Genomic DNA, 57,671 nt, shown 5'->3' with positions numbered 1-57,671 from the left:
TACATCATAAACAAGAAACTCATCCAAAGGTGCTCTGAAGCCCTGAGGGTTATTGCTATTAACGTCATCAAAAGAAGTTCCTATATACTTTAGCGTGCCCGCGGGAGCTCTATTCACTGAATCTGTAAACACACCATCAATATAAAGCTGAGTTCCGCCACCACTATATACCAAGGTCATGTGATGCCAATTATTGTCCAAAGTCGCAAATGAAAAAGAACCATTACTAGTCCCTGTATTCGGGTTATATATTCCCCAACGCCAATTATTAGTCCGATCAACATATAATAAATCACCGCCATTTTGCATTGCACCTAAAGCAAAGTAGGGACTATCGGAATTTGAGTTCGGCTTTTTGAACCAAGTGGAAACAGAGTAGCTTGCAGGTAGAGGGACTGAAGTCTCAATATGATGGTCTTCAAGGTATATATCAGAAAAACGTGCAATTTGTCCCCCTGTATTAGTATCCATACTCCCAAAAGATTGACCTGAGTAATTCCCTATTTGGTCTATAACTTCACCTGCAACACCCGAATAACTACATTCGTCAAAGCGGAAATTCAGAATAGGTTGTACTTGAGGAATTGCAGCACAGGTATAATATATCTGGCTGGTATTTTTTAATTTTACAGTGTTAGCTGAAATGGCACCGGTTAACTTAACGCTATTTTTTAGTTCCGCTTTAGTTTTAGAATAGATTAAGCCATAAAATTCACTGGTATTTTTAATATTGATATTTTTAAAGCCATAGACGAGAAAATTTTCTGGTGCACCACTAATATTAACGCGAGTATTACCTTCAAAATTACTATTATCACGAATAAAAATCCTTACTGCACCATCGCCGATAATATTAAAAGTGGTATTGAGCTTAGTTTTTATTTTTTTTATATAATAATCACCAGGCGATAAATTTATAGTCGCCGAACTATTATTTGGCTCGCCATCAAGTACCGTGAGATTTTTAATATAGTAAGTACCATAGTTCGCAGAAAAGTTTAGGTTGCCACCATTTTCTATGGTGATATTACCAAAGCTATCCGTGTTGTAATTGCCAATCCCAAGTGTCACTGCCGATGAAATAGTTAATGCCGTGTTATCGTTGCTATTAACAAAACTACCTAAGTCTAATGATTGGGTTGGTGTTCCTGAAGATGTACAGCTACCAAAACCGTCACAGATTAAACTTGGGTTACCTCCAAGTGGGTCCAATTCTTTGGCTGCTAACACACCATTTCGATCATTATAAATGATGGGGTTATTTTGGTATTCAATTTTGCCATTACTAGTGAATGATGTTGCGCCATTAATAAAGGTAGTTTCACAATAGTCTATTGGTGTGGTTGATGGCACGTCACACATGCCATTAAAATCGGCCCCCGTAATACTTGATTCTTGATATGAAGAAGACGTTGGGCTATCTATATCTACCTCATCAGCAGTAATTGAACCAACAATGACAGATTCTTCACCAAAGTCGAGCTCTTCCTGAGCATACATAACCCCAGTAAAGTGCAATTTTTCACCTGCACTTATATCACCATAACTAACCATTATTAATGAACCATTTGCATCATTAATATGCACTTCTTCATCAATGCTAATACTGTTTGCATAAATTCTTACCGTATCACTACCTGTAACTGCAAGAGTAGTTTCTTTGCCTAGAATTAAAGTATCAATAAAATAATCACCGCCAACAAAAATTACCGTTGATTTTTCACCGACATCAAGTTTAGTTATACTGTAGGCTCCCCCAAGGGTGGCAAAGAAAGCTAATCCCTCTCCTGTTACAACGATATCTTTATATTGACCTTCAACTAAAGACAAATTTGAACCACTCAAATCGCTAATATCTTCATCACTAGATTCAAAATTAGGTAATGTTAATTGCGGCCCAAACTCTTGCTCTACATCAGGAAAAATGGCTAAACATTGCTCTAAAGCATTAGCGGGTGAAACTAACCCTAGAGTAAACATTAAAATCAGTAATAAATATAAACGAGACAACATTTATAAACTCCTCGCTTCAACTTGAATTGTACGACTACTTTTTACTATAACCTTGCTATCAGCTTCCATAGCACCACTGCCACATTCACCAGTACTGGTTAAACGGTAGTATTTAGTACCATCCAATCCTGTGTGGTAATTGTCGCAACTTGTAGCAGCTGTACAATCATATAATCCAGGGATATCTTCATTCAAAATCGTTTGTAACTCATAAGGTTTATCTGTAAATGCTGTATCACAAGTATTTGATGAAGTGACATTTAGCGGAAATAATAACTGTAACTCCGCCTGCATAGCAGAGTTTGCCGCCATATAAGCGCGAGCACCGAGTACCTCTTGCGATACTGTTTCATTACTAGTAGAAATCATACGCATCAAAACACTGCCTAATAAGGTCAATATAATTATAACAAATAGGGCTAAGACTAGAGAGCTACCTTGCTGTTTAGAGCTTTGGAGTAAGGAGAATGATTTTTTTATTTCAGGCAAATGCTGATAACGAATAGACATCTGGGCGTTACGGCTACAATTCATATGGCAAAGGTACTACAAAGGTAACGCTAAGCACTTATTTTTGCAATATAAAGCATAAAAAAGCCCCGTAAAACGGGGCTTTAATAAAATGTGCTATCGAATTTAACCGATTATATAAAACATATTAAACTGATTTTTTTCTCAGTTTGATTTGCAAAGCAATTAACGCAGTTGCAAAAATGATAATAGTTAACGGCTCAGGGATTGGTTTTGGGCCTTGAGGCAGAGCGTTACGAACGTAGAAGGTATCAAACCAAGAATTAGGTGCTCTTTTCAAGAAGTTTGCCGTATCATAGATTGCGTCTTCGCGAAACTCACCACTAATATCACCATCATTAAAGTCCATAGCACTAATAGCTAAGGTATCATTAGAGTTAAAAAATTTGACTGCATTTTTATAGCCTCCAGTGTCCCGTCTAAAGTTTAGTGCGGTGACATTATTTGAAAAAAAGCTAAACTCTTCAGTTGTTGCTACACGCCAGCCATCAATTATCGTTGGCGCAAATAATTCATTGAAAAGTTCAGCATCACTATAATAATACTGTACGTTATAATTCGAAGCCCAAGCCCAGTCTAAATCAATACCATTGTGATCAACGGTAATAAAATCATCATCTGTCAACATTAATGAGGCATTGGCCAAAGTGCTAACGGAGAAAAAAGTGGCTAAGGCTAATATTTTTAATAACTTCAAAATTAAATCTCTATAATTAATCTTTAAGGGTGTTTCCATATAGAGATAGTGCTGCAAGAAGCGAACCACTACAACACTTGATTGATATTGTTAGTGTTTTTTAAATTCACTGTTTTACTTACATTTCAAATGTAAAAAAAACAGACACAAAAATACGCTAAAACAGTGATAAGTCGATAGATTTATTAAGGTACATTGTTAATATGCACTTCGTGGTCAAATACATAGTGCTCATCTTCTTTTGTAAAATGCAGATGAATTTGCACTACTGCATTACGCTGTAATGTCGCTTGTTGGTAATTAAAAGGGAACTGGCCTCTAATATCATTAATTAAATAACCTGCCATTAGAAAAGGTTTAGAGCCTGGTGATGTTTGGTCTCCCTCGGTAATTTTATCGCGATAGCGAATCATTATACCGCCAATCCCCCCTGAGCCTGTTGAAATAACACAATAACTAACCTGCTCCTCTGTGATATATAGCCGCTGGGTGGGTGAGTCTTCATCAAAATGAATTGCCCCATTCAGTATGTTAATCTTCCAAGGAACGACCGTTTTATCAACATTATCAACGAGGAATACTTTACCCGTTGCATCCAAGTGATTTGCATATATATCGCCACTATCTAATGGGTAAACGGTTACCATATCAGTACAATCCGCGTCACACTCATAATGTGCACCACCCTCACCATTAAAAGGAATGACTGATAGAGTTTGACTGGCTACCTCAGGCAACACAGGGATATCGGTATAAATAGTACTAGCTTTAATGGGGGTGAATTGAATACATTGTGTTCTATTACCATCAAATTCCTTTATACGAATACTGCTTGGTACCGCATTGCGCAAATCACGGTTTAGTCTCTCAATGGCAAAGCGAGCATTACCAATTAGCTCATCACGGTTGGTGGCATTTAAATAAGTTTGTGTCGATAAGGTGATAAAGCCACTGATACCCACAGACATAATGCCTAATATAATAATAACTAATATTAGCTCCATTAGCGTGAAGCCTTGAGCTGCCTTTCGCTTAATACAGCTATCTTTCATGCTATGTTTAACTTTGCTACTCGCCATCAGAAATTGGCCTTATGACTAGTAAATTCTATGGCTGTGCCTAATGGCGTCGTTACCGTAACAGTAATGCGTTTTGCTAAATCATTTGCCAAACCTAAATCAGCACCGGCATATATAACACTGACATGAATATTAAATTCACTATAACCACCGTCAAGATCAGCACCTGTGGAGTTCACTAAATCTTCAAACTCATCAAAATCGTCAACATCATTATACTGACTTCTACTTGTTTCTCCTGTCTCAGGCCCAAAATCAGCTTCAGCAGTACAATCATTTGACCCATCAGCTGGTTCACCACACCTAACTAAACCACCAGACATATCTGAATTGTGATCAAAAGCACGGCTAGTTATATCATTCATCATACTTTGGCCAAGTTCAGAGGCTTTAATTTGCAAGACATTATCGGCACTTTTCTCTTCTGCTGGAGCGATTAATGTACTGACAATTGCTAATGAAATACTCAGTACAACTATGCCAACAATTAGCTCTATTAACGTAAAGCCTTGCTGAATTCTATTAGGGGTGGAGCTCGGTGAATACATTAATATAGCCCTCCTCTTCTATATATATTTTAAGTGTCTGCCCTTCTGCTTGGCTAACATTAATTTCACAGCCACCAGAGCAAGATTCGGTAGGACGCCCCATCCAATCAAAGCCAACGGTTTGTGGGTTAGGTAAACCATCAATATTGAAAGTAATTTGGTAACGGCTATCAACTGTATGTCCGGTAGCATCTGCTTGCCAACTTGGTAAAAACACCGGGTTAGTCTCCGTGCAATCAACTCGATTTGGAATACCATAGCGACTTTCAACGTCATCAAATACAATTTCATGGCAATAACCATCGGTAGAATTTGTTTGCTGCATGGCGCGCTGTTGGGTTAAGCGTAGTGCCGAGATAAGCTGCGCTCTATGAGTATGAGCTTCATAGCCTGAAGTACCATCAAATTTTGGTGCCACTGACACCGCTAAAATAGCAATAAGAATGATCACGACAATTAATTCGATTAAAGTAAAGCCTTTACTATTTATCATGTATCTCTATTGCCTCTAGCGCTTTTTCCACAGAAAGTATCAACATAACTAACATCATAAATATCAAAACAAAGAACAATCAAGTTACCAACAAAAATATAGTTATTATCTTACAACACTTTAGCTATAGATTGTATACTCGGCCATTGCATTTTCCACAACGAGCTTATTTTGTCTCTATTACCCTACTATAAATTTTTCCTCATCCTTTATTTCCTTGTCGGCATGCATGTTATTTTAGATACCCCTGGCGGTGTCGGTTTATATTATTCCTATAATGTTATTGCTTGGCTTATTACCACAACTCTTATTTCACTAGGCCTGTGGCAAATCACCCTAAATAAGAAAATTTACTATAGCAAGATGCTGCTTTGGCTAACATTGGGCTGTGTTTGTTTAATAATTCCGGTATTTTATCATTTCGAATTTACTGACCATGCTATTCCACGAATTTTAGCCTTAGTTGGCGGATTACTTTTTCTTTTTTCACTTTATCAATTTAAACTTTCCAAGCTTGATGCGCTGCATTTACTTACACTAATTCTACTGGCGGTAGTTATCGAAGCATGCTTTGGTTTAGTGCAATTCTTTCTCTTTGAAAAAGGGTTTTGGGGCGGTTATATTGTCGGTAGTAGCCGACCACATGGTGTTTTCATTCAACCAAATGTTATGGCCAGCTTTATGGTTACAGGTCTAGCCATTGCTTTATTCCTGTCAGTAAAAAGTAATGTTATTGAGAATAAATTAGCTTTCAATAGCCTAATAGTTTTTAGCCTGTTTGTTAGCAGTTTTCTGCTGATATTACTGCAATCTCGTACCGGTTTTGTCGCCGCCATTGCAGTACTCGCCCTTACTGCGCCGTATTTATATCAAAAAAACAAAAAACAGTTAACCACTAACTTAGCGATTATCGTTATTGCCGCACTGCTCGCCATAACCAGTTTTGAAAACTCCACAACACCGATTAGAGGTGAACAGACTTATGAAAACGTCGGTGCTCGTGATGTCATATTTATAGTTAGTGCCGATATGGTCAAAGAAAAGCCACTGCTTGGTTACGGCTATGGTGGTTTTGAGCGTGGCTTTATTGATCATTTCAATAAGTATGCACTAAAGAACCCTGAGATAGGCAATACCATTACTAACCTATCTCACCCACACAATGAATTGCTTTTTTGGGTGGTTGAGGGCGGCATTATCGCCTTAGTTGCTTTTCTATTTTTTACTCTGGGTTATATTTTTACTTGGCGTAAAATACCGATTTACAAAGGGCTAGTTATATTTTCCCTGCTATTGCCCATGCTATTACATAGCCAGTTAGAATTCCCTTTTTATAGCTCTGTCAGCCACTGGTTAGTCTTTTTAATCATGCTTTGGTTAGTGGATAAATATGCGCTAGTAGAGGGTTTAACGTATCGCTTTATGGCTTGTCCACAAACGTTCTTAATTCGATTTCTTGCCATTTTAATACCCGGTATATTTATTCCCTTTTTATTAACTACCTTGCATACGGCTAACATTCTTGTTGAATATGAGAAAAATACTCGAGACACGAAATCATTAGAGCGATTAAACGACATCATTAACCCTATTGCTTGGCAAAGCCGTTTAGATGCAGCTGTTTATGCAAACATTCTTATTTCAGCTATGCGTGAGCGGGATGTTAATAAACTAGAAAGGTACTTGGCTTGGTCATTAAAACGAATCAAACATAAACCTAGAGAGAGCCTATATGAGAATAGCTTATTGATATTAAAGGTTCTTGGAAAAGATAAGCCATACCAATTACTGCTAAATGAAGCTAAATATACTTACCCACAACATACTAATTGGCAGGATAGCATTTTACAGCCCAAGAAGGCAAAGTAGAGTTAATACAGCTTATTGTAAATAAGCCGATGCCTATAAGGATATTTTCATTGTACATAACAATTAAACTAAATTAGATTTGTGATGCAATGCTCCTTGTTTTATTGGGTTAATTTTGGACATAAAAAAACCGAGCAAAGCTCGGTTTTCATCTTAACTTCTAGCTTAGCTAGTCATTAACATTTATCAGTATCGCTAGCTATTACAGGCTTAACATTTACATCATCTGTTGCAGTATAAGTAGCTAAACATTCAGTTCCATCTACAGCAGTAGGATGAGTATAAGTGGTTACGCCATCATCTGCATCGGCATCAGTTGTAGCAACATAAAAATCACCATTGCCACCACTAGCTGAAGTATTAATATCCATCAGATCGTTAATAGACCCAGCTGTAGGATAAGAATTAATAAACTTAATACTTTTGCCTGCAATACTTAAATCACCGGCTGTAATACCTTCAACTAAAGCTTTAGCATGGGCCATATCGGCAGCTGAGTTAAGTGCGCCTTTTACTGCCTCGACGGTGGAAGCTTTAGCATCGCTGGTTAAATCAATAAATTTAGGTGCCGCTGTTACCGCTAAAATACCTAAAATAACAATAACTACTACCAATTCAATTAAGGTAAAACCCTGTTGATTTACTTTTACATTCATACTACTTTTCATGCTTTTTCCTCAATTTACGAATAAATTTATTTAAGTTAATTTGTGCTTAATGCACGGTCAAAAAATCAATTAATAGTTATCCGTAACTAGTTATCATTGATATAAATAATTACCGAACTATTTGCTGGCTGGTAACTAAAACTATTACCCTCTTGGGTTAAATTTGCTGGAGCAAGGTAAGCGCCATTACTATCGCGCGTTAATGTTTCTTTTAAATGATAGTGACATAATGTGCTTGAGCCACTACCTTCAACATTTGCTAAATACCTAAAGCTTCCATCATCATTAATTTCTGTGACACTACTGGCCAATAAAGGTGGTTGCTGCAATAAACTATTCCATACCGCAATACAGTCAGCTACGGCCATGGTTTTTCCATTTATACCATTACCACTATCAGTACCAACAATATAACCTGGATTAATGGTTGGGGTAGTAGTGCTATCTTCACTGGTTAAATAAATGGTAGTGCCATCATAATTAACCATATTGACACCGTCGGTATCTTTGGGACGAGCCTCAGCTTCCCATTGCGAGCGAGCTAAAGATACGCCCGTGGCAAAGCCACCAGCCATACCTTGAATATTTGCCTGCTTAGCTTGTACGGTTAAATCAATAAACTTAGGAATAGCAGTAGCGGCCAAAAACCCTAAAATAACGACAACAATAACCAATTCAATTAAGGTAAAGCCCGCCTGTTTAGTCGTGCGAACATCTAGCTGTTTATGGCTATGTTGAACAATACCTTGCTTGGAAATGCTTTTTATCATTGAGATAACCTTCTTATATCAGCCAATACTTTGAGTTTATTCTCAATAGCATCAGCTGCAAATTTATATCTTTAGCTGCCAGAAACATAATGTTACCATTTTGGTCAGTAGCACACCACTTTTCAATCTCGAATATAGCTAATCACTTGTACTTATTAAATAAATTAGCCGATGAATAATTTTCTGATGATAATTTATTCAATAGCAGAATTAATTTACCTGCTTCACTTTCCCTGTATCACTACGATAATCAAAAGATTGCCCATTAGCAATACTATATCGGCATAAGCGGCCGTTTTTAATAGCTTTATTTTGAATTTCAATCGCCACTACCGCAGATTTAACGACTTGTAATGGCATTGTTAAGGTTTGCTGCCAAATTTCATGGCAAGCCAAGCTGGTATGGTCGCTATCAATCCAGCCAGATTTGTTCACATTAACATATTGCTTTTCTTTACTATTTAAACGGCTTAATACCACAATATTAGGCTCTTTATCCATTAACCATTGGCCATGAACCACATTGACTTTACTGGTAAAACTTTGTGCTAGGCTAACAAAAGCTGTATTGGTTATTTTTTCTTGCTGAGTAAAAAACATATCCAATAATAACTTCATCAACACTGCAATAATCACCACAACAATAACAAACTCAATAGTAGACTCTTGTTTTTTTTCAATATTTCCCGGTGGATTCGCCATATTATCTGTTATTAACCTTGCATAGCCGAAGCCATATCCCACATAGGCGTAAAAATACCTAGCGCTAAAACTAATACCATTACCGCGACCACCACTAATAATAGCGGTTCAATTCTTGCGGTTAAAGTGGCTAAATCATAATCAACTTCTCGTTCGTAATAATCGCCGACCTCTGCCAATAATTCATCAACTCGACCAGTTTCTTCACCAACCGCAACCATTTGTAATACCAAGGGAGTAAAAAGATTACTGGCAACAGATGAACGTAATAAACTTTCACCACTTTCTATACCTTGTCGCATCGAGGCAATTTTCTCCTGCATATAGGTATTATCTACCGCTTCAGCAACTAAGGTTAACGCTGTAGTCATAGGCACACCCGCCTTTAAGACAATGGCAAAACTATGGGAAAAGCGTGCCAATATCGAACGTTCAATAATGCTGCCAATAATGGGAATTTTAATCTTGCGGCGGTCCCACTGATAACGTCCCTGCTTGGTTTTTAGCGACTTATTGATCATCAAGTAAGTCACCACTATGGCAAGTAACATATAATACCAATAATTGGTAAATAAGTTAGAGCTGGCAATTATAAATTGTGTCATCGGGGGTAAGTCGGCCCCTAGTCGAGAGAACATATCGGCAAACGTTGGGATAACAAAAATGTTTAAAATAACCAAAGCGGCTGATAAGGCAATAAGCACCATACTTGGATAGCGCAATGCCGCTTTAATACGCTTGCGGGTATCTAACTCACGTTCAAGGTAAGTGGTTAACTTAAAAAAAGCTTGATCAAGCTGACCGGTATTCTCACCCACATGGACCAAGGAAACGAAGAGATGGTCAAAGATTTTTGGATGATGATTAAGTGCAGAAGAAAAACTATAACCACCTTCCAGCTGTTTGCCTATATCCGAGAGCGCTTTTTTAAGGGTATTGGAATTGGCCGATTCAACCATGCCATTAATAGCGCGCAATATAGGCACACCAGAGCGCATCAAGGCATACATTTGCCGACAGAAAATAATCAACTCTTCTAAGGAAACCCGACCATTATTGAGTAACTCAAAAATATCAGTACTAGCAATACTACTATTCCCTTGCCCACCGGCAACGATAGAAATAGGTGTAATACCCTTTTTGAATAATTTTTCAGCAGCCGCATCTAAATTGGCCGCATCAATACTGTCTTTTACCTTACTACCATTGGCATTTCGCCCGGTATAATTAAATGACGCCATAAATATCTCTATGCTCTAACATACGTTATTAGTTGATTAATCATTTTATTAATTAACTAAAGTGACTAATTAATATCAATTGTTTCAACCAAACGTAACACTTCTTCTACTGTAGTAATGCCCTTGGCAGCATAATCAAAAGCCGCTTTAGCAAGCGGAGTAAAGCTAGGGTTTGCTTTGGCTAACTGACCAAAGGCTTCACTATCATTACGTTTTAATGCCGCCATCATCTCTTGATTCATTTCAAGTATTTCAAAGACACCTATTCGACCTTTATAACCCGTATATTGACAAGATTGACAACCTTTACCCTGCTTAAACTGGCTAGTTTTTGCCTGCTCGCCCGCTAAGTTCGTTAGCCAAAATATTTCTTGTTCATCCGCTTTGTATTCAGTGGTACAAGAGTCGCAGACTCTACGCACCAAGCGTTGAGCTATGACAGCTCTGAGTGCACTACCCACTAAAAACCCTGCTGCGCCCATATCAATTAAACGCAGCGCACTGGTAATGGCATCATTGGTATGCAGTGTTGATAACACTAAGTGACCGGTTATCGCGCCTCGTAAGCCTATTTCTACTGTTTCTTGGTCGCGCATTTCACCCACCATCATAATATCTGGATCTTGGCGAAGTGCTGTTCTTAATACTCTTGAAAAAGTTAAATCGATTTTAGTATTTACTTGTACTTGGTTTATTCTGGGTAAACGATACTCGACCGGATCTTCAACCGTGATGATTTTTTTACTGGCTTCATTAAGTTCATTTAATGCCGCATAGAGTGTCGTTGTTTTACCACTACCCGTTGGCCCGGTAACTAACACCATGCCATGGGGTCTACGGATTTGTTGGCGGACACGTTTAACAATATCTGCCGGCATACCCGTTTGCTCTAGGGATAACAACCCCGCAGATTGATCTAATAAACGCATTACTACCGACTCACCAAATTGAACCGGCATGGTCGACATACGCACATCAATATTGTGACCACTAATATCTATATTAAAGCGGCCATCTTGCGGGATACGCTTTTCTGAGATATCGAGACCCGCCATCAACTTAAGGCGCAACACCATAGCAGAAGCAATTTTATTTTCTTTCAGAATTTTTTCTTGTAAGACACCATCTATACGCTGACGAATACGTAATTGATGTTCTTCTGGCTCAATATGAATATCGGATGCACGCATTTGTACCGCATCTTCAAATACCGATTGTAGTAATTTCCCTACTGTGGCATCACCACCTTCATCAAGGAAGGTAGTGGCAAGATCAAAACTAGAAGACTCTTCATATTCTTCCTCTAGTTGGCTGGCAAAAGATTCAATTTCAGCGGTACGGCGATATAAGCTGTCGAAGGCATCAAAAATTTGTGACTCCATCACTACCGCAAGTTCAATACGCTTAGGCGATAACATCCGCTCTAATTGATCTAAGCCACTTAAATCGGCAGGGTCGCTCATACCGAGTAATACTGAAGCGCCTCGGTCTTCAATGATCAAGGCTCTTAAACGTCTCGCATGCACTTCCGGCAGTAAACTGGCAACATTCGGCGCTATTTTATGCTGGGAAATATCTAAAAAAGGCACATTGAGTTGCTGCGCTAAAAATTGCAACAATTGTCTTTCAGAGAGATGGCTAAGCTCAATTAAGGTATCACCGAGCTTTCGACCCGTTTGCTTTTGACTCGATAACGCTTGCATTAGCTGCTCATTGGATATGATATTTTCATGAACCAATAAGTCACCTAAGCGCATCTTTAATTTGGGAGCTGCCATAATTTGTCCTACTGTCCTATTGCCTGTATGCGTTGTTTAACAAATTTTTCTGTTGAAATAGATAAATCACTTTTTATTAACGCTTCTTTATCTGTTAGCGTCAATTGGCTATTCTTATCGTACAATACCGGTACAGCAAGTTGCCCGCGGCCCATATAAGATAGGTTCCTACTATCCTATTGCCTGTATGCGTTGTTTAACAAATTTTTCTGTTGAAATAGATAAATCACTTTTTATTAACTCTCTCTATCTGCTAGCGTCAGTTGGCTATTTTGATCGTACAATAGCGGTACAGCACGTTGCCAGTGGCCCATATAAGATTAGTTCCTACTGTCCTATTGCCTGTATACGTTGCTTAACAAAGTTCTCTGATGAAATTGATAAATCATTTTTTGCTAGTGCTGCTGCATAAGCCTTACTTGCTAATTTAAATTGGCTATCTTTATCATACAATACCGCTAAGCCTAACTGCCAACGCCCCATCTCAGGCTGCATGGTTATCAGCACTTTATAAGCAGCAATACCTGCTTCATTTTGCTGTGCTTGCTGCGCAATATTTGCCAGCATAATTTGATACTGCTCATCTTTAAGGCTCGCTAATGGTTTTAAGGTATTTAATGCGGCCCTTGCCTGTCCCTGCTGTAAATAAATACGAGCTTGCATCTCACGTAAGCTGCTGTCTTGACCATTTAAGGCGATACCTTGTGATAACAAATTCACTGCATCTTGATAGGCTTGTCGACCAAACCACAGTGCTGCTAATTTTTTACGGGTTTGACTATCCGTCGGCTTGATAATAAGCACATCTTCGAGCAAGTTCTCTGCTTTGGCAATTTGTTTAGCCCCAAGTGCCTTTTCAGCTTGGACAATTTTTTGTTGTGCTAACTCATCCGCGGACAACTGCCGACGTGATACCGAAATTTTATTTGCCTGTACTTTTGGCTTAGCACTTGAATTAGCTTTGACTACGCTGGCGTGCTTTTGCTCCGGTGGTATATGTGGATGACTATGAGTATTCTCTTTGGTACTATATTTAGTGCTACCTTGGCTATGAGCTGCGGCATGGCTTTTGTTATAACCTGCACGACTATCTTCAACGTTAACTTCAGTATGAGCGATAACGGCAGCTTTCTTTGCCGGGGTAACTCGACTTGAGCCATTATCGACAATAGTCTTAGCCTTAATTTCTTGAGCCTTGCTGGTCGATGCTTTAAAAGTAGCGCTATCATTTACTGACGTTTTGGCTTGCTTGGTAACTTCTTTAGTTGGGATTTTTGTCGAAGCTCCGATACCTCCAAGTACAATGTCTGAAGGAATAATGTCCGAAGCTATATTACCTAAAGGTACAAGTTGAACTGAGCTAGCTTTAGTCGCACTGTACACCGCTTTTAAGGCTTTATTTTCATTCTGCAACGACCACACATAAAAGCTAGTCAAGCAGACAACCAGCACTAAAATAGTGGTTATAGCGACAGTTTTCATTGGTGAATGCACAGGTGCAAGGTAATTTGGCTGTGCAGCAAGCGCATCAGCGTCAGGGGTTCGCTGATCTAAATCCTTTAGCATCTGATTAATAACACTCATGATTTAACCACCAAGGTATAATAAGCCATAAACAGGGCACTTAAGATGCCCAGGCATGAAAAAACTAATAGGCTTTTATTTGAGCCTTGCTCGATACTTTCAGTATCTTTAACTGCGGCTTTAAGTAATTTAACCGTCATTTTGTAGTGTCCTTGACCATAAGCAAGCATTAGCATTTTGTGGCATAACACATTGACCAAGCGCGGTACGCCTTGGCTCACTCGGGCAATCTTTTTGCAAATTGCCACCGGAAAGAGTTCTGCACCTTTATAACCCGCTACTAATAATCTGTGTTGAATATATTGCTGTACTTCATTGGCATTCATCGGCCTTAATTTATAGGCAAAAGTAATGCGTTGCCTTAGTTGGCGAAATTCTGTTTTGGCTAAGCGCTGATCAAGCTCTGGTTGCGCGAATAAAACCACTTGTAGTAATTTACGTGTTTCTGTCTCTAAATTAGTAAATAGTCTTAACGCTTCTAAGCTATCTTCTGGCAGTGCTTGTGCTTCATCAAGTATCAGTACCACTGAATGTCCTTGACCATGTAACTCTAATAAACGCGTTTGAATTCGCTGAGTTAATAACTGCACTGACATACGTTGTGCTTGTTTAACGCCTAGCTCAACGGCAACTGCGCGCCTTAATTCATCAGGATTCAAATAGGGATTAGGGATATACGCAGTGACGAAATGCTCTGGTATTTCATTGAGCAGCTTTCGGCATAACAATGTTTTGCCTGTACCTACTTCACCGACCACCTTAATAAAGCCTTCACCCGTTTGCAGCGCTGTTGACAGCACTGCTAAGGCTTCATTGTGTGGTGCCAATGGCAAATAAAAATTAGTATTAGGCGTTAGCGTAAAAGGTAACTCTCCTAAACCAAAATGATATAAATACATAGCAATTCTACTAGTTGAACTAATTAAGCGAAGTTAAGCAAAATTAAACAATTAAGCACTTACACTTAATTGTTTAACTTAGTTTCATTTTACTGTGCCGCTTGGCAAACATCATGGGCTGCAGCATATTCTGCATCGACACATTGCTCTTGGCATTCTGCTGTTAACTGACCTTCATCAGATAGCTCACACGCTGCTACTTCTTCTGGAAACCATTTTGTCAGTAGGCTGCGCGCATCTTGAAGTTGGTTTTTCCAAGTATCTTGACCAACAACAATTGGCTTAAGCATGATAACTAATTCACGTTTTTGCGTCCGTTGTGATTTACTTTTAAAGAGCTCACCTAAGAAAGGTATATCACCTAAGAAAGGCGTTTTTGACTCAATATCAACTTTATAGGTTTCAATTAAGCCACCAATGATTACTACTTCACCAGATTGAGCACGAATAATAGTATCTGACTCACGAACACTACTTTGCGCTAGTGGTAAAACTAGTACTTCATCACCTATTTGAATGACTTTAGTTTGCTCTTCGGTAATGGTAACCGAAGGGTGAACATGTAATATTACACTACCATCAGCACTAATTTGTGGTGTTACATCGAGGGCAATGCCAGAGAAAAACGGTGTTAACTCAATTTCTGGAGTGGTGGTGGTTGAGGTGCCAGTAGTGGTTGTGCTGGAAACTTCAGTGACGAAATACTCATCCTCACCCACTTTAATAACCGCTTTTTGATTGTTAGTGACTGTAATACGTGGGCTTGAGAGTACTTGTACATTACCTTGTGTTTGTAAAAGCTCAATAACACCGGAAAAGTCACTACCATTAGTTTGTTTACTAAATGCCAAACTACTAACACCGCCAATAGTATTAGAGATGACATTACCAATAACGTTACCCGTGGTGGAATAGATAATTTCAGCACTACCGACTTGATCTAAGACTTTCTCCCATTTGATACCTTGTTGATAATCATCATTAAGGGTAACTTCCATTATTTTCGCTTCAATGATCACTTGGCGATGTAAGTGGGTTTCGGTAGCTTTTATAAACTTCTTAACGGCTATGATTTCTTTTGGTAACGCACGTACTGTCACCAAACCGGCTTGTGGAGAGACTATCACGGCGCGACCATCACCGGTACCAACAAAGGCAGTTAAAGATATTTTCAATTCTTCCCAAAAATTTGATTCATTTTCAGTATATAAATTGATGCCGCTACTTTGATTATTAGAGCCACTATTGCCACTGCGGTTATTGCTGTTACTACTGCTGTTGCTGTTATTGTTGTTATTACTGCTATTTCCGCTGTTAGGATCATTTTCTGAGACACCACCAGAATTAATTGTCGTGCTAGATGAACCAAAACGTTTTAGAAATAAGTAATTTAAGGCAATGGTTTCTGTACGTATCCCTGGAGGGAATACCTTCACTGTGTTACCCGTGCGAGTAATATCATAGCCATAGACATCTTCAACGACGTCTAAGGCCTCTGATAAAGTAACATTATTTAAACTGAGGGAAATTTGGCCAACAACATCAGGGTGAATAACAATGTTATAACGTGAGCCTTGAACAATCGCTTGAAAAAAATCTTTGGCGGCAACTTCAGTGGCTGAAATCTCCAAACGTTTTTCAGCCAACATACCCAGTTTAGCTCGATTCATATCATTAAACATCAGTTCTTGCTGTACTGAACTGGGGACTTGCGTTAATGGCTTAGGACCATTAAATGCTTTAGCTTCTTTAATGGATTTATCGAGGTCTGCTTTTATTTCTACCGGATCATTCGGTACTGTTTGACAGCCAACTAAGGCAAATAATAACGTTGAAAAGGCGATTTTTAATTTTAGTTTGTTCATAGGGGGGCTTGTTTTTATCATTAGTTACCTACAGTACTTGCTACAACGGTACTTTTAAAACCGGTATTTTTAAATATATTTATTTTTAATCGTTTAGTTTTACTGCGTAATATCACACTGTGACTATTAATAGCGGTGATACGATACTCTCCTACATAGTCAAACATTTTATAAATTTTGCCATTGATGACAGCCGTATGAATGCCATCACCATGAATAATGGAGGTTAACAGAAAACCGCCATCACGTTTTAACTTGCTATCACTACCTGAGCCACTTACGCCAAACGGACGAGTGGGGTCAACATCAGCGGCTAGGCTAATCGGCGAAATCAGCGTCGTTGCCACAACAATCAAGCCTGCGGATAAGAATAAATTAAAATGTACTCTAGACACCAATAAACTCCTTATTTAAGCCCAAGCTATAGATGGTTATCTCGACTTCACTGCGTGGGTACTCTTTGACTTCGAAAAGAAAATCTTGCCAAAAAAACTTCCACGATAACTGCTCTAGCTGTTGTAGATAATTACGTAACTGAAAATATTTACCGGATAATTTAATTTTAATGCCGTGTTTATATAAATTTAAACCCAATTGCTCGTCTGTCGGTGCATGTGAGCCCGCAGTTGTATTTTGGGTTTGGGCTGGTAAATCTAATAACGGTTTTGCACCAATTAAATCGAAAGACAGCAATGACACGCCAGGCTCTAATTTAAGCAGTTTGAGCAAGGCTTCTCGCATCTCACTTGGGCTAATTAACTCATTAGTTAAATGTACTAATTGCTGGTCAATTTTAGCTAGCTTGGTCTCAAGCCTTGCTATTTGTTTAACCGTATCTTCATTGGCATCTTTTTCGAGTGCTGTTTGGTATTCTTTGATAGTAAAGTTAAGGGTTTTATTGCCAGAGGTCATTGCTCGACTTTGTTTATCAAAGGTAACTATCTTGGCACTTTTATCATCAATAAATAAATAGGAGATAATAAAAAATATCGCCACTAGACCCGTTAATAGCAGTAAAAACTGCTCTCTGCTGCTGAGTTGCAGAAACTTATCACTGGTATTTTGCCATTGTTGCTTCATTAGCTTTTACCCTTTTTAGCCGTTGAACTGACAGAAAACTCGGTAATATTTTGCTCATTCTGACTAAGTTTAAAATGCACAAAGGCCTTACCGGATAATAAGCGTGATTGTTTAAAGCCTGCTAGCCATGCCGGTACCGCTTGTGGATTTCGGGCTAGGCCGGTAAAACTCATGTCGGTAGCATTGATACTGATGCTTTGTAAGCGAATATCTTTATGATGCATAGCTGACAGATCATTCATTGCCATAACAAAGCCGCCGGCAAAAGTCTCATTTGAGTCGGTGAGTTTAGTTAACAGTGCATCTTTATGCTGCATCACTAATTTTATGGTGTTGAGATTTTGCATTAAAGCCGGTGAAACTTGCCTATTTTTCACTTGCGCTGCTAATTTATTGGCTAATTTTGTTTTTTGTTGTTGCTCTTTTAATAAGCCATCATACCTTGCCGCCGACTGGCTATAATTAACCTCAGTAACAACAGCCCACACGACCACAATAACGAGCAAAGCCAACCAAGCAAGTGCGACTCTGGATAAGGTCAGCAAGGGTTGTTCAGGGAAAAGCTCAGCTTGTAATAAATTAATACTATGTTTAGCTGTCATAACGCGCTCCTGCTAAAACTTCGCCTGCAACTTTGCCGTCAATATTGTCAGAAATACTTTCTAGACTAGCACCTAGTGCTGCGGCAAATTCTCTATGGTGATGATATGGTCGCGGTAATTCAAGTGAAGTCACCGGTACTGCCGAATTTTCAGCTAGCTTTGCAATAAAGACACTCTCCAACTCAATGGGTAAAAGCACTTTAATTTCCTTGATAGGCGCTTGTTTTAGCTGTCGTTCAAAATAATCGGTCGAGCGTTGAATCTCTAAGCTGATGTCATCAATAATACCAAAAGATAATTCATCTGCTGTTTTACTGCCGATTTGGGCGAAGCCTCGTAACCGACGGTGAAAGTATATTTGCTGTTGTTTAACAATAATTAGCACAACTTCTTCATTAGGTTGCTGACACACTAATAAATTTGCTTCATTTTGCGGCGCTAATAAATTGGCAAAAGCAAACTCTTGGGTAGTAATACTAGTAATTTTAACCTTGCCCTGCTCAGTAGCTAGCAGTAATTTTTGCAGCTCATCCAATGGTGCACAAACAACATTGATTTTTTCTTTACCACCCGCAAGGAGCGGGGCATCATAATAATCTAACACCATATTATTTGGTGAAATACTGACTAAATCTTTAATTTGCCACTTCAAGGCACTGTGTATTTCACTTTCAGACAAACTAGGTTTGTCCACTTGCACTATCTGTGATTGTGCTTCGTTCAGCACTAAGTGGGCAGTACCTTCAAGGTCATGGTTTTTATGTAGTGCTTGTATCGCTTGTGAAAAGTTAGCCGAACTTACCTTTTCTTGCTGAAAGAGCACTTTTGCCGTTTTACTCTGCTGGTCAACATTATCTAAATTTTGCTGAGGAATTGAGCACAAGGAGACACCCTGCTGCTGAAAAGCAATACCAAGACGCTGATTGGAAATATTCTTTGAAAAAAGTTGACTAATTTTCGTTAAAATTGACATCTATCGGCAATATCGCATATAGCTAAAATTAATAAGGATATTACCCTTTGTTACACCTTTAGAGCAAGCATTACTAAATATTATTAACTAAGTTTATTAGTGATTTATACTGTGAAGAGTGCCGTAATTTAACGCTATCGTCTGATGAAAACACTTTGTTACTTGCTATAACTCGCCAGAAGAAAAACTTCGAAAAATAGCAATATTGTTTATAATAGTAGATAAACTTGTTGTTAATTAACCTTTAATTAAATAGCCATGCCTAAGCCTCTGTCAATACTACAAAAAATAAATCACCCTCTATTCGATAAATATAAAGTTACCGTGCAAGTTAAACGAGATGATTTATTGCATAACATCATATCTGGTAATAAATGGCGAAAACTTAAATACAATCTAGAAAAATTAAAGCAGGGTAACTACCAAGGTGCGTTAACTTTTGGCGGCAGCTACTCTAACCATATTCATGCTTTTGCCTATGCCTGTAAACAAGCAAACATTCCCTGCATTGGTGTAATACGAGGCGAAGCACATTATGCCAATAACTTTACTTTAGCTTGGGCTAGGCAGTGGGGTATGCAGTGTCATTTTGTTGATAGAAAAACCTACCGTCGCCGTTTTGAGACAAACTTCCTTGCTGAGCTTAGTGAGCTATATGCAAACTACTTTTTTATTCCTGAAGGTGGCAGTAACACCTTAGCTATAGCGGGTGTAGCCGAGATATTAACTGAGCTGGACAGTCAAACTGAATTCGATACCTTACTCACTCCCGTTGGCAGTGGCGGTACCTTGGCAGGTCTTATTTCTGGAGATACTGTCGCCAATAGCAAACAACATAGAATTTTAGGCATTGCCGTATTAAAACAAGCAGAGTATTTAGTTGATGAAATTAAGTGCTTACTTACTCCTGAAGGTAAGCGACATAATAACTGGCAATTATTAACCAGCTTGCACCGCGGCGGTTATGGGAAATTTAGTAGTGATGATGTGCAGCGGATTATCGCCTTCAACCAGCAAACCGGCATTACCTTTGAACCGGTGTATTCAGGCAAGATGATATTGGCCTTGCTTGATTTATTGACGCAAGGCTACTTTAAGGAAAATGAACGCCTTGTATTATTACACACCGGAGGACTTCAAGGTTTGGGTGGCATGATTGAACAAGGTCGACTAAATGCCGAAGATTGGCCAGCCCTTACAAAAGTAAAAGCAAACGCTAAAACTATTGATAATGGACTAGAGTCTTAATTGATGCCGTTCTAATTTGATTCATGCCTGGTTAGCAGTCAAAGTTGACTGCCTCTAACTCTAACCACCAAGCAACAATCTAAAATGCTAAAATGCTAAAAGTTTAGCTGATAACGCCCTTGATTATCAGGTCGACCAAGAAATGATAAAACGGATTTTAACTGCGCAGGAAACTTAGCACCGGGTTTTAAATATCCCTGACCAGAAGCTCTTTGTTGGGCCAGTGACAAACGAGCATTAAAACTCAAACCTAGGTTGTTTGTAGGCAATATAGTGGCCATTAAATCACCTTGTTCACAGTGCATATCAGCAGAAACATTACCTAATTTAATGTTGTTATTCAAAGCGACCACACCTGAACGTAACCAACTAACGTGTCCCTGTGCGCTCTGACACGTTAACTTGTCAGCAATATTAAGGTTTAACTCAGTAAAAAACAATTCGACGCTACCTTGTGCGGTAACAGGAATAGGTAATGGTAGTTGCTTAGCAATATCATTAGCAGCAACAAAAAGTTCTACATCATTGAGTATTAATTCTTTGCTCGAAACGGTTAAGGTGAACTTCCCCTCAGCTCCAGCTAACATAGCATCACCAAAAGTCACCTGTACTTTTGGTGACAAACTTAACAATGACCAAAAGCTAAGTTGGCTTTTAATTTGCTGAATTTGATTGTTATTCACAGTAAGGTGAGTAACTTCTCCTTGCCAAATTGAGCCTGAAACGGTGCCAACTTTTACATATTTGGGTAACTCAACTGTGTTTATCACTAATGCTAGTGGCAAGGTGGCCACTAAAAAGGCTAGATAACTGCTCAAAAAAATTGCCGTAAAAGCAAACCACTTTTTCATCTAATTTCTCTATCTGCTATTGCTCTGCGCTGTTTTGAGCGCCGAACTTGAACTATGGAACATGGGCTATAGTACTTTAGTCATGATTGACTAAAGTACTATTAAAGCCGAGTAAGGTGTAATCGACGCACTTTCACTTCGCCGCTAGTATCACCTTGAGTTAAATCAATGGCTTTAACTTGTAAACCTTCATTGTTGGCTAAATGCTCTAACCAAAACAGTAACTGGGTAAAGGGCGTGCTGTCTATCCATACCTGTAAGTCATCACCTTGGGGTTGCATGCGGGTGATGGTTAATTTATAGGTTTTTGCACTACGGTTGGCAACACTGGAAATGCTACCACTGAGTTTTGCTTTACCACCTGAGCGCTTGGCTTGTTGGTACAAAGCAGTATTTTCTTGCACCCAAGATAACAATTGCTGCTGTCTTACTAACTTACTGCTCGCTTGGCTTAAGCTACTATTTAACGGCTGCCAAATAGCGCTATAAAAAATAAAAACTGCAAAAACAATTGCCATTGCTGCGACAAGACGTTGCTCTCGGCTGTTGAGTTGCTGCCACCATACTTTCATTATGATGTTTCCTTATTGTTTTTATTGCTGCGCTGTTTTGCTGCACCTTTACGTTTACTTGAATTTTTATTACTTACTTTATTAGAAATGCTAAATGAGCCCGTCACCAGATCACCTTGGTTATTTTGTGAGCCTTGCTTAACGTTCAAATTGGCTGCGGCTAAGGCAACACTAAACTGCTCGAAAGCTTGATAATCCTTCGCTGTTGCTTGAATACGTAACTCTTGTCGCTTGCCATCAAACTTTAACGTCTCAGGTCTTAAGGCTGGTACTTTGGCAAAGGCAGGTTGCAATTTAGCCAGCATTGATAAAAACCCTTGTCGGTCACTTACTCCGCCCAATAACGCTAACTCTCTATTTAGTTGCGATTTAATAGTGGAAACACGCACTCTTTTCGTTTTCGGAAAAGCTTTTTTATAATGGCTAATGATACTTTGCTGAACATTATCTTGCTCGGCATTTAACTGCCATAATTGTGCGCCCTTGTATGATAGATTAAGTAACAAGGCAAATAAGGCAACACCGGCAACCCATAACCACTGACGTCCTGCATTACTGCGCGCTTCTTTAACCTTGTATTGTCCTTGCAGTAAATTAAAGCGGCTTAATTTACCGTGGTAATTCTTCGCCATCAACGACAGCGGTAATTCTTCCGGCATAGCGGTTAGTGTCAACTGCTCACTATGAGGCAATGGCGAGAATGCCGCAATGGCGATACTTGCTTGTTTATCTGCTTTATTTTCTTCATCAGCGGCTTGCTCAGTAGCGAAAGCCTGACATTGCAATTGCCAAGCACTGGCATCTAAGACAAACCCCTGCCAAAGACCTTGACGAACAATCACTTGCTGCTGCTCGCTATCACCAAGAGCAACGGCGCTCCAAGCATTGGTCTCTAAAGGCATAGCCAAGACATCAGGCAATATATATCTAGTAGTAATATCGGCATCAGCTAACCATGATAACCACTGCTGCATCTGACTATGAGCAACAATAGCAGCGAAGCAATTATGCTCCTCATCCTTAGCTAAATCGGCATAAGCAAAAAATAACTGTTCAACTTCTTCGGCTAAACCATCTTCTAACATATAAGGCGCGGCTAAGCGCATTGCTCGGGAAGACTTTGCCGGTACCTGTAACGACTTCAGCAGCACATCACAGCCCGGTACTAATATTTTCACCTGTCGCTGCTGGGCTTTACTGGTCAGTTCACCTAACTGCTGAGCATTTTTTAGCTCACCGCTAGCAATAATTTCCTGTTCATCATTGCTAGTTTCAGCAACAACCAACCAATGAATGGTATCGTCTGCTTGACTTCCCAGACGGATAAATAATGTTTCTGTCACTAGTTACGTCCTATAGTACGACTAATTACTTGAATTTCTTTAGACTGATTAACTTTCATTATTGAGCTCATAGCAAAATAGCTATTGTTAAAGCGCGCGCTGGCTTTTAATTTAAAATATTCGCTATCAACGACAAACTGCGCTTGTTGCCACTTTGTTATATTAATTTTACTTACTTCTGGCAGCTTATAAAAATCTTCTAAATTTTCATAGCCAGAGCTGTCCCGTGCGTTAAGTATCTCCTGGGCATCTTCTAAACTCGAATCAAGTAAGGCTTGTAATAACTCAGGCTTTTCTGCATCTAGGGTATTGATATTTATTAGATGTTGACTATTTTGTGGTAGCACACACACATAAGGTTTTAAGGCTAAAATAACCGCGGGGGTAAAGTGCTCAATTAATCTTAATTCGTTAACACTGCCTAAGTAACTATTAGCGGCAAGATACGGGAATTCACGGGAAGCATAATCGTTATCTTCAGCACCGCCAGAGCCAGTTATCATATCATTGTCATCAAGCCAATCTGTTAACGCATTTACCATGGCTTCGGCTTCAAAATTACCGACACCTTCAACATTTAAATTGACGATAAGCCCTTCGAGGACTGTTGCTGCCGGTAACTGTTTGGCACTACCTGATTTACTTGCTGGTTTTGGAGGATCCGCTTTCCCCCCCGTTTTTGATGAAGCCGAAGACTGTCCTGAGCCACTATTAGCAGACTCATCCTTAGTCTTTGCTTTTGGGTGTAAAGCGTTAAGATTTAAACAACTTTGTAAATCGGTTATTTCACCACTTATTTCGCCAAAATCAACTGGGTAAGTAGTTGTCTCTTGCGCCCAAATTTGTTCCAGATGGGTAACTTTGGGTTCATCTTTAAAGGCTTTAATAAGCACTCGTTTGGTAAAAGCCTCAGCGCCTAAAGCATACCAGTAAGCTTGCTGATTATAACTGATATTAGTGCTGCGCTGCATTTGTGTTTGTAGTCGGGTGGTCATTTGTGCGGCAATAATTGAACATAAGGCAACAATAAGCATCACGGTAATTAAGGCGACGCCTCGCTGACGTGTTATTGCTAGGCTGGATAATGACGATTTAATAGTCATAAGCTAGGTTTTACTCTGTTCATCAGCAGCGAGATCACCGGCAACTAAAAACTGGCGACGGATTAAACCATAAACTTCCGTTTCAATTTCAATGGCAATCGCTTGCGGCAAGGTGCTGCCAGACCATTTATCCTGCCATTTACTACCATCATAAAACTCAAAGGTTAAATTAGTCACTTGGCTTATTAGTGGCCTAACCTTTGGCTCTTGGCCAACCACAGCATCAACAAAATTATAATGTAAGCGCTGCAGGGTTTCATCAACGACTCGATAAGCGACTCTTTGCATATCACTGCGCGGTAATAATAAACCAGGATTAGTCCAGCCATTACGGACAAAAGCGATGGCCTGCTCATCGGCTAAAAAGCTATCGTCAGATGTTTGTAAAAAGCTATTGCTTGGTGCTTCACCATTAACTCGCATACTGCGCTTGGCAATTTGAGTAAAGTCTCGCTCCATTAACAAAAAGGCCCGTTGTAATTCATTTTGCCGGTCACTGCGTATTTTTGAATTTTCGTCACCTCGTAAGACGGTATCAAAAATGGTGAAACTAGCTAAACTGACTACGGAAAATATCGCAATGGCGATCAAAACTTCAAGTAAGGTAAACCCTTGCTGTTCAGATCTAGCTATTAGTTGAGCTTTATTAACTATTACTCTCATCAGGGTTTATCCTGAGCTAAGAAAGCCATCAAGCTAGCAGTGACTAGTTCATCATCTTCATTTAAACGCACTTCCATTATGATGGAGCGCAATTCTTTATTATTAGTTTTAATAACTTTTTGTTGCCAATACCAGGTTCTGCCTGCCATTTCGACTTTACCTTTACGGTTATTTTTCGGTGGCCAAGTTTTATCTAAGCTGACTTCGACTAATTGATTGGAAGCAACCCAATTGGCAAACATCTGCTCTTCTAAATGACTAATATGGCGATAGTTATTATCGGCGACACCCAACAAGGCGACACCGGCAATAGCAAAAACGGCCATGGCTAACATCACTTCAAGGAGGGTAAAGCCACTTTGTTTAGCTTTTCTAGCGAGAGTAATTTTATTGATCATCGAGGACTGGCCCCTCAATAGTTAACGGAATGCTGTAAATGCCCGTAACGCGATAAGCTAAATCTTCCGCGCCTTCGATAAAGGCTAAGTCTTCATTTAAGCGAAAAGTGACACTAAATGGCGTTAGATCGCCGCCGGAGAGAATATACACTTGTGGTATTATTTTCTTTTCTCGCTCTTCTTTCGACATTAAGGTGAAGTCGTCTTCATCTTTTTCTTTAAAAGTGTCGGCGTCAAAAAGCAAAGGTTCATCTATGGGCAGATCATCAAGCTCTAAGCTTAATTCTATTTCTTCAGACATGGTGACATGGGCTTGCCAGTCTTGATCAGGGATCTCAGTCCACTGAGTTCCGTCATAACCAACAAATTGATAACTATCTTTTTTAACAATTAAACCCAATTCAACATTATTTAACATGCCGTAATCTGCTGCCACTTCAAAAATAGCGGCAAAGCGGGCACTTTCATGCTTTAACTTATCAGCAGGATTATTACCGGAAATGTTAAATTGCACCAAACTGGCCATAAGACCAATCAGCACAATAACGACCATCACCTCAATTAAGGTAAAGCCATGTTGTTTCTCTGCTGTATTGGTAGGAGTATGTTTCATAGTATCTATTGTGCTGTCTTGAATAAGCGTTACCGAGTGAACAAGCAATACGCGTTAACCCATCCATGGGGCTCTACACAAGCATCCATGCTTGAGAAGATTGCTTTTATCATCTTCGCCAACGCTCATCCAAATCTATTTATTTCTCTGAACGTCCACAACTTTATAAAACATAACCAAAGAGTAAAAGTTTAAAGTGTTTTTATTCATAGTGCCGTCAAACTGAATTTCCGACTAAAATGCGCTTAATCAAGGCGCTAAATATGACGTTTAGTTTACTAAACGAGTATTTTGCAACGATGAGTAAGCGTTTATTAGACGAAATTACTGAAAGTCGCCCAGGTTCCAGTTGCCTATATCATCTTCGGTGCCAGCTTCACCGTCTGGTCCCACTGAAAACACATCCATTTTACCCTGCTCGCCTGGATTCAATAACACATATTCATTGCCCCAAGGATCTTTTGGTAAACGTTTAATATAGCCATCTTCAGGGAAGCGACGTGGCTCTGGCTCAACATCGCTTTGCTCAACAAGTGCTTCTAAACCTTGCTCTGTAGTTGGATAGTCATAGTTATCCATTTTATATAAACTTAATGAAGTTTCTAAAGCGGTAACATCTGATACCGCTTTTTGCATATTGGCGCGCTCTTGGCTGCCCATTAAGTTAGGTACTACCATACTGGCGAGAATACCTAGAATAACGATAACCACCATCACTTCGAGTAAGGTGAAACCTTGTGCTTTTTTCATATTCATATTACTTTCCTAACGTCTGATAAATTGAGATTACTACAACTAAGCTGTCAAATAAATTTTATACCAAGTAAATTGATTAAGGGTACAGAATTCAATCAGAATAAATTTTCAATAACAAGGCGCTTGATTGTGCAATAGCTGGCTATTACGATTGAAAGCAACGAAGTGATTGGATATTTAGGCCATTTGAAAATGGTCACTTAATTAGTGTACTTGGTATTAGCCACCTACTAGGCTATTAAGTTGTAAAATTGGTTCTAATATTGCCATAACAATAAAGAGTACTACTCCGGCCATAGCGACCATAAGTGCCGGTTCAAATGCTTTTAATGAGATACTTACCAAGGCTTCGAACTCTCTATCTTGGTTATCCGCAGCGCGACCTAACATATGTTCCAACTTGCCACTTTTTTCGCCACTGGCAATCATATGTAACATCATAGGTGGGAACAATTTAGTTTGATCCAGTGACACCCGTAAACTAGCACCTTCGCGTACTTTATCGGTAGAGAGTTTCACTTGCTGTTTAATATATAAGTTATCAAGTACTTGCCCTGAAATACGCATACTTTCCAGTAAAGGCACGGCACTGGCAGTTAAAATACTTAAAGTACGGGCAAAACGCGCAGTATTGATGCCGCGAACTACTTTACCAACGCCAGGTATACGCAACAAATACTTATGAAAAGCCATTTCAAAATCTGGTTTTTTCATCAACTGTGAAAAAAGTAACATTAGTGCTGCAACTAGGATGACGACTACGAAACCATAATCACGCAGGAAATCACTACTGGCAATCAAAAACTGCGTAGTACCAGGTAGATTCTCGCCCATATGTTCAAACTGACCGACGATTTTTGGCACTACCGCCGTTAATAAAATGGTAATAACGCCGACAGCAACAACGGTCATAATTATGGGATAAACCAGTGCTTGGATAAGTTGTGAACGCATCTGTTGGCGCTGCTCAGTATAATCCGCTAAGCGATTAAGCACCTTATCAAGATGTCCTGACTTTTCACCGGCGGCAACCATAGCTCGATACAAGCGATTAAATACCTTAGGGTATTCCGCCATACTTTCCGATAAACCGTAGCCTTCGGTAACTTTGGTACGCACACCCATGATCATACTTTTAATGCGGTTTTTTTCACATTGCTCGCCAACCGCCAGCAAAGATTCTTCTAACGGTAAGCCAGATTCTACTAACGTAGCTAGTTGACGAGTGATCAAAGCTAACTCTGCCGCCGAAACCTTAGCACCGGCACTTTGACCGAAGCTTGCGCTGAAGCCAGTTTTCTCATTGGCTGCCTTACGCTTGGCTAAAGTTGCGGTAACAACAGTTGGCATCAAGCCTTGCTCACGTAATAAGCCACGCACTTGTCTTGGTGTATCACCTTCGATAACACCTTTTTTAGTTTTACCGCGACTATCTACCGCTTGGTATTCAAATGCTGCCATTAGTTATAATGTGTACTTATATTTAGTTATTTCAATTATATGGAATATATGTGTCATATAAATTAATCTTCACGCGTAACACGTAAAACTTCTTCTAAGGTGGTTTGCCCTAACATCACTTTATCAAAGCCATCTCGGCGGATACTGGCGTTGGCTTTACGGGCATATTTCTCAATAGCTTGCTCACCATGGCCATTGTGAATAATCTCTCGTATTTGTTCATCAACCGGTAATAATTCATGGATACCCATGCGGCCACGATAACCTTTAAAGCTACATTCCTTACAACCAACCGCTCGATATATCATGGCGCTATTATCATCGGCTAAGGCTAACAAATGTCGCTCTTCTTCATCAGGTAGGTGGCTTTCTTTACAATGTCGGCAAAGTGTTCGTACCAAACGTTGCGCTAACACGCCTAATAAACTTGATGACAGTAAAAATGGCTCTACACCCATATCTTCCATACGAGTTATAGCACCCGCCGCAGTATTGGTATGTAAGGTAGATAATACCAAGTGACCCGTTAAACTGGCTTGTACGGCAATTTGCGCAGTTTCTAAATCGCGAATTTCACCAACCATGACCACATCAGGATCTTGACGTAAAATGGCACGCAAGCCACGAGCAAAAGTCATATCGACTTTAGTATTGACTTGCATTTGCCCTATGCCTTCAATGGAGTATTCAATCGGGTCTTCGCAGGTTAAAATATTACGTTCTTTGGCATCAATTTGCATGAGACCAGCATAGAGGGTGGTACTTTTACCTGAGCCGGTAGGACCGGTAACTAAGATGATGCCATGGGGTTTTTCAATAAGCTTGGAAAAATTAGCTCGATTAGTGTCGGTCATGCCCAAGTCTTTCAAATCTAAGCGAGCAGCATTTTTATCGAGTAATCGTAATACTACCCTTTCACCATGACCTGTAGGCATAGTTGAAACACGCACATCAACCGCGCGACCACCTATGCGTAGGGAGATTCGACCATCTTGTGGAATACGTTTTTCAGCAATATCGAGCTTGGCCATAACCTTAATACGTGAAACCAACAAGGAAGCTAGTTTTCGATTGGGTTTTAATATTTCTCGTAAAATACCATCGACGCGAAAGCGAATTTGTAAGCTATTTTCAAAGGTTTCAATATGGATATCAGAAGCACTTTCTTTGATGGCTTCACTGAGCATGGCATTGATCAGCTTGATAATAGGCGCATCATCTTCATTTTCTAGTAAATCTTCACTTTCAGTAAATTCATCGGCCAATGAATATAAGTCCACTTCATTACCAATATCTTCCATCATTTGCTGCGCTTCGGAGGAGTCTCTTTGGTACGCTTGGGTTAGCAGTAATTCAAACTCTGGCAACTGTAAAAAATCGAAATTAAAGGGTGCTTTCAGAATGCGACGAATCTCTAAAATAATGTCGAAGTTAACCTCTGCCAAGCAATGTAAAATATAGTCGCCACTTTCTTCATCGGTAGAAATAAGCACACTATGGCGTTTAGCAAACGCGAACGGCAACAACCAAGCACTACTGGTTTGTGTCGGCTCAGTCTCATCCATAGCTACTGCAACATCATCAGCCATTAGTGCTTCTCTTCCGTAGCAACACCTTCTGTTGCAGCAGGTGGCTTAGGCAAGTCGATATTGTTATGTTCAAGCTTTTTCTGGTAGTCATCAAATGACGGCGGTAAGGTCAATTTATCTTGCCATTGTGGCAATATTGGCATGTTTTCATTACTCATTAATGACAAGCCTTCTTCATGTTTTCGAATTTGATCGGCGCGAATATAGTTATACTTTGACTCACTAATTTCTTTCATTAATGCAGAGTCACGAACTATAGTAGCGCGTAAAAACACCATTAAATTACGTTTACGGGTAGTGTTAGTGGTCGATTTAAATAAGTGACCAATAAAGGGAATATCACCTAAGATTGGTACCTTTTGCACACTTTCTTGCACATCTTCATCAATTAAGCCACCTAACACTATGGTTTCGCCACTATCGGCCATAACCGTGGTTTTAATTTCTCTTTTGTTAATGGATATATCAACGCCAGTAGTACCACTAACCGAGGAAACTTCTTGTTCAATCACCAGTTGCACCGCATTGCCTTCATTTACTTGCGGAGTAACGCGCAGTTTTATCCCAACTTCTTGACGGTCAACCGTTTGGAATGGGTTGGAGTTATTATCGCCCGTGGCTGAGCCTGTAATAATTGGCACTTCTTGACCAACAATAAAGTAGGCCTCTTCATTATCTAGGGTTAATATACTTGGCGTCGCTAAGATATTTGAGTTGGTGTCACTACTTACCGCTTGCACAATAGCGCCCCAGTCATTTTTAGCAATACCAAACATCATACCACTGACATTACCAAGTACTGACGCAAGTACGCTGTAATCACCATTGGTAGGTGGGTTAATAGTCGTGTCGCCATTGTCCTTGATAACAGTGCTGCCTTTATCACCTTCAGCCGCTTTTGCACCAGCAGCAATTGAAGAAATACTGGCTGCACCATTGGTAAACTGAGTAAAGCCACCGGCCTCGTTATACCATTGCACACCTAAACTAATGCCATCACTTTCAAAGACTTCAACAATAATGGCTTCAACTAACACTTGCGCTCGACGTTTATCGAGTTGACGAATAACCGCCTTTAAAGAGCGCAACATATCAGGCTGTGCGGTTATCACCAAACTATTGGTAGACTCATGAGCTTCAATGCTAACATTACGTTTTGTACTACTGCGTGATTTGCTTTTTGTGCTCTTGCTTTCTGAGCCAATGGACTCACTAACCCCTTGCAGTACCTTAACTAAATCTTCAGCTTTTGAGTATTTCAGGTAATGAACATAAGTATTACCACTAGTGGCCAATTCGCTATCTAAGCGTTTAACCAAACGTATTACCCGCTCACGTGCTTTCACTTCACCACTGACAATAACGCTATTTGATCTATCATCGGCAACAATTTTAGGAATAAGAAAAGTCGGTTTACCTGATTTACCACTGCTTGGCTTGTTCATTGCTTCAATGATACGTACCATTTCACCTGCTGAAGCATATTTTAGCTTAATAATTTCAACATCTTGATCGCCGGCTCTATCAACACGCTCAATAATCTTAACCAGTCGATTAACCGTTGATGCTGTACCCGTTAACATAATGACATTTGCTGGGTCATAATTAACGACATTGCCACCACCGGCTTGATCGGATAATTGTCTTAGTAAAGGTACTAATTCACGGACGGTAACATTTTTTACTTCAAGCACACGGGTGACCATTTCATCACCCAAAATATTACTGTCGCTACCAATAACAGGAATAGCCGCTGTTTTAGCATCTTTGTTACGGATAATTTTAATAATATTATTATCCTTAGCTACGGCCGCATAACCGTAAACTTCAAGAACATTGAGAAAGAATTGATAATATTGTTCTTCCGATAATAAATCATAACTACGGACATTAATTTTACCGCGAACATTGGGATCGATAATCATGGTCTTTTTCAAGTTTCTACCGACTATATTAACGAACTCGGTAATTTCAGTACCCTTAAAATTAGGAGAGTATTGTGCAGCACTGGCTTGACCTACTAAGCATAAAAAATTGAATGCCATTGCTGTCGTTAAAATTAATAAAAACTTTTTCATCATTATTAGTGTCTCTGCTTATTTAACTTTAAAGAAAATCTATTTCAATAGTCTTTATAGAAAATAGTTATAAATAATTTTCACTTTAAAAATTACGTTAGTTTATTCAGCTAGCTCAGCGATTTAATCTAAGCTAATTAATATTTCGGTTAAATTACCTTGGCGATTTACCAGCAGTGAAATATCACGAGCCTGTCGCATTTCAGCCATGGCTTGCATTGCTTGTGTCGGGGCAATTAAATCAAAGCCGTTCATTTCAACGGCAACATCACCAGCTTTTAAGCCAGCGAGTTTAAAAAATTCAGGTTTTTTACCGGGTCTAAGGGTATAGCCAATGATCTTGCCGTCTTTACGCTTGGGTGAAATACGTAAATAATCGCCTATTTTTGCCGGATCTTGCGAAAATTCAGCACGTAAGCTTTTAGCGGTCGCGGTTAATTGTTTATTACTTCTTTGATCGACCACACCTGAACGGGTAGATTGTGGCCCTATTTTTGTCTTATCTCTTTTAGCGACTGGCTTGTTAGCTATTTTTTTTGCTGGCTGATTATAGTCAAATCCATCAAGCATTAAGGTTTCTAATCGACCAGATTGTTTGATTAACACTCTATCCATTAGTACTTGTTCAAGGTTAGCGCGGGTGCCGATAATAATATCGCCAATACCGTAGGTTTCTTGTTTGCCTTGATATTCAATGATTGCCGCTGCTTTTGATTGCTCGTCACTAGCGACTAACCCAGTTAACACTAAATTTAATCTGGTTTCTGGCACGTTAGCCATTTCAATTTCAGCTTCAACAACGTCACCTTCATTATATAAACCAAAAAGATTAAGTGACTGTATTTTAGTTACATCAACAGTATGGCTTTGCTTACTGCTATTAGCATTGCGACTATTTATTGCCGTTGAAGTACTTTGACTAGACTGTGCTTGCGGCACTACAGACCAGGTGATTTTTGCGCCAACATAGGCGATGTAGACTAATAATACCGCCATCGCAAATTGCGCAACACGTCGATGACCAAGTTGAGTGAATAGAGATGAAAGATCTATCATGTTAGAGGGAAGTGGCATATCTACTTATATTGTTATTATTTATGAAAAAATACAGCCACATATAGCAAAAGCCATATGTTAGTTTTTTGTTACTTTACTGTTAGATAAGCACGGATGATACTTGACCACAAGCTATGCAACAAGTAATACCCTGAGTTTTTAAGGCATTTAGTAAATAAAATGGTAACAAAAAAGTTACTATTCGATAATTACCAGCTGTTATAATAATTTTCAGACTCAGCCAATTCATTAAAGTTCCATTTTTAGGTTTATTATGAGCACAAGTAAAACAACAGAAAATAGCTCAACACGATTAGACAAATGGCTCTGGGCCGCAAGGTTTTATCGGACCCGTGCTATTGCCAAACAAATGATTGATGGCGGCAAAGTTTTTTACAACGGTCAACGCACTAAGTCAGGTAAAGCCGTATCAATCGGTGATATAATAAAAATTCGTCAAGGATTTGAAGAAAAACAAGTCACCGTTATCGCCTTAGCGGATAAACGCAAAGACGCTACTTTTGCTCAAACCTTATACCAAGAAAGTAAGCAAAGTATTGATAGCCGTGAAAAAAATGCCTTCGCGCGAAAACAAGGCATTTTATTAAGTCCCGCTAGTGATACTAAACCCGATAAAAAACAACGTAGAAAGCTACGTGAATTTAAAGAAAGGATCTAACCTCCATGAGCCAATTCAATGTATTAAATCGCTACTTATTTACCGATGCCCATGCCCGTGGTGAGCTAGTTCAGTTAAGTAGTAGCTTTGAAAGTATTATTAAAAATCATAACTACCCTGCGGGAGTTGAAAAATTACTCGGTGAGTTATTGAGTGCAACCTGCCTTTTAACTGCGACATTAAAGTTTGAAGGCGATATTACCGTACAACTGCAAGGTGACGGCCCGATTGGTTATATGTCAGTCAATGGCAATAATAACCAACAAATGCGTGGTATTGCCAAGATAGCTGATGTTGCAGAAGCTAGTGAAGCAAATGGCCTTAAAGCTTTAATTGGTAAAGGCACCATGATTATCACCATACGCCCTAATGCTGGTGAAGCCTATCAGGGTGTGGTTGCTTTAGATGCAGATGATCTGGCTGGTTGCTTAGCTCATTACTTTGATGTGTCAGAACAAATTCCCACTAAAGTTTGGCTGTTTAATGATGAAAATAGCAAGCAAGTCGCTGGCGCCCTAGTACAATTATTGCCTGATGGTGATGGTAGTGCTGACAATAAAGCTAAGCAAGAAAGTGACTTTGAACATTTGTGTCAGCTGACTAATACCATCAAAAGTGAAGAGATTTTTTCACTTGAAGCAGAAGCGTTACTTTATCGTTTATATCACCAAGAAAAAGTTAATATTTTTGAACCTCAATCGGTTAGTTACCAATGTGGTTGTTCTGCCGATAAATGTTTAGCGGCAATCTCACAAATAGAGCCTAGTGAAATAAAATCCATATTAGCAGAGCAAGGTAAAATTTCGATGACCTGTGATTATTGCGTCACCACTTACGATTTTGATGAGCTAAGCTTGCAAAGTTTCATTTCGAAAGTTAACCATTAAAATAAATGGCTGTTTTTTCATCAAAACCAGCCATATTAGCCCGTATTAATTATCACTTATTCCACATAGTGATAATTAATAGCTAGAATAAAACCCCACCTACCCCTTACCCAGCGAGCTTAAGAGCTGTTTTGTTTGAATAAAAATAGTTTTAGATCTAACCATTCATGATATTTATAGTGAAAACTTTCACATTAAACTATTTTTTACTTTCGTTTTGGTCGCTATTACCCTAAAATAGCGACAATGAAGGCTGCCTGAAAACTTTCACAGCGCCCTTCATAAACCTACTTAAATATTTAATTTGTCATACTTAGGAGTGAATTTGCTATGACCGCCCCGAAAAACTCAATTGATTTGTCACAATACGGCATCAACGATGTTAATGAAGTTGTTTATAACCCATCGTATGAGTTACTTTTTAGTGAAGAAACTAAAGCTAGCCTTGAAGGCTTTGATAAAGGCGTAGTGACTGAACTTGGTGCAGTTAATGTAGATACAGGTATATTTACCGGTCGTTCTCCTAAAGATAAATATATTGTTCGTGATGACGTGACTCGCGATACAGTATGGTGGTCTGATCAAGGTAAAAATGACAACAAACCTATGACTCCTGAAACTTGGGATCACTTAAAAGGTTTAGTGACTACACAACTTTCTGGTCAACGCTTATTTGTTGTTGATACCTATTGTGGTGCTGATGAAGCAACACGTTTAAAAGTACGTTTCATTACACAAGTTGCTTGGCAAGCTCATTTTGTTAAGAACATGTTCATCCGTCCTACTGACGCTGAGCTAGAAACATATGAACCTGATTTTGTCGTGATGAACGGCGCAAAAACAGTTAATGATAAGTGGCAAGAGCAAGGTTTAAACTCTGAAAACTTTGTTGCTTTCAACTTAACTGAAAAAATTCAATTGATTGGTGGTACTTGGTACGGCGGCGAAATGAAAAAAGGTATGTTCTCTATGATGAACTACTACCTTCCGCTGCAAGGTATTGCTTCAATGCATTGTAGTGCTAACGTTGGCGAAGATGGCGACACTGCTATTTTCTTCGGTTTATCTGGTACAGGTAAAACCACGTTATCAACAGATCCTAAACGCCAACTTATCGGTGATGATGAACATGGTTGGGATGACAATGGTGTATTTAACTTTGAAGGCGGTTGTTACGCTAAAACTATCAACCTAAGCAAAGAAAACGAACCTGATATCTATAATGCAATCCGTCGTGATGCATTATTAGAAAACGTTACTGTTGATGCCGATGGTAAAATTGATTTTGATGATAACTCAAAAACTGAAAACACTCGTGTTTCATACCCTATTCATCATATTGATAACATCGTTAAGCCAGTTTCTCGTGCCGGCCATGCTAAGAAAGTAATTTTCTTAACCGCTGATGCTTTTGGTGTTTTACCACCAGTAGCTAAACTTACGCCAGCGCAAACTGAATATTACTTCTTGTCAGGTTTCACTGCTAAATTAGCGGGTACTGAACGTGGTATTACTGAACCAACACCTACTTTCTCTAGCTGTTTTGGTGCTGCGTTCTTAAGCTTACACCCAACACAATACGCTGAAGTATTACACAAGCGTATGGAAGCTGCTGGCGCTGAAGCTTACCTAGTTAATACTGGTTGGAACGGTACTGGTAAACGTATTTCAATTAAAGCGACACGTGCCATTATTGACGCAATCTTAGATGGTTCTATCGATAACGCTGAAACAACGATTATCCCAATGTTTAATCTTGAAATACCGACAAAGCTTGCCGGTGTTGAAGGTGACATTCTTGACCCTCGTAATACTTACGAAGATGCCAGTATTTGGAATGATAAAGCAGCGGCATTAGCTAAACGTTTTGTTAATAACTTCGAGAAATTCACTGATACTGATAACGGTAAAGCATTAGTTGCTGCTGGTCCTCAGTTATAAAATGGTGTGTTAACAACTGTTAGCTAGTCAAATAAAAAATAGCTAATAAAAAGCCACAAGTATTTAATTACTTGTGGCTTTTTTGTTTTCTGACTGCCAAGTTATTGCAGGGTATTTTAACCAGCACAAGTGGGCAATAACTTAGTGTAATTGGTATAAGAGTTAATTTTTTTGACACTCGCTCCATGACATACTATCACCGCGATATACCGTTCATCCTGAACAATTAACCACATTAATTATTACTAATGCGGTTAATTGTTTTTATTATCTACTAAGGCTTGTATATACAGGCCAGCATTCAAGCTGTGCAGTTTTCAAACAATTTTATTTAGGTAACTTAGAAGCTCAGTGGCAAAGACATTTTTGCTTGTAAACCACCTTCTGGCTTATTAGATAAAACAACACTACCGCCATGAGTATCAACAATACGTTTAATAATCGCTAAACCTAAACCACTGCCTTCAGTGCCGCGGGCAGTATCACCTTGGGTAAAAGGCTGAAATAAGCGTTCGATATCAGCTTCTGGAATACCTGCTCCATTATCACTGACAATGATAAAGACATAGTCATTTTCTACTCCAGTAAAGACATCAATGTCACCTGAGGTATACCGAATGGCATTTTGCACTAAATTGGCCAAGGCCCGCCTAACAGCGACATGTCGTAAAGGTATTTTAGGACAGTCACTGGGGTGAAATGTTATCACCCTATCACTTGGCCTTTCAACGTTGAGCACTTCATCAACCAAGGCATTTAAATCACCAATCTCGGCCTTATCTTTAGAGTCGTGGCGAAGGTAATCAATAAACTGATCAATAATATTATTCATATCCTCGATATCGATTTCTATACCTTCTTTAAGAAAGGCGTCTTGATCTTGCATCATTTCACTCGCCAGCCGAATACGTGTTAACGGCGTGCGTAGATCATGGGAAATACCCGCCATTAATAAATTACGGTCATCCTCAAGTTGTTTGATGCCTTTAGACATGTGATTAAAGGCTTGTGTTACCGCCATAATCTCAGAAGTACCGCGTTCCACCAACGGCTCAGGAAAGTCTCCTCGACCAACATCTTCAGCAGCTATTTCTAATGATTTTAACGGCCGGTTAAGCTGGCGCACAAAAACCCAGCCGCCCATAACACTTAATAAACCAATAACCACCATAAAGAAGATTAACGGATTAAAGTTACCTCTTTCCATGCCAACAAGGGGGATTTTTACCCAGAGGTGTGGCGCTTGTGGCGCACGGATCCAAAATAAATATTCATTACCATCCGAAATCCGCACCTCTGCATCGCCACCAAGTAACAATGACATTTGCTCAGAACGATAAGGAAATAAGCCCGCACTGGCAAGGCCAAACTTAAGCGCATCTTCTTCACGATATACACCTATGCCGGTTTCATTGTGAAATGCCTTGGCCATTTTAGGACTTAACTTAGCATCATCAATATCAATGAACACCACCCGTACCTGTTTTGCCAGCAATTGATTTATTTGCTGTTGATGAGGGTCGAAAACATAAATGGCAAAGGAGATGTAAGAAACAATTTGATTGATAAATAGTAAAAAACCTATCAATAAAACCGTTTGGCCAAAGGCACTACGAGGTAATATTTTCATATAAACAACTTAAATACGTCGCAAGTAATTAGCTAGGCTGGAGTACCATCAGGTACAAAAACATACCCTAAGCCCCAAACTGTTTGCAAGTATCGTGGTTTAGCTGGATCAACTTCAAGCATACGGCGCAAACGAGACACTTGGACATCAATACTGCGTTCTAAGGCCGAGTAATCTCTACCACGGGCAAGGTTCATCAATTTATCACGTGATAATGGCTCTCTAGGATGGGTAACTAATGCCTTTAATACCGCAAATTCTCCACTGGTTAATGGCATGCTAATATCACCTTTTTGCATCTCTCGGGTGGCCAAATTTAACTCGTAACCACCAAAGCTGACAATGTTTTCTTCTAGTGAAGGCGCACCTGGGGCTTCTTGAGTTCTACGACGCAATACCGCTTTAATTCGCGCTAGTAATTCTCTTGGGTTAAAAGGTTTAGGCATGTAATCATCAGCACCTAGTTCTAAGCCAATAATTCTATCTACTTCGTCACCTTTTGCCGTTAGCATAACAATAGGAATGTTATTTGAATTTTGACGTAAACGGCGGCAAATGGATAAACCGTCTTCACCTGGTAACATTAAATCTAACACTAATAGGTGGAAATTTTCACGTTCGAGTAAGCGATCCATTTGTTCTGAGTTAGCGGCACTACGCACGGTAAAACCTTGTTCCACTAAATAACGCTCTAACAATGAGCGTAAACGCATATCATCATCTACTACTAAAATTTTAGGGGTTTCTTGAGGCATATTTTATTTCACCTTGCTTTGCTTGTGGTTCATTAAATTTATAAAGTTAACGCTACTATAATTGATATTGCTTACAATAAGAAAGTGGCAAGAGTAAAACTCCCTAAGTATTTGTTACAATTTATGTAATTCCTAGGTCTGGGAGGTCATTTAACCTGAACTCTGGATAATGAGTATTTGATGTTTAAGTGAAAACAATAGCTTAGATTGTTAAGCACAAAATTAACCAGATTAAGTAGCGATATACTCTATCAATGTTTCAATTTATTCGATTATCAAGGCAAAACGTTTATGAATAACGGGTTATTTATCGACATTTTAACGCTAAGAATCGGATAAAGGGGAATATTGAGCAAGTGCTGCTTATCCATAGTGCAGATTACTTAAGATAATGAATACTTTGCTGGGTGACACATTGAGTGAAGCTTTTTTTACGTTCTTCATGAGATAACGAAGACATCGCTTGTTTTACTAAATGCATTTTTTGCTCACGTTCTGCTTTTGGCAAATGGGCTAGTTGCTGATGAAAACAACCAAATAGGCCAAAATTTAAAGCAACATCCGATTGCATCGTATCCTCACCTAAACAATGAGCTAACTTCTCCGCTAGGGTATTTTTATCCATCTCACTAATTAAATGACTCAGCTGATAGTCGACCTGGTCCGTTTTTCTTGCTTGATTGCAGCTAAAGAACATATCGGCAACCGCGACAATGGGTATTAGTTGCTGATGTTGTTTGCTAAAACGATTTTTTAGCCATTCATTATGGGCTTTATCACTGTCATCAGCAGGACTAGTAGTCATTGTCGAATTAGTTGACACAAGCCACCATGCCTGACTTGGCAAAGCGTAACAAGTAAAAACAATTAGTAATATTTTTAACTCTATTTTCATATAATTAGGCTCTAGCCATCGGCAGTAAATTAAATCACAATGAGGATATTGTGCATTACTGGCAAAACTAAGTATATACCCAAACCACTTGCAGGTGCAGGTTTCAGCTGGAATTAGAGATGCCTTTAGGCAAGGCATTGATTGAAGAGAATGGTTGTTCCCTTATCGAAATCAATAACGTAGTATAAAGCATATCTAAACCAGCCTACGGGGACGCCTGAGAAATCCATCCTCTTCGTTGCCTCCTTTTTTAAGGGAGTAACCATTAATAAAAATAGGCGCCTTGATCATGAATCGCTCAGTCATCCTGAAATATACACCTTCAAATGGCTTGGGTATTTAAGTTACATATAAAGAATATAGGAAAAGGTATGCCCTATTATCTAAAGTCCTGGATAAAGACAGTATTCATCAGCTTGTTATTGATACTTAGCATTAACTCTTCTAATGCTAGTGCCAATGATGCCACGTTTGAGTTTGAACAAGCTATGGCGAAAAACATAGGCAAAGTCGTTTATTTGGATTTTTGGGCTTCTTGGTGTGTGCCTTGTCGAAAGTCCTTTCCGTGGATGAATGCCATGCAAACAAAGTATCAAGCGCAAGGCTTGATCGTGTTGAGCGTTAACCTAGATGCGCGACCCACATTAGCTGAGCAGTTTTTACAACAAACCCCGGCAAATTTTGCCATTATTTATGATGCTAAAGGCAGCTTAGCTAAAAAATTCCAGCTAAAAGGCATGCCCAGCAGTTACTTATTTGATCGCCAAGGCAAACTCATTAGTGCACATACTGGTTTTAATGGTAAAAAGCAGCAAAAGTATCAGCAAGAAATTGAAAATGCTTTAACAAAATAAATATGATTATTGAGCCCTTAGATCAGGGCACAGTAGTTTCACCCGCTATTTATGACGATTTTTCCCGTTAGAAAAATATACCCGCCTTAAAAAATCATGCATAACAAACTCTTGCTCACGACCATACGCTTTAAACATACGATTATTATGCATATGCAATAAAGAGGATAAAAGTGAGTCTTTAGAGCAATTTAATCCCACTTCAGATGAATACATCGCATTGAGACTATCAACAAAGCAACTAACTTCTTGCTGCCATTCATTAATTAATGGAAATATAACTTTTTGTGAGCTAGTCAATTCAGCTGATGATTGCTTAGTAATCTTCTTAATATCATCTTTTATAATAACTTCCATTTCTCTATACCGATTACCTAGCTGCTTTCTTAACATACTTGATTCATTGAATTCAAGACCAAAGCCAGTTCGTAAGTGGGAAATCAATGCAAGTTTTTCACTGTCAGTATATTTAAACAGGTCTAATATCTTGTCGGTAACTAAAAGAGTTATTCGCCAACGAAGATCCTCCCCATGCTCTTGTATCAATTGCATAGATTTAGCTATAAGTCGGCTATCGACCATAAATATAGACTCAACGAGCTGCATTGATTCAGGCCCGCCATAACGCTCCACCTCACGCTCATAGGTAGACAATTCAATTTTATGAATTTCACCGCTTTCAACCATAGGCTCAAGTAATTGATTCAGTTTAGGTAAAAGTTGACCATATAATTCACTTGGTTGTCCATTAAACCTGAGTCTTAAGTGCCAGCTAGGATCACCGTAACGAATGAAGAACCACTTTTTATAATTACTAGTTGACGAATTAATTAGAGGTAATAGTTTTTCAGCTAAAATAGATTCAACAGTAGAGTTACCTGAATATATTTTTAAGCTTAACCATTCAGAGCCAGGAGAAAATCTACGCTTTATAGGCTTGGCTTCAATATTCGTTTGCGGGTTCTCTTTTATAGTGTGATGAGTTTTAGCACCGCTATTAAACAGAGGAATAATTAACTCATTGTTATAATACTCACCATCAACCGATTTGACTGGTGTTTGATATTGAGCAACTAAAACTTCTTTTAATTCAATAACTGCTACCCTTCTGGTTTCAGTTAATAAAATTTCAAACATCAGAGGGTTTTTCAAGTTAAGCTGCAGAACATTATCATTAACTGCATAAGATACATTATCATCTAAGTTGTATTTTCCTTGCAAAATGGCGAGCTTGTCGTAATTAATCTCTGAATTTTTTATTACAGTTTCAAGTTCTTTTCTAGGTATGCGCCAAGTTTTTTCTGAAAGAATCAAATTATCCAGCATTATTCTAGGCACAAAACTAGCTTGGTTATAACTTGATGGCAAGGCGAAACTCGGCGCCTGACCTGATTGTTTCTGAATCATACTTAAGAACTTATATATGCTTAGACTGCGAGATGAATAGTTATGAGCTGATGATAACCTTGGAATCACTTGCTTTTTAAGTCGCTTAGACCACAATTTAACTTGACTATTTTCAACCCAAACATACAGGTCTTTAACAGGTATTTGAAAATCCTCATCAAGAGTCGAGTCAGCCATAAATACAATTTCATAACACCTTAAATGTGGCCTAGCTATAACGTTTCCAGGCCTACCCTCTGGCATGTGAACAATTTCAGCAAAAATAACTTCTGGAGAGTGTTGCTGCTCTTTTTCCAAGTGCAACTTTACTTTCTCTTCAAGTTCATTATTAAGGTGACAAAATCTCCCCAATAAATTAGCTGCTGAAGGGCCATAACAACCATTAAACTTCACTATTGGATTAGAGTACTCATCTTGATAAAGGGAAATCATAGCAGCAAAAGAGGCAGGCAAGCTATCATCAAGTGATTGACTGCTTATATGTTGTTTCAGCTCTTTACTTTTCAAAATAATAACAGATTTATTGCTATTCTCTGGCGCTGTAATGGCTTGGGTAACTAGGCTATCGATTACTGATGCTGCAGGAGTTCTCATTGCTTGAGTGCTGTTTTTAGCCAGACTTAAACCCGCTAACAAAGGTGCTTCATAGCCTGTTTCATTAGAAAAGCTAATACCTGTTTCGTCATCTAACAACTGCTCTAAAGGCACTAATTGCCCTTCAAACCTAGCATCAAATTTAGTAATAAAATCATTAAAAAAATCATTACTACTATGGCTGAGACCTTTAAGTAAAGTTAATTGCTTAATTAACTTAGCGACAATTTCCAGATCAAGGTTGCACTGCTCAAAACTTCGATATATATCCGCTTGAAATAATTTTCCCTCGTCAGCTTTTATTGGCAATTTATTGAGGTGCAGGCAAATATTTTTATAATCTTCAACCTTTCCCACTTTTCTTGTATCAATATTATTCAATTGATGCAGTGTAGTATCAAGATGATCTGCAAGGGTTGTTTCGCCAATATTATTTAGCGAGTCGACTAAAGCACTATCTGATGACTTTCCTGTCAGTGGTAACGGAATATCCGCTAATAAAATCGATTCATCAATAAGTTGCTGCACATAAGCTGTAACATCTTCTTGCTCAGCTTCTTCATATTTGGCTAAAAAGGATTTAACCAATTGATTAAAGTTTGATCCACCTTTAGCTTGCTCAAATAAAAATAAAAAGTATTCGTCCGCATCAATAGCACTTAACCGATATTGGCGAGTTTCTTTTGACTGGTAGGCTTCAATGTAGCGACACTGTTCGGCAACAAAGTAGTGTGAAGGGTTGGGGAAATAATTTAATTTATCACTATGGGCATTAGATTTAAGTAACTGCTCTTTTATGGCCGAGAGGTAAAACATATCTAGTCGTGTTTTGCGGCTATCATGCTCTAAAGAGTGGCTTAATAATTGAGTTTTTGAAGTCACTTTTCCTAAATGAATACCTGAAAACAAACCAAAAGGTGTCGGTCTAGAGCTCATGCGGATCATATATTTCAACAAAGCTTGTTCTACTTTTCTGCCTTGCTTAGAATCTGGTTTGTTTTTCCAGTAATCAATTCGTTCAAGTAAGGAAGGCGTAGCAAGGTATAAAGCTTCAACAACTTCTTTTTGTCCTAACCAGTTTAATATCAACTCTCTAGTTTTATCTTTATCTTTACCCAAAGACAATATCTTATTCACTGGCATTCTAGGTGTTCTAATAACAAAAAAACCTTCATTTTTTATAGTTGTTTTCAAAATGATTTTTCCCTAAATCTTTAATTACGACGGCTAAATTACGATAATAATAAACAATCAAGCCAATCTGCTTCATCATTAAGGCAGGCTAACAAGCATAACCCTATACCTGCATACCCCTCTAAAAACCCTGTTGATTCACTTGACGTTAGATCAAAGCCCGATACTTGATAAAATCCCACTAAGCCTTTGTTCTGATATGTTTGTAAAGTAGAGCCTAGCCATTTTTCAGCAGCGATTTGAAATTCAGCTACCCGAGATTCATGAAAAAAGGCCTGAAAAATAACGGCTAAACCTGCACTACCATGACAGAGACCAGCATCATGGACCATGCCAGTTTCCTCATCTCTTTGTGATGCATGTAAGGCGACTTCTAATGCTTTATCTTGATATAAGGGTATATCGAGTGCTTTACCAACGCGAAAAAGAGTTAAAGCTATGGTTAAATCACCATAACACCAACCTAAGCGGGAAGAGTGTGCCCCATTACTTGTAGAAGAAAAATAACTTTGCTTATCGATGCCTTCAAGTTGTTGTTGTAATAACCAGTCACAACTTTGTTTGAGCAATTTTTGACTACGATAGAATAACGAAGGAATGGTTAATGCCGGTAGTATGGCTGCAATAATACCAACAACGCCATGGGCTAAACCAATATTAAATTCTGCTTTATTAAGATCAGATTTATTCAAGCGAAATATCGAGTGTTGTGGTTGTTGCCAAGTCAAAGTATCTTCAGTTACTTGTGTGGCTAAACCTTCGTATTGACTAATAAGTTTTTCATAAAAAATAATTTGTAGTGATTTTTTCTGGCGCCGCGCACTATACACAGATAAACCACTAAGGCCTAGCACCATCTCAATTTCACCTGCCCAGGGGCTTATACCTACAGTTTCCAATAAAATTCGGTCGATATCTTCACATAAATCGATATCATAGTTTCCTGCTTGCGCTTGATTGATGTATTCAAGGAACCAACCGATGCCCGATAAACCAGAACTTAAGTTAAAGCCAATGGCTGGTGACAGGCTATTTTGTAAAAACTGAAGTTTTATATTAAAAAGTTCTTCATTGACAAGCTCAGGGGCGAACTGACTTACCTTATATAAAAATAATAACTCTCCGGCAATACCACTATATAAACCAATATTGTTTTCATTTTGAGGTGAACTTTCAACTGTAGAAACTAAGATTGATAAAATTTTTTTTATCTGATTTTTTTTCGTAATTGATAGCTGTATTTGACGTGACATAATCCTTTCCCACAACCTATTCCATGAGTGTTTCTAGTAAAACAAACTAAGAAACAGAGTGTTAACTACAGTAACAAAATATTTACTTATTGCAATAGCAACATTTTTAACTACTTGACAATATTAAATAACTTGCTAACTTACCTGAGTGTTTTTTAAGCACGACAACTCATTAAATGGAAAAAAGGATGAAATTAATGAAATTACAATTAAATAAAAAGAAACTAAAAAACCTCTCAAAAGATGCACAAATTTTGCCTAATGATATGACACCAAATGTTGCTGGTGGAATGTATACAGATGATTGCAACGTACTTACTACAAAATGCCAAAACAACCCATCTTTAGACTCTTGTGGCTGTGCATCTGCAGGAAAACACACCGCAATATGCTGCGACAGCAATACCTGTTGGTAGTAAGTATTTAACATAGCTATCATTATATTAGAAAAGGAATAAAGTAATGAAATTACAACTTAATAAAAAGAAACTAAAGAACTTATCTAAAGACGTACAAATATTGCCAGAAGATATGACACCAAATGTTGCAGGGGGAACCCGAAGTTTAGGTGGTGCTTGCAACCCTATAATCACACGAGATTGGGGTTGTGATGCTACAGGATCCTGTGGCTGTAATTCTCAATACGATTGCACCAATACAAATACTTGTATGTAAGTAAACTAAGAAATTAGTTTGACTTCGGGAGCTACGGCTCGCTTTATCACTTACTTAGAGTGAAAGTAATAGAATTAAAAATGGAATTATCTAATGAAATTACAACTTAATAAGAAAAAGCTAAAAAACCTTTCTAAAGATGCACAAATATTACCTGAAGACATGACACCAAATGTTGGTGGCGGTACATTAAGATCTGTTGGCTGTCCTGCGACGAATATAACCATTGATTGGACCTGTAATGGTACTGGTTCATGTGGCTGCATCTCTCTTGGTAACTGTAATACTAATACCTGCTATTAGTGCTATTTTATAGTTGATACTATTGAAAGCGAGGGAGTCCACCTGAGGCTCCCATTTAATGCTGCAGATTCCTTTTAACACAATAAAAAGTATCTTATTTCCTTCCTAAACCAACCAGACTAATCAACTGTAAATTGTTAAACCCTTGGAATTATCGCTCAAATTGCCTTCAACATGAACATTCGGGTCATATTATGGAGCTACAATTCAATAAAAAATCAACTACAAAGCCTATTTATAGTTGAGCGAGTATAACCTATAACAATAGAGGTTATACTATTCATCTAAAAAATTAGTAATTCATCAAGAAAATAAAGCTAAGGTCTCCCTAGCCTGTATAGATAGACTTTTATTAGTTAGTCATCTCGTTAATTTTTGAAGAGACTTGCTGTTTTGATAAGCGTATTTCTCTGCTTGCCGAGGCTATAGTTTCTTTACGGTGGGCAATAATAATCCGAGTAATATCTAGCCGCTTAATAGCTTCATTAATATCAGCTTCAAGGGCAGTATCTAAGTGGCTGGTTGCTTCATCCATAAATAATATTTTTGGCTTTTTATAGAGTGCCCTAGCAAGAATAACTCGTTGTTTTTGTCCACCAGACAAGCTCGAGCCCATATCACCAATCAAACTGTCGTAGCCCATGGGCATATTACTTATATCATCATGAATAGCGGCCAGCTCTGCGCAATATATAACTCTTGCCATATCAATGGGGGATTCGAAAAAAGCAATATTGTCGGCAACAGAGCCTGATAACAATTCATCACTTTGCATTACAGCGGCAATTTGTCGGCGATATTGATTATGGCCAAGTTGAGCTAGCGGTATATCATCAATCAATATTTCACCTTGCTGCGGCGAAGTAAGCCCTAAGATTAACTTCAGCAAGGTTGATTTACCGCACCCCGATGGACCCGTAATAGCTACAGATTCACCCGCTTTAATAGTTAGGCTAAAATTATCAATTACATTAGGGGTTGCATCACTATAGCGATAACAAACATTTCTCAATGTTATCGCTCCTTTTATGGCTCTATTGGTTACTTGATTAGCTTCCAGGGGCTCCTTTTCAGTTAGTGCTATGTCCGCTAAACGTTCAAAATGTAAACTTAACATTTTAAATTCAATTAACTTTTCAATAAGGCTGGTCATTTTCCCCATAAACTGCTGCTTATAAGCCATAAAAGCAAACAACATACCTGTACTGAAACCACCCGAAATCACTAAGTTAGCTGCAAGGTAAATAACAACAATATTTTCTAAACCAAATAATAATCGATTGATTGAGGTAAAACTAATTTCATAGTTACCTAAACGAATGCTCTGGTTAATACTATGAGCATAGCGATTTTGCCACTGGCCTTCTCTCTTTACTTCTGAGCCAAATAATTTAATAGTTTGCATGGCTCGAACAGACTCCATAAAGTGACTATTTTCTTCTGCTTTGGCTGTTATTTCCTGCTCACTAATATTTCTAAAAGGGCGATACATTAATAGTCGAATAAATGCATATAAACATACCGTGATTAAAACCACTATTGCTAATTTAGCACTGTAGATCATAATCATGGCAAAAGTGACTATTGCCATTAGTCCATCAATAATGGCTTCGGTAATACCTGTGGTTAGTAGTTGCCTGATTTGTTGCAGCGAGCCAAATCGAGAAACAATATCCCCCATATGACGTTTTTCAAAAAATTGCATAGGCAATCGAATTAAATGATGAAATAAGTTAGCACCTAACTGGATATTCATTAGATTACCGAAGTGTAATAAGGTAAACCCTCTTAAAGCACTGGTTGCTATTTCAAATAATAAAACCAAGAAAAAGCCAATGGCCAGTACAAGTAAGAGCGAAGTGTCCGCCGTGAGGATGACATCATCAATGACCAACTGCATATAATAAGGGCTTGCCAAGACAAAGACTTGCAATAACATTGATAGGGTAAAAACTAATAATAGCGATTTTTTTAAACCTGTGATTTTGCTCCAAAAGTCTGAAAACTTTAAACTGGGTTTAGCCTCCCTTTTTTCAAAGCTACTGGTCGGTGATAATTCTAAAGCAATACCAGTAAAGTGCTTACTCACCTCTGACATTTTTAATGTTTTCTCACCGTAAGCTGGATCGTGTATTACAATTGATTTGCTACTAGCTGACTTCAACACGACAAAGTGATTTAAGTCCCAATGCAAGATGCAAGGGGTTTGCAGGCTTTGCAAATCTTCTAGTTCTATTTTCAAAGCCCTAGAAGTTAAGTGTAATGCTTGTGCAAATTGCATAATGTCATGTAAGGTGGCGCCGCCAAGTGACAAGTTAAATTTTTGCCGTATTGAGACTAAATCAGTTTTATAGCCGTGGTAATCTGCCACCATAGCCAAACTCGCTAAGCCACACTCTGCCGCTTCAGACTGAATAATAATACTCAGTTTTTTTCTCGACCAAAATTGCAGTTTATCAGTAACATCCGTTGTCATTACAATCTCCCTCCAATACTAAACACAGGATCAAATAACCAACGAATTAAGGAGCGTTCTTCAATGACAATATCAGCTTCAAGCATCATTCCTGATTTTAAAGGTATTTCTTTACCATAGGCATTCACCTTATCTGTACCTAACGCAATAACAACTCGATAAGATGGCTGTGAGATTATATTTGGTGTTTCTGTTTCTGTTGGTAAAATAACGGTAGCACTTATTTCTGCTACGCGACCATCATAAAGGCCAAACTTCTCATAGGGAAAGGCATGATACCTGATAGTTGTTGCTTGCCCCTCTTCAATAAAGCCAAATGCGGAGGTTGGTACATAAATAATCCCCTGTAACTCACTGCCTTTAGGTAAAATAGTTAAAATATTTTGCCCTAAGCTAACATTCCTGCCTTTTTTGATTAGTAGTCCAGTAATAACTCCATCGATTGGTGCCTTTAATTCACCAAGCTGTTGTTGCTTGACTGAAGACAATTGCACTTTAATGTTTTCTATTTGCCGTGATAGTTCTGATGTTGTTTTCCCTTGTTCTATAGGGAGCTGAATCAATTGATTATCAATCATTTCTAATTGATTATTTAACAGTAGGCTTTCTGACTCAATCGCGGAAGATTGTTGTTTAAGCGATAGCAAAGTATCGTCTTGCCTTTTAAGCTCTATCTCAGAGATATAGCCAGTGCTGGCTAAGCTTGATATTTGTTCAACAATGCTTTTATTGATTGCTATACGTTTGTTAAAAAGCTCATTTTGAAGCATTAACTGCTTCAATCTTTTTAATAAGCTTACACGGTTTGTTTGCAACTCTTTATTTTGCAATTCGTTTTGTAAAAATTGTTGTTGGTATAAATGTTGTAGGTTTTTAAGTTGAAATTGGTATTGATTAATCAACGACTGATTTATTTCAACGCCTCCTACACCATACTTTTCGGTTTTAATTCTTAATATGGATTGACCTTGTTTGACCGACTGCCCTTCGGAAACAAATAATTCAACTAAAACTCCTGATTGTGGGGCCATGAGCTTAACTAAGCCTAAATCAGGTTGTAATACTCCACTAACTCGTTCTTTTCTACTATATGAGCCATACGAAAGAAACACTAAGCTGATAACGACTATGATTAACAGTAATAGCGTTAGTGATTTAAATATAGGAGGCTGAACCAAGCTTATTTTACCCTCTAAGCGATGATTCTTATTTTCAATAACTTCTTGTCTAAACAGGTTTTCCATAACTTAAGTTTATTTTTTATTTTTCTCTATCCTATCACAAAAACAATAAATAAATAGTACGTAATAACTTGTGTTAGTCGTTTGCTTTCACTCTAAAAAATCACCTAATTAAAAACTTAAAGACGATAAAAACTAACTATTTTTGCTCGAAAAATCAAATGCAACAAGCCTAGTTAGCTATCGTTGAATTTTTCGATATATCCTCATTGAGTTTATGGTACCGTTCCCCCCCCTATCTTATTACCTTCATAGTTCGACCAGCCCGTTGTTTATCTAAGGTACGGGCACGAACTTGCACAACACCGCCATTTACTTTTACTGGCAATTGATAAGCTTGCCACTGACCACTGTTAACTCGATATTCAATGGGCAAACCTTTAATAGCGGTATTGGCCGATAGCACCCCGCCGTCAATTTTCGCGCCCACTGTCGGCACTCGATAAAACACCCCAGCAAGGTCTAATTTAGCTAACTCTTTTTTACCAATAGTTTGTGAAAAGGCTAACCATTTTTTATCCCTTACTTGCCGTAACTGCTGGTTAAAAACATTGCTGCCTTTACTGTATTGGCCACCGTTAGCATTATAAGGCACTTGCCAACTGGCTTGATGCCAAGCACGCTCCGCCAACGCTAACAGTCTTGGATAGATCATATATTCCGCCTGTGCATCGCTACGCACAGTTTCGCTCCACAATTGCCCTTGAATACCACTAATGCTGAAGTTGTTCGGTAGAGGTTGATGTATTATATTGCCCGACTTATCCATTTGCGGCTTATCATTAGCGATATAATTTTTACCTAAGGTGTCCAAGCGAAACTCAGCGTGAATAGGTAAATTATCAGGCATAAAATTAAATAATGAGCGGGTAGTAACGCGCCTTGAGGCCCAATGATAACCGCGCTCTTTTGGATCGACTTGATAAGGAAAATCAAAATACAGCACATCCGGCGTTGATAAAATAACATGCCAATTACGATAGGCTTGCTCACTGACTTGTTTATGAGCCCCCCATGGCAGCGCATCCCAAATATAAGAATAAACATTCGTTGGCATCTTAGTGACATCGGTTTCTTTTAAACCGTCATTCCAACCACCTACAGCAATGCCTTTACTGGCCACCATATGTGAGACACGCTCAATAAAATGTGCGCCTAAATGCTTGGCATCACCAAAATCATTACTTTTATCGGCAATCAAGGCCTGACAAACCGGTGATTCAAGCCAAGCGCCAGCGGTTTCATCTGCGCCTATATGATAAAGCGCTAACGGATGTTCAGCTTGTTGATGCAGGGCCTTTAAATCTTCTAATACCCTATCAACAAAGGCATAAGTCGACTCCATGCAAATATTTAAGGTGTTGTCGTTATAGTTTTGAATTGAGCTATAGCGAGTTTTATCATCGAAGTCGGTTAGCAGATAACGTTTAGCTGCAACTTCATTCTCCTTGTTCATATAATAATGATAACGCGCTTCCATCGCCTTGATAGCGGCTCTTGAATGTCCTGGCATATCTAACGATGGAATAACTTGGATATGATGTTTACTCGCCATACGAAGAATTTCTTGGTAATCAGCAACACTATAATAACCATCTCTGTCACTGACACCGCCGCCTAATTGTGGCTGCAGACACTGCTTATCTGATAAGTCTAAACAGCGCTTAGCGCCGACTTGCGTTAGCTCAGGTAAACTGGGTAACTCTAGACGCCAGCCTTCATCTTCAGCCAAATGAAGATGTAATTTATTAAGTTTATAGGCAGCCATTTGTTTGATCAGAGAAAAGATAAATTCTTTGCTGTGGAAGTTTCTAGCGACATCAATATGTTGACCGCGATATTCATAATGAGGTTGATCATCAACATTCACTAAAGGAACCAGTGTTGACCCCAAAGTCACTAAGCTGGCTAAGCTTTGTAAGCCATAAAATGCCCCTGTGCTATCCTGCGCCTGAATGATGATAGCGCTGTCATTAATGATTAATTGATAATGACCGGCACGCCAATCAGCATTCTTTTTATCATTCAAGGCAATAGTAATAACAACGCCTGTTTGATTTTCTTTTATACCCAGTTGCGCTAAACGTTCAAATGCGGCGGCCAATGCAACATATTTAATGTTGCCACTCAGTGTAACTTGCAAGCCTGAGGCAAGATCTAAGCGCGCTAGCTTATCTTTAACCACCACGGATTTAGGTGTAGGTATAATGGCAAAGTCTAAATGACTATCATCAAGGGCTAATTGTGGCTCATTATTATAAAGCCAGGTAGTTGATGCATATTGATTGATGTCATCGGGTGCTGATTTTATTTGTTTAACGGTATCACTAAAGGGTACCACCCAAGGTTGCAACTCTAAACCCGTTTCCGCAGCGATTTTTGTTGTCGTACTGGCGATAATCGCCGGTGATAAACCTGCTATAGCTAACCAATAATTAGGCATTAACTCTGATTCGCTAATCAGAGTGCTTTTAACCCATAATTTAATTTTTTGACTCTGGCCAGCGTTGAAGCCAGTAAAGTTATTTTTCGGCGTGATTTGATGCATATCACCATTAAGGTGTTGCAAGTCAAAGACTTCGCTGCTGCTAGCATATGCGGGGTAAACCTGGGAAAAGTTGAGCTGCCAAGCCTGAGCATCACTAAAATAAGCTTGTTTAGTGTCAGTCACAGCCATAGCTAAATCAAAATGAATTTCTGCGCTATAGCAGTATTTTACTGCCTTGCCGTTATGCTGGGGGCAATCCGTTTCAACATTACTTAAAAATTGATACTTTACCACTAGCTGACTGGCTAATTGATCAAGTTGCTGTTGATCGCTAAATGGTTTTATTGAACTGCCAGCTTGTTTGGCCGGCTGGTCAGTTTCACCACCACATGCCGCTAATACTAAGCTAGCACTAAGTAGTGATGATTTTAGAGTATTGTTAATCATATAGAGTTTTCTCATTAATAAAGAATGGTCAACTAAAGATGGCGAGCTAAAAATTCCTAGCTACTTATACCGAGTTAAGGATACCTAATTAAGAATACCTAGCAACTTACGCCGAGTTAATAAAAAAGCCTATGCCAGTAAACTGATATAGGCTTTTTAGCGCAATTCGACTAAGTACTATTGCCGATAATTAAGCACTCGGTGTTTGATGGATATGCACATCACGTTGTGGAAATGGAATGCTGATGCCAGCTTTATCAAACTCAATTTTCACTTTTTCCATCATATCGAAGTAAACACCCCAATAATCTTCAGCTGTAGTCCATGGGCGAACAAATAAATTCACTGAACTTTCACCATGCTCACCCACCCAAATATCAATGGCTTGATCTTTAAGAACACGTTCATCGGCTTCAAGTAATGCACGTAAGAGTGCTTTAGCCTTAGTAATATCATCGTTATAGCCAATACCAAAAACCATATCAACACGACGGGTGCCGTTAACATTGATGTTGGTTACACAGCCGTTAGATAACAAAGCATTAGGAATGATAATACGCTGGTTATCAAAAGTTTTTAGTATGGTATTAAATATTTGAATTTCTTCAACAATACCTACATAACTCTGCGCTTTAATGGCATCACCATTTTTAAACGGACGAAACAATAGAATTAACACACCACCGGCAAAGTTAGCCAAGCTACCTTGTAGCGCTAAACCTATAGCTAAACCTGCAGCACCTAAAACAGCAATAAGCGAAGCGGTTTGAATACCAATCATGGAAGCAAAAATGATAATTTGAATGGCTTTTAATAAAGTATTTAAAATACTTAATAAAAAGCGATGTAAGGTAACTTCAACTTTTTTCTTCGATAAGCCTAATTCAACCAGGCTAAGCAGCTTTTTAATAATGAAGTTACCAACGAGGTAAACAACAACCGCTAATAAAAACTGTACACCGAACTGTAAACCCATTTCACCGAGCATTTGCACATAATGTTCTATTTTTTCTATATTGATTTCCATGAAAATGATATCCTAAACCACGTTAAATAACAGTTAATTACCAAATTAACCTTTAGATCACAATTGTATGCTTTCTATAAAATTCTGTAAATTATATTCCACTTTATTTTAAGGTTCCAAGTGCATACCTAACAACATCTTAAATATTAATTCTTAACAAGGAAAGTCCTGAATTATGGCAAATTTGCTGTCTTTTTTTACTCATAAAATTTTCAAAGTACTGTTAGCCTTATACCTAGGTTTGTTTTTTCTTATTTGGTTAATTTCTTCACCGATAGCCAAGCACTTTATCGCCCCTATTTTAGCCGAACAGCAGTTACACTTATCTGACGATGCTAGCATACGCTTTAACCCGTTTTTAATGCGGCTAACCTTGAGTGATATCGACGTAATCAGCAGTAAAAATGAGCAGCCAGAAAGTGTTTTTTCCCTAGCAAAACTCGAGCTACAAGTTGAGTTATGGCAGTTGGCCTTTGATAAAATAGTGGTCAGTGAGTTTTCTCTAATTCAAGGTCATCTCAAGGTAACTCAAGATGATAAGCAATTAGTTATTGCCGGCATTGAGATAACCGACGAAGTTAAAGCTGAAGAAGCCGCCGCTGAAGAAATTATTGAAACATTTGTTGAAGACACACAAGAAAACACCCCTTATCAATTAGTGCTACCTAAATTCCTTTTACAGCAATTTAGTATTGAAATAGCAATAAACACTGGCAGCCAAAAAAGTAAAAGCCATCTTATCGAAATAGAGCAATTGGCATTAAATCAGATAAAAGCCAATGAAATTCAGCAAACAGGTAGCTTCTTGCTCACCGCATTGATTGACAAAACTCAGCTAAACCTTTCTGCCAATATGGAATTAACCGCCGGTAAAGGTGAGATCAACAGCACTGTTCGTTTAGAAAGTTACCCCATTGAAAATCTCGCTCGCTACATTGAACAACTTACCAATCTGAAAGGTTCACTGTCGTTTAACAGCCAACAATCACTCACCATAGGCGAGCAAGGTGTTAACTTTAGGCTTAATAACGCCAAGTTAACGATTCAAAAAATGTTATTAGGCTTGCCAGAGCAAAACTTTTCGCTTAAGTCCTTTGAGTATAATCTCGCTGATCTGGCCATAGATTTACAAGGTAACAGCCTTACTCACCTAACAGGTCATAGCAGCATAAAATTAGCTGAGGCGATATTTAGCCAAAAGGATAGTAAAGCGACAATAGCCGCCTTTAAACAGCTTGAGCTAGCCGATATCAATTTTACTTTAGACGATGAACCCAGCATTGATATTACCGATATAATACTGGATGAATTTTTATTTTCTAAAAAAGCCACTTTAACCGATACCCAAGCTAAAAAGGCCATTGATAAGATTAACCAGCGCTCTGCAGAAGATGGTATTAAGATTGCCGCCGAGGATATTGTTAAGCTCCCGCCAGTACTACAACTTAAACAGCTAACCTTAAATGACCTGCACATTCATGAAAAAAGCATCGCTATCGAAAATATTATTTTTGACACGTTAACGGGTGCAATTATTATTAAAGAAAATAAAGATATTGCTAATTTAATTTCCCTAGGAAGCCAAGAAGTTGAGCAAGCAGCTGTTGAGCCTAGAGCAGTTAAAGAATTAGCCGCTATTGAAAAAAAACAAACAGAAAACTTAGCAAACATAAGTGACCAAGGTTTTACCTTCAGCTTGCAAGCGCTACGTTTTATCAATGATAACGCACTCGAATTTACCGACTTCAGTGTTGACCCTATTTATCAACGTACTTTATTTATTGATACCCTTGAAGTTGGCGCGATAAGCAATGCTACAGAAAAACAACAAGTAAAAACCCCCTATACACTGGTCGGTCGTAGTAATAAATACGCTAATTTTAACTTAACGGGTTATTTGCAACCTTTTTCAGCGGTAACAAGCTTCCATGTTAAAGGCGATTTCAAAGAGTTTTCACTGCCCGCAATTTCGACCTACTTAAAAGCATCTACTGGCCTTGAAGTTAAAACTGGACAGCTCAATACTGCCTTAGACGTAACACTGACTGGCGATGAACTCGATGGTAACGTAGTAGTCTTATTACAAGCCTTAGAAACTGGCTTAGTGGACAGTGAAGAAGCCGGTAGCTTGATTGATCAAGGCGCATTGCCATTAAATATGGCTATGGGTATGCTAAAAGATAGTGATGGCAATGTAGAGCTAGACGTACCGCTAAGTGGCTCAACTTCAGACCCTAAATTTGGCTTAAGCAGTATCGTTACTTTAATCACCAAAAAAGCCATTATGTCCGCCACACAAGATTACCTACTGACCACTTTTGTGCCCTACGCCAACATAGTTTCTTTCGCCATAACGGCTGGTGAGTTTGCCTTAAAGTTACGTTTTGATGACTTAGATTATCAGGAGAAACAAATCGAACCTGATGAACAACAAGGCGATTATTTACACGACTTTATCGCCTTGATGCAGGATAAAGAAGATACCAGAGTAACGATTTGCGCTATTAGTACACCAGCGGACATTGACCTTAAGGCTGGAGTTAGTGTTAGTGACAAAGCCGATATAAAGCGCTTACTCGAGCTGGGTGAGCAACGCGAACATGCCCTTAAAGACTACTTAATTGAACAAGGTAACATCGACTCATCGCGTATTTTATTCTGTAAGCCGCAAATAGATAGCGATGAAGGAGCAATGCCGCGTATTGCAATCTCGGTATAATATCAAGCAAGTCTTTGGCTGTTATTAGTTTAGCAATATAGTAATATCAATAAGTTATATAAATATGGAAATCAAAATGAAAGTAATTAGTAAATTCTTTGTCGTACTATTATTACCACTACTTTTAAATAGTCATGTTTCGTTTGCCACGAAATCAACTATGGCTGAGCAAGAAGTAATAAAAAAACAACATGGAAAATTAGTCTGGGCTGACCTTTACACAGGCGATGTCGATGCCTCACTTAAGTTTTACCGAAACACCTTTGGCTGGACGGTTAAAGAGTTTGCCAAAGATAAAGCTAAATATCACATACTCTACGATGATGGCCAGGCTATTGCTGGCGTACTTGCCCGTGATTCCAAGCGTAATAAAACTGATAATGCCCTATGGGTAGGTAGTATTGATACCGATAACGTATCAAGTAGGAGTGAATTATCTACTAAGAACAATGCCAGTATTATATTAGCACCTCATGATTTTAAACTTTATGGTAAAAGAGCTGTATTAGCTGATCCGCAAGGAGCAGTTATTGCACTACTTGAGTTAGACCCTTCTAATATAAACCACAAGAACATAAGTAATAAATGGGATTGGGCGCAACTATTCAGTACCGATACCAAACAAGCGGCTTTGTTTTACCAAGATACATTTGATTATTCGATTGAGGCAATTAATAGCAAAAAAGATAGTTTTTATTTGATTCAAGCAGGTATGGTGCAAGCCAGTATTGTCAAGCTACCAGAATCTTTTGAGCAAAGAGATCGCTGGGTAAACTTTGTTGAAGTTGATAGTCTCACCAGCATACTATCTAAAGCTATCAAGAATGGCGCAAAAGTTATTTATCAACCCACAGGTAACAGTTTAGCCATCATAACCGACCCTAATGGCGCATTGTTAGGCTTAACGCAGCAGGAGAGTGAATAATGAAAAAGCTTAGCACCCTATTACTGACATTTATCATTGTTATTGCCGCCTTATCCATCACTGCTTGTGAAAATACCCATGTAAGTGGCTCTGTTAGTTATGGTATGGGTTATGGCTCTGGGTATGGCTACCCAATGTATTATGGAAATAGTTATCGT

At 38.7% G+C, this 57,671-nt stretch carries 52 protein-coding genes (2 of these 52 cut by a window edge); 12 read left to right on the top strand and 40 right to left on the bottom strand.

What is annotated here, in order from left to right; genetic code table 11:
• The 6 genes from HRT55_RS05790 to HRT55_RS05765 form a co-directional block, all read right to left on the bottom strand.
• Positions 1-2,013 carry the 5' end (the start) of a LamG domain-containing protein gene (locus HRT55_RS05790; protein WP_291619592.1) on the bottom strand. 3,039 nt of this gene lie to the left of the window's left edge, so the window shows 2,013 of its 5,052 coding nt (coding positions 1-2,013); the start codon lies at positions 2,011-2,013; its stop codon lies beyond the left edge, outside the window.
• Positions 2,014-2,547 (bottom strand): hypothetical protein, encoded by a 534-nt coding sequence (locus HRT55_RS05785; protein ID WP_291619590.1) that lies wholly within the window; start codon positions 2,545-2,547, stop codon positions 2,014-2,016.
• A 124-nt stretch (positions 2,548-2,671) separates the two neighbouring features.
• On the bottom strand, positions 2,672-3,241 hold the full coding sequence (locus HRT55_RS05780) for a hypothetical protein (RefSeq protein WP_291619588.1): 570 nt from the start codon (positions 3,239-3,241) through the stop codon (positions 2,672-2,674).
• 185 nt (positions 3,242-3,426) lie between these two features.
• Complete coding sequence (locus HRT55_RS05775; protein ID WP_291619586.1) at positions 3,427-4,320, bottom strand: PilW family protein; 894 nt, start codon at positions 4,318-4,320, stop codon at positions 3,427-3,429.
• Positions 4,320-4,868: a prepilin-type N-terminal cleavage/methylation domain-containing protein gene (locus HRT55_RS05770; RefSeq protein WP_291619584.1), complete on the bottom strand. Its 549-nt coding sequence runs from the start codon at positions 4,866-4,868 to the stop codon at positions 4,320-4,322. The genes HRT55_RS05775 and HRT55_RS05770 overlap by 1 nt, the downstream gene beginning before the upstream one ends.
• Positions 4,843-5,361 carry a prepilin-type N-terminal cleavage/methylation domain-containing protein gene (locus HRT55_RS05765; RefSeq protein WP_291619582.1) on the bottom strand — a complete coding sequence of 173 codons (519 nt, stop codon included), beginning with the start codon at positions 5,359-5,361 and terminating at the stop codon, positions 4,843-4,845. Before HRT55_RS05765 ends, HRT55_RS05770 begins: the two co-directional genes overlap by 26 nt.
• 171 nt (positions 5,362-5,532) lie before the next feature.
• Here HRT55_RS05765 and HRT55_RS05760 point away from each other — a divergent pair, with 171 nt between their 5' ends.
• Positions 5,533-7,230: a PglL family O-oligosaccharyltransferase gene (locus HRT55_RS05760; protein WP_291619580.1), complete on the top strand. Its 1,698-nt coding sequence runs from the start codon at positions 5,533-5,535 to the stop codon at positions 7,228-7,230.
• 176 nt (positions 7,231-7,406) lie between these two features.
• Here HRT55_RS05760 and HRT55_RS05755 read toward each other — a convergent pair whose 3' ends face one another.
• The 13 genes from HRT55_RS05755 to HRT55_RS05695 all read right to left on the bottom strand — a co-directional run bounded on the left by HRT55_RS05755 (position 7,407) and on the right by HRT55_RS05695 (position 19,392).
• A complete protein-coding gene (locus HRT55_RS05755; protein ID WP_291619578.1) occupies positions 7,407-7,898 on the bottom strand; it encodes a prepilin-type N-terminal cleavage/methylation domain-containing protein in 492 nt (163 codons plus the stop codon).
• A gap of 86 nt (positions 7,899-7,984) precedes the next feature.
• A complete protein-coding gene (locus HRT55_RS05750) occupies positions 7,985-8,668 on the bottom strand; it encodes a type II secretion system protein (protein WP_291619576.1) in 684 nt (227 codons plus the stop codon).
• A 210-nt stretch (positions 8,669-8,878) separates the two neighbouring features.
• Positions 8,879-9,370 carry a hypothetical protein gene (locus HRT55_RS05745; RefSeq protein WP_291619575.1) on the bottom strand — a complete coding sequence of 164 codons (492 nt, stop codon included), beginning with the start codon at positions 9,368-9,370 and terminating at the stop codon, positions 8,879-8,881.
• Between the two features lie 11 nt (positions 9,371-9,381).
• Positions 9,382-10,611, bottom strand: coding sequence for a type II secretion system F family protein (locus tag HRT55_RS05740; RefSeq protein ID WP_291619573.1), 1,230 nt, complete (start codon positions 10,609-10,611; stop codon positions 9,382-9,384).
• Positions 10,612-10,676: 65 nt separating this feature from the next.
• Positions 10,677-12,389: a type II/IV secretion system protein gene (locus HRT55_RS05735; RefSeq protein WP_291619571.1), complete on the bottom strand. Its 1,713-nt coding sequence runs from the start codon at positions 12,387-12,389 to the stop codon at positions 10,677-10,679.
• 8 nt (positions 12,390-12,397) lie between these two features.
• The gene (locus tag HRT55_RS05730) at positions 12,398-12,544 is read right to left on the bottom strand and encodes a hypothetical protein (protein ID WP_291619569.1); all 147 of its coding nucleotides are present in this window, start codon (positions 12,542-12,544) and stop codon (positions 12,398-12,400) included.
• A 172-nt stretch (positions 12,545-12,716) separates the two neighbouring features.
• On the bottom strand, positions 12,717-13,973 hold the full coding sequence (locus tag HRT55_RS05725; RefSeq protein WP_291619567.1) for a tetratricopeptide repeat protein: 1,257 nt from the start codon (positions 13,971-13,973) through the stop codon (positions 12,717-12,719).
• Positions 13,970-14,872 carry an AAA family ATPase gene (locus tag HRT55_RS05720; protein WP_291619566.1) on the bottom strand — a complete coding sequence of 301 codons (903 nt, stop codon included), beginning with the start codon at positions 14,870-14,872 and terminating at the stop codon, positions 13,970-13,972. Before HRT55_RS05720 ends, HRT55_RS05725 begins: the two co-directional genes overlap by 4 nt.
• A gap of 89 nt (positions 14,873-14,961) precedes the next feature.
• Positions 14,962-16,758, bottom strand: coding sequence for a pilus (MSHA type) biogenesis protein MshL (mshL, locus tag HRT55_RS05715; RefSeq protein WP_291619564.1), 1,797 nt, complete (start codon positions 16,756-16,758; stop codon positions 14,962-14,964).
• Positions 16,758-17,132: a hypothetical protein gene (locus HRT55_RS05710; RefSeq protein WP_291619562.1), complete on the bottom strand. Its 375-nt coding sequence runs from the start codon at positions 17,130-17,132 to the stop codon at positions 16,758-16,760. The genes mshL and HRT55_RS05710 overlap by 1 nt, the downstream gene beginning before the upstream one ends.
• Positions 17,125-17,817 carry a hypothetical protein gene (locus HRT55_RS05705; protein ID WP_291619560.1) on the bottom strand — a complete coding sequence of 231 codons (693 nt, stop codon included), beginning with the start codon at positions 17,815-17,817 and terminating at the stop codon, positions 17,125-17,127. The genes HRT55_RS05710 and HRT55_RS05705 overlap by 8 nt, the downstream gene beginning before the upstream one ends.
• Positions 17,817-18,419: a PilN domain-containing protein gene (locus tag HRT55_RS05700; protein ID WP_291619558.1), complete on the bottom strand. Its 603-nt coding sequence runs from the start codon at positions 18,417-18,419 to the stop codon at positions 17,817-17,819. Before HRT55_RS05700 ends, HRT55_RS05705 begins: the two co-directional genes overlap by 1 nt.
• Positions 18,409-19,392 (bottom strand): hypothetical protein, encoded by a 984-nt coding sequence (locus HRT55_RS05695; protein WP_291619556.1) that lies wholly within the window; start codon positions 19,390-19,392, stop codon positions 18,409-18,411. Before HRT55_RS05695 ends, HRT55_RS05700 begins: the two co-directional genes overlap by 11 nt.
• 258 nt (positions 19,393-19,650) lie before the next feature.
• Here HRT55_RS05695 and HRT55_RS05690 point away from each other — a divergent pair, with 258 nt between their 5' ends.
• Complete coding sequence (locus HRT55_RS05690) at positions 19,651-20,640, top strand: 1-aminocyclopropane-1-carboxylate deaminase/D-cysteine desulfhydrase (protein WP_291619554.1); 990 nt, start codon at positions 19,651-19,653, stop codon at positions 20,638-20,640.
• Positions 20,641-20,735: 95 nt separating this feature from the next.
• On the opposite strand, the gene HRT55_RS05685 is transcribed toward HRT55_RS05690, so the two are convergent.
• The 12 genes from HRT55_RS05685 to gspC all read right to left on the bottom strand — a co-directional run bounded on the left by HRT55_RS05685 (position 20,736) and on the right by gspC (position 33,141).
• Positions 20,736-21,491: a type II secretion system protein N gene (locus tag HRT55_RS05685; RefSeq protein WP_291619552.1), complete on the bottom strand. Its 756-nt coding sequence runs from the start codon at positions 21,489-21,491 to the stop codon at positions 20,736-20,738.
• 101 nt (positions 21,492-21,592) lie between these two features.
• A complete protein-coding gene (gene gspM, locus HRT55_RS05680; RefSeq protein ID WP_291619550.1) occupies positions 21,593-22,063 on the bottom strand; it encodes a type II secretion system protein M in 471 nt (156 codons plus the stop codon).
• Complete coding sequence (gspL, locus tag HRT55_RS05675; protein WP_291619548.1) at positions 22,063-23,406, bottom strand: type II secretion system protein GspL; 1,344 nt, start codon at positions 23,404-23,406, stop codon at positions 22,063-22,065. Before gspL ends, gspM begins: the two co-directional genes overlap by 1 nt.
• Positions 23,406-24,509, bottom strand: coding sequence for a type II secretion system minor pseudopilin GspK (gene gspK, locus HRT55_RS05670; protein WP_291619546.1), 1,104 nt, complete (start codon positions 24,507-24,509; stop codon positions 23,406-23,408). The genes gspL and gspK overlap by 1 nt, the downstream gene beginning before the upstream one ends.
• Before the next feature lie 3 nt (positions 24,510-24,512).
• Positions 24,513-25,172 (bottom strand): type II secretion system minor pseudopilin GspJ, encoded by a 660-nt coding sequence (gene gspJ / locus HRT55_RS05665; RefSeq protein WP_291619545.1) that lies wholly within the window; start codon positions 25,170-25,172, stop codon positions 24,513-24,515.
• Positions 25,172-25,570 carry a type II secretion system minor pseudopilin GspI gene (gene gspI, locus HRT55_RS05660; RefSeq protein WP_291619542.1) on the bottom strand — a complete coding sequence of 133 codons (399 nt, stop codon included), beginning with the start codon at positions 25,568-25,570 and terminating at the stop codon, positions 25,172-25,174. The genes gspJ and gspI overlap by 1 nt, the downstream gene beginning before the upstream one ends.
• Entirely contained in the window at positions 25,560-26,183 is a 624-nt protein-coding gene (gspH, locus tag HRT55_RS05655; protein WP_291619540.1) for a type II secretion system minor pseudopilin GspH, read from the bottom strand. Before gspH ends, gspI begins: the two co-directional genes overlap by 11 nt.
• 324 nt (positions 26,184-26,507) lie before the next feature.
• A complete protein-coding gene (gspG, locus tag HRT55_RS05650) occupies positions 26,508-26,939 on the bottom strand; it encodes a type II secretion system major pseudopilin GspG (protein WP_291619538.1) in 432 nt (143 codons plus the stop codon).
• A gap of 219 nt (positions 26,940-27,158) precedes the next feature.
• Positions 27,159-28,400, bottom strand: coding sequence for a type II secretion system inner membrane protein GspF (gene gspF / locus HRT55_RS05645; protein ID WP_291619537.1), 1,242 nt, complete (start codon positions 28,398-28,400; stop codon positions 27,159-27,161).
• Between the two features lie 62 nt (positions 28,401-28,462).
• The gene (gspE, locus tag HRT55_RS05640; RefSeq protein WP_291620425.1) at positions 28,463-29,965 is read right to left on the bottom strand and encodes a type II secretion system ATPase GspE; all 1,503 of its coding nucleotides are present in this window, start codon (positions 29,963-29,965) and stop codon (positions 28,463-28,465) included.
• Between the two features lie 23 nt (positions 29,966-29,988).
• Complete coding sequence (gene gspD, locus HRT55_RS05635; protein ID WP_291620423.1) at positions 29,989-32,034, bottom strand: type II secretion system secretin GspD; 2,046 nt, start codon at positions 32,032-32,034, stop codon at positions 29,989-29,991.
• 156 nt (positions 32,035-32,190) lie between these two features.
• On the bottom strand, positions 32,191-33,141 hold the full coding sequence (gspC, locus tag HRT55_RS05630; RefSeq protein WP_291619535.1) for a type II secretion system protein GspC: 951 nt from the start codon (positions 33,139-33,141) through the stop codon (positions 32,191-32,193).
• A gap of 256 nt (positions 33,142-33,397) precedes the next feature.
• On the opposite strand from gspC, the gene HRT55_RS05625 reads away from it, so the two are divergent.
• The 3 genes from HRT55_RS05625 (at position 33,398) to pckA (ending at position 36,630) form a co-directional block, all read left to right on the top strand.
• Positions 33,398-33,802 (top strand): S4 domain-containing protein, encoded by a 405-nt coding sequence (locus tag HRT55_RS05625; RefSeq protein WP_291619533.1) that lies wholly within the window; start codon positions 33,398-33,400, stop codon positions 33,800-33,802.
• Between the two features lie 5 nt (positions 33,803-33,807).
• Complete coding sequence (hslO, locus tag HRT55_RS05620) at positions 33,808-34,689, top strand: Hsp33 family molecular chaperone HslO (RefSeq protein WP_291619531.1); 882 nt, start codon at positions 33,808-33,810, stop codon at positions 34,687-34,689.
• A gap of 330 nt (positions 34,690-35,019) precedes the next feature.
• Positions 35,020-36,630 (top strand): phosphoenolpyruvate carboxykinase (ATP), encoded by a 1,611-nt coding sequence (pckA, locus tag HRT55_RS05615; protein ID WP_291619529.1) that lies wholly within the window; start codon positions 35,020-35,022, stop codon positions 36,628-36,630.
• Between the two features lie 340 nt (positions 36,631-36,970).
• Here the strand turns inward: pckA and envZ are convergent, their stop codons facing one another.
• From envZ to HRT55_RS05600, 3 genes are all read right to left on the bottom strand, one after another.
• A complete protein-coding gene (gene envZ, locus HRT55_RS05610) occupies positions 36,971-38,260 on the bottom strand; it encodes a two-component system sensor histidine kinase EnvZ (RefSeq protein WP_291619527.1) in 1,290 nt (429 codons plus the stop codon).
• Between the two features lie 32 nt (positions 38,261-38,292).
• On the bottom strand, positions 38,293-39,015 hold the full coding sequence (ompR, locus tag HRT55_RS05605) for a two-component system response regulator OmpR (RefSeq protein WP_291612228.1): 723 nt from the start codon (positions 39,013-39,015) through the stop codon (positions 38,293-38,295).
• Between the two features lie 379 nt (positions 39,016-39,394).
• Positions 39,395-39,838 (bottom strand): hypothetical protein, encoded by a 444-nt coding sequence (locus tag HRT55_RS05600; protein WP_291619525.1) that lies wholly within the window; start codon positions 39,836-39,838, stop codon positions 39,395-39,397.
• A 443-nt stretch (positions 39,839-40,281) separates the two neighbouring features.
• Between HRT55_RS05600 and HRT55_RS05595 the strand changes: the two genes are divergently transcribed.
• Positions 40,282-40,764: a TlpA disulfide reductase family protein gene (locus HRT55_RS05595; protein WP_291619522.1), complete on the top strand. Its 483-nt coding sequence runs from the start codon at positions 40,282-40,284 to the stop codon at positions 40,762-40,764.
• Between the two features lie 45 nt (positions 40,765-40,809).
• Here HRT55_RS05595 and HRT55_RS05590 read toward each other — a convergent pair whose 3' ends face one another.
• On the bottom strand, positions 40,810-43,959 hold the full coding sequence (locus HRT55_RS05590; RefSeq protein WP_367241064.1) for a lantibiotic dehydratase: 3,150 nt from the start codon (positions 43,957-43,959) through the stop codon (positions 40,810-40,812).
• A gap of 38 nt (positions 43,960-43,997) precedes the next feature.
• Positions 43,998-45,212 (bottom strand): lanthionine synthetase C family protein, encoded by a 1,215-nt coding sequence (locus tag HRT55_RS05585; protein ID WP_291619520.1) that lies wholly within the window; start codon positions 45,210-45,212, stop codon positions 43,998-44,000.
• Positions 45,213-45,409: 197 nt separating this feature from the next.
• On the opposite strand from HRT55_RS05585, the gene HRT55_RS05580 reads away from it, so the two are divergent.
• From HRT55_RS05580 to HRT55_RS05570, 3 genes are all read left to right on the top strand, one after another.
• A complete protein-coding gene (locus tag HRT55_RS05580; protein WP_291619518.1) occupies positions 45,410-45,628 on the top strand; it encodes a hypothetical protein in 219 nt (72 codons plus the stop codon).
• Between the two features lie 46 nt (positions 45,629-45,674).
• Positions 45,675-45,887 carry a hypothetical protein gene (locus HRT55_RS05575; RefSeq protein ID WP_291619516.1) on the top strand — a complete coding sequence of 71 codons (213 nt, stop codon included), beginning with the start codon at positions 45,675-45,677 and terminating at the stop codon, positions 45,885-45,887.
• A 93-nt stretch (positions 45,888-45,980) separates the two neighbouring features.
• Entirely contained in the window at positions 45,981-46,190 is a 210-nt protein-coding gene (locus HRT55_RS05570) for a hypothetical protein (protein WP_291619514.1), read from the top strand.
• Between the two features lie 352 nt (positions 46,191-46,542).
• Here HRT55_RS05570 and HRT55_RS05565 read toward each other — a convergent pair whose 3' ends face one another.
• The 4 genes from HRT55_RS05565 to HRT55_RS05550 all read right to left on the bottom strand — a co-directional run bounded on the left by HRT55_RS05565 (position 46,543) and on the right by HRT55_RS05550 (position 53,869).
• The gene (locus tag HRT55_RS05565) at positions 46,543-48,666 is read right to left on the bottom strand and encodes a peptidase domain-containing ABC transporter (protein WP_291619512.1); all 2,124 of its coding nucleotides are present in this window, start codon (positions 48,664-48,666) and stop codon (positions 46,543-46,545) included.
• Positions 48,666-49,910 carry an HlyD family efflux transporter periplasmic adaptor subunit gene (locus HRT55_RS05560; RefSeq protein WP_291619510.1) on the bottom strand — a complete coding sequence of 415 codons (1,245 nt, stop codon included), beginning with the start codon at positions 49,908-49,910 and terminating at the stop codon, positions 48,666-48,668. The genes HRT55_RS05565 and HRT55_RS05560 overlap by 1 nt, the downstream gene beginning before the upstream one ends.
• 232 nt (positions 49,911-50,142) lie before the next feature.
• Positions 50,143-52,842 (bottom strand): family 20 glycosylhydrolase, encoded by a 2,700-nt coding sequence (locus HRT55_RS05555; protein WP_291619508.1) that lies wholly within the window; start codon positions 52,840-52,842, stop codon positions 50,143-50,145.
• Positions 52,843-53,032: 190 nt separating this feature from the next.
• A complete protein-coding gene (locus HRT55_RS05550) occupies positions 53,033-53,869 on the bottom strand; it encodes a mechanosensitive ion channel domain-containing protein (protein ID WP_291619506.1) in 837 nt (278 codons plus the stop codon).
• A gap of 175 nt (positions 53,870-54,044) precedes the next feature.
• Here HRT55_RS05550 and HRT55_RS05545 point away from each other — a divergent pair, with 175 nt between their 5' ends.
• The 3 genes from HRT55_RS05545 to HRT55_RS05535 all read left to right on the top strand — a co-directional run.
• The gene (locus HRT55_RS05545; protein WP_291619504.1) at positions 54,045-56,588 is read left to right on the top strand and encodes a DUF748 domain-containing protein; all 2,544 of its coding nucleotides are present in this window, start codon (positions 54,045-54,047) and stop codon (positions 56,586-56,588) included.
• Between the two features lie 76 nt (positions 56,589-56,664).
• The gene (locus HRT55_RS05540; RefSeq protein WP_291619502.1) at positions 56,665-57,513 is read left to right on the top strand and encodes a VOC family protein; all 849 of its coding nucleotides are present in this window, start codon (positions 56,665-56,667) and stop codon (positions 57,511-57,513) included.
• Positions 57,513-57,671 carry the 5' portion of a hypothetical protein gene (locus HRT55_RS05535; protein WP_291619500.1) on the top strand. Its footprint extends 75 nt past the window's final position, so the window shows 159 of its 234 coding nt (coding positions 1-159); the start codon lies at positions 57,513-57,515; its stop codon lies beyond the right edge, outside the window. The genes HRT55_RS05540 and HRT55_RS05535 overlap by 1 nt, the downstream gene beginning before the upstream one ends.

It is taken from the genome of Colwellia sp. (assembly GCF_013214175.1).
GTDB lineage: Bacteria > Pseudomonadota > Gammaproteobacteria > Enterobacterales > Alteromonadaceae > Colwellia.
This window is presented reverse-complemented; position numbering and strand designations above follow the sequence as displayed.

What these genes read in the sequence shown, in the direction of transcription:
- HRT55_RS05785 (WP_291619590.1), bottom strand. Translation starts at nt 2,547, where the DNA reads ATGAATTGTAGCCGTAACGCCCAGATGTCTATTCGTTATCAGCATTTG.
- HRT55_RS05775 (WP_291619586.1), bottom strand. Translation starts at nt 4,320, where the DNA reads ATGGCGAGTAGCAAAGTTAAACATAGCATGAAAGATAGCTGTATTAAG.
- HRT55_RS05770 (WP_291619584.1), bottom strand. Translation starts at nt 4,868, where the DNA reads ATGTATTCACCGAGCTCCACCCCTAATAGAATTCAGCAAGGCTTTACG.
- HRT55_RS05765 (WP_291619582.1), bottom strand. Translation starts at nt 5,361, where the DNA reads ATGATAAATAGTAAAGGCTTTACTTTAATCGAATTAATTGTCGTGATC.
- HRT55_RS05755 (WP_291619578.1), bottom strand. Translation starts at nt 7,898, where the DNA reads ATGAAAAGTAGTATGAATGTAAAAGTAAATCAACAGGGTTTTACCTTA.
- HRT55_RS05750 (WP_291619576.1), bottom strand. Translation starts at nt 8,668, where the DNA reads ATGATAAAAAGCATTTCCAAGCAAGGTATTGTTCAACATAGCCATAAA.
- HRT55_RS05745 (WP_291619575.1), bottom strand. Translation starts at nt 9,370, where the DNA reads ATGGCGAATCCACCGGGAAATATTGAAAAAAAACAAGAGTCTACTATT.
- HRT55_RS05740 (WP_291619573.1), bottom strand. Translation starts at nt 10,611, where the DNA reads ATGGCGTCATTTAATTATACCGGGCGAAATGCCAATGGTAGTAAGGTA.
- HRT55_RS05735 (WP_291619571.1), bottom strand. Translation starts at nt 12,389, where the DNA reads ATGGCAGCTCCCAAATTAAAGATGCGCTTAGGTGACTTATTGGTTCAT.
- HRT55_RS05730 (WP_291619569.1), bottom strand. Translation starts at nt 12,544, where the DNA reads ATGGGCCGCGGGCAACTTGCTGTACCGGTATTGTACGATAAGAATAGC.
- HRT55_RS05725 (WP_291619567.1), bottom strand. Translation starts at nt 13,973, where the DNA reads ATGAGTGTTATTAATCAGATGCTAAAGGATTTAGATCAGCGAACCCCT.
- HRT55_RS05720 (WP_291619566.1), bottom strand. Translation starts at nt 14,872, where the DNA reads ATGTATTTATATCATTTTGGTTTAGGAGAGTTACCTTTTACGCTAACG.
- mshL (WP_291619564.1), bottom strand. Translation starts at nt 16,758, where the DNA reads ATGATAAAAACAAGCCCCCCTATGAACAAACTAAAATTAAAAATCGCC.
- HRT55_RS05705 (WP_291619560.1), bottom strand. Translation starts at nt 17,817, where the DNA reads ATGAAGCAACAATGGCAAAATACCAGTGATAAGTTTCTGCAACTCAGC.
- HRT55_RS05700 (WP_291619558.1), bottom strand. Translation starts at nt 18,419, where the DNA reads ATGACAGCTAAACATAGTATTAATTTATTACAAGCTGAGCTTTTCCCT.
- HRT55_RS05695 (WP_291619556.1), bottom strand. Translation starts at nt 19,392, where the DNA reads ATGTCAATTTTAACGAAAATTAGTCAACTTTTTTCAAAGAATATTTCC.
- HRT55_RS05690 (WP_291619554.1), top strand. Translation starts at nt 19,651, where the DNA reads ATGCCTAAGCCTCTGTCAATACTACAAAAAATAAATCACCCTCTATTC.
- HRT55_RS05685 (WP_291619552.1), bottom strand. Translation starts at nt 21,491, where the DNA reads ATGAAAAAGTGGTTTGCTTTTACGGCAATTTTTTTGAGCAGTTATCTA.
- gspM (WP_291619550.1), bottom strand. Translation starts at nt 22,063, where the DNA reads ATGAAAGTATGGTGGCAGCAACTCAACAGCCGAGAGCAACGTCTTGTC.
- gspK (WP_291619546.1), bottom strand. Translation starts at nt 24,509, where the DNA reads ATGACTATTAAATCGTCATTATCCAGCCTAGCAATAACACGTCAGCGA.
- gspJ (WP_291619545.1), bottom strand. Translation starts at nt 25,172, where the DNA reads ATGAGAGTAATAGTTAATAAAGCTCAACTAATAGCTAGATCTGAACAG.
- gspI (WP_291619542.1), bottom strand. Translation starts at nt 25,570, where the DNA reads ATGATCAATAAAATTACTCTCGCTAGAAAAGCTAAACAAAGTGGCTTT.
- gspH (WP_291619540.1), bottom strand. Translation starts at nt 26,183, where the DNA reads ATGAAACATACTCCTACCAATACAGCAGAGAAACAACATGGCTTTACC.
- gspG (WP_291619538.1), bottom strand. Translation starts at nt 26,939, where the DNA reads ATGAATATGAAAAAAGCACAAGGTTTCACCTTACTCGAAGTGATGGTG.
- gspF (WP_291619537.1), bottom strand. Translation starts at nt 28,400, where the DNA reads ATGGCAGCATTTGAATACCAAGCGGTAGATAGTCGCGGTAAAACTAAA.
- gspE (WP_291620425.1), bottom strand. Translation starts at nt 29,965, where the DNA reads ATGGATGAGACTGAGCCGACACAAACCAGTAGTGCTTGGTTGTTGCCG.
- gspD (WP_291620423.1), bottom strand. Translation starts at nt 32,034, where the DNA reads ATGGCATTCAATTTTTTATGCTTAGTAGGTCAAGCCAGTGCTGCACAA.
- gspC (WP_291619535.1), bottom strand. Translation starts at nt 33,141, where the DNA reads ATGCCACTTCCCTCTAACATGATAGATCTTTCATCTCTATTCACTCAA.
- HRT55_RS05625 (WP_291619533.1), top strand. Translation starts at nt 33,398, where the DNA reads ATGAGCACAAGTAAAACAACAGAAAATAGCTCAACACGATTAGACAAA.
- hslO (WP_291619531.1), top strand. Translation starts at nt 33,808, where the DNA reads ATGAGCCAATTCAATGTATTAAATCGCTACTTATTTACCGATGCCCAT.
- pckA (WP_291619529.1), top strand. Translation starts at nt 35,020, where the DNA reads ATGACCGCCCCGAAAAACTCAATTGATTTGTCACAATACGGCATCAAC.
- envZ (WP_291619527.1), bottom strand. Translation starts at nt 38,260, where the DNA reads ATGAAAATATTACCTCGTAGTGCCTTTGGCCAAACGGTTTTATTGATA.
- ompR (WP_291612228.1), bottom strand. Translation starts at nt 39,015, where the DNA reads ATGCCTCAAGAAACCCCTAAAATTTTAGTAGTAGATGATGATATGCGT.
- HRT55_RS05595 (WP_291619522.1), top strand. Translation starts at nt 40,282, where the DNA reads ATGCCCTATTATCTAAAGTCCTGGATAAAGACAGTATTCATCAGCTTG.
- HRT55_RS05585 (WP_291619520.1), bottom strand. Translation starts at nt 45,212, where the DNA reads ATGTCACGTCAAATACAGCTATCAATTACGAAAAAAAATCAGATAAAA.
- HRT55_RS05580 (WP_291619518.1), top strand. Translation starts at nt 45,410, where the DNA reads ATGAAATTACAATTAAATAAAAAGAAACTAAAAAACCTCTCAAAAGAT.
- HRT55_RS05575 (WP_291619516.1), top strand. Translation starts at nt 45,675, where the DNA reads ATGAAATTACAACTTAATAAAAAGAAACTAAAGAACTTATCTAAAGAC.
- HRT55_RS05570 (WP_291619514.1), top strand. Translation starts at nt 45,981, where the DNA reads ATGAAATTACAACTTAATAAGAAAAAGCTAAAAAACCTTTCTAAAGAT.
- HRT55_RS05565 (WP_291619512.1), bottom strand. Translation starts at nt 48,666, where the DNA reads ATGACAACGGATGTTACTGATAAACTGCAATTTTGGTCGAGAAAAAAA.
- HRT55_RS05560 (WP_291619510.1), bottom strand. Translation starts at nt 49,910, where the DNA reads ATGGAAAACCTGTTTAGACAAGAAGTTATTGAAAATAAGAATCATCGC.
- HRT55_RS05555 (WP_291619508.1), bottom strand. Translation starts at nt 52,842, where the DNA reads ATGATTAACAATACTCTAAAATCATCACTACTTAGTGCTAGCTTAGTA.
- HRT55_RS05550 (WP_291619506.1), bottom strand. Translation starts at nt 53,869, where the DNA reads ATGGAAATCAATATAGAAAAAATAGAACATTATGTGCAAATGCTCGGT.
- HRT55_RS05545 (WP_291619504.1), top strand. Translation starts at nt 54,045, where the DNA reads ATGGCAAATTTGCTGTCTTTTTTTACTCATAAAATTTTCAAAGTACTG.
- HRT55_RS05540 (WP_291619502.1), top strand. Translation starts at nt 56,665, where the DNA reads ATGAAAGTAATTAGTAAATTCTTTGTCGTACTATTATTACCACTACTT.